General features: G+C 39.9%; 31 protein-coding genes and 3 pseudogenes. 16 read left to right on the forward strand and 18 right to left on the reverse strand.

What is annotated here, in order from left to right; translation table 11 throughout:
* Together P20652_RS17225 and P20652_RS15930 are read right to left on the reverse strand one after the other, a co-directional pair.
* A partial coding sequence (locus P20652_RS17225; RefSeq protein WP_033016952.1) for a hypothetical protein occupies nucleotides 1–219 on the reverse strand: 219 nt, incomplete at its 3' end.
* A 96-nt stretch (nucleotides 220–315) separates the two neighbouring features.
* The gene (locus P20652_RS15930) at nucleotides 316–1,188 is read right to left on the reverse strand and encodes a polysaccharide lyase family 7 protein (protein WP_008165740.1); all 873 of its coding nucleotides are present in this window, start codon (nucleotides 1,186–1,188) and stop codon (nucleotides 316–318) included.
* 585 nt (nucleotides 1,189–1,773) lie between these two features.
* On the opposite strand from P20652_RS15930, the gene P20652_RS15925 reads away from it, so the two are divergent.
* The 7 genes from P20652_RS15925 (at nucleotide 1,774) to P20652_RS15895 (ending at nucleotide 7,978) form a co-directional block, all read left to right on the forward strand.
* Entirely contained in the window at nucleotides 1,774–2,121 is a 348-nt protein-coding gene (locus P20652_RS15925; protein ID WP_008165743.1) for a DUF2282 domain-containing protein, read from the forward strand.
* Entirely contained in the window at nucleotides 2,111–3,034 is a 924-nt protein-coding gene (locus tag P20652_RS15920) for a DUF692 domain-containing protein (RefSeq protein ID WP_008165745.1), read from the forward strand. Before P20652_RS15925 ends, P20652_RS15920 begins: the two co-directional genes overlap by 11 nt.
* Nucleotides 3,034–3,861 (forward strand): DNA-binding domain-containing protein, encoded by an 828-nt coding sequence (locus P20652_RS15915; RefSeq protein ID WP_008165748.1) that lies wholly within the window; start codon nucleotides 3,034–3,036, stop codon nucleotides 3,859–3,861. Before P20652_RS15920 ends, P20652_RS15915 begins: the two co-directional genes overlap by 1 nt.
* A gap of 26 nt (nucleotides 3,862–3,887) precedes the next feature.
* Nucleotides 3,888–4,436, forward strand: coding sequence for a DoxX family protein (locus tag P20652_RS15910; protein ID WP_008165750.1), 549 nt, complete (start codon nucleotides 3,888–3,890; stop codon nucleotides 4,434–4,436).
* 182 nt (nucleotides 4,437–4,618) lie between these two features.
* Nucleotides 4,619–5,857, forward strand: a complete 1,239-nt coding sequence (locus P20652_RS15905; protein WP_008165753.1) for a sodium:proton antiporter — start codon at nucleotides 4,619–4,621, stop codon at nucleotides 5,855–5,857.
* 104 nt (nucleotides 5,858–5,961) lie between these two features.
* Nucleotides 5,962–6,333 (forward strand): DUF3703 domain-containing protein, encoded by a 372-nt coding sequence (locus P20652_RS15900; protein WP_008165755.1) that lies wholly within the window; start codon nucleotides 5,962–5,964, stop codon nucleotides 6,331–6,333.
* Nucleotides 6,334–6,505: 172 nt separating this feature from the next.
* A complete protein-coding gene (locus P20652_RS15895) occupies nucleotides 6,506–7,978 on the forward strand; it encodes a S41 family peptidase (RefSeq protein WP_008165756.1) in 1,473 nt (490 codons plus the stop codon).
* A 50-nt stretch (nucleotides 7,979–8,028) separates the two neighbouring features.
* Here P20652_RS15895 and P20652_RS15890 read toward each other — a convergent pair whose 3' ends face one another.
* The 10 genes and pseudogenes from P20652_RS15890 to P20652_RS15850 form a co-directional block, all read right to left on the reverse strand.
* On the reverse strand, nucleotides 8,029–10,968 hold the full coding sequence (locus P20652_RS15890) for a TonB-dependent receptor (RefSeq protein WP_008165758.1): 2,940 nt from the start codon (nucleotides 10,966–10,968) through the stop codon (nucleotides 8,029–8,031).
* A gap of 65 nt (nucleotides 10,969–11,033) precedes the next feature.
* Nucleotides 11,034–13,694 (reverse strand): annotated as a pseudogene (locus P20652_RS17230) (family 16 glycosylhydrolase).
* Nucleotides 13,695–14,115: 421 nt separating this feature from the next.
* Nucleotides 14,116–14,907: a sterol desaturase family protein gene (locus P20652_RS15885; protein ID WP_008165763.1), complete on the reverse strand. Its 792-nt coding sequence runs from the start codon at nucleotides 14,905–14,907 to the stop codon at nucleotides 14,116–14,118.
* Nucleotides 14,900–15,580 carry a CDP-alcohol phosphatidyltransferase family protein gene (locus P20652_RS15880; protein ID WP_008165765.1) on the reverse strand — a complete coding sequence of 227 codons (681 nt, stop codon included), beginning with the start codon at nucleotides 15,578–15,580 and terminating at the stop codon, nucleotides 14,900–14,902. The genes P20652_RS15885 and P20652_RS15880 overlap by 8 nt, the downstream gene beginning before the upstream one ends.
* Nucleotides 15,581–15,612: 32 nt before the next feature.
* A complete protein-coding gene (locus P20652_RS15875; protein ID WP_008165767.1) occupies nucleotides 15,613–16,251 on the reverse strand; it encodes an ATP-binding cassette domain-containing protein in 639 nt (212 codons plus the stop codon).
* Nucleotides 16,252–16,290: 39 nt separating this feature from the next.
* Nucleotides 16,291–18,060, reverse strand: a complete 1,770-nt coding sequence (locus P20652_RS15870) for an ABC transporter permease (protein ID WP_008165769.1) — start codon at nucleotides 18,058–18,060, stop codon at nucleotides 16,291–16,293.
* Entirely contained in the window at nucleotides 18,057–19,391 is a 1,335-nt protein-coding gene (locus P20652_RS15865) for an ABC transporter substrate-binding protein (RefSeq protein ID WP_008165770.1), read from the reverse strand. The genes P20652_RS15870 and P20652_RS15865 overlap by 4 nt, the downstream gene beginning before the upstream one ends.
* Nucleotides 19,378–20,196 carry a DUF547 domain-containing protein gene (locus P20652_RS15860; protein ID WP_008165772.1) on the reverse strand — a complete coding sequence of 273 codons (819 nt, stop codon included), beginning with the start codon at nucleotides 20,194–20,196 and terminating at the stop codon, nucleotides 19,378–19,380. The genes P20652_RS15865 and P20652_RS15860 overlap by 14 nt, the downstream gene beginning before the upstream one ends.
* A gap of 2 nt (nucleotides 20,197–20,198) precedes the next feature.
* Entirely contained in the window at nucleotides 20,199–22,352 is a 2,154-nt protein-coding gene (locus P20652_RS15855) for an FAD-dependent oxidoreductase (RefSeq protein WP_008165774.1), read from the reverse strand.
* 332 nt (nucleotides 22,353–22,684) lie between these two features.
* On the reverse strand, nucleotides 22,685–25,045 hold the full coding sequence (locus P20652_RS15850) for a TonB-dependent siderophore receptor (protein WP_008165776.1): 2,361 nt from the start codon (nucleotides 25,043–25,045) through the stop codon (nucleotides 22,685–22,687).
* Between the two features lie 413 nt (nucleotides 25,046–25,458).
* On the opposite strand from P20652_RS15850, the gene P20652_RS15845 reads away from it, so the two are divergent.
* Both P20652_RS15845 and P20652_RS15840 read left to right on the forward strand, forming a co-directional pair.
* Complete coding sequence (locus P20652_RS15845) at nucleotides 25,459–25,872, forward strand: hypothetical protein (protein WP_008165778.1); 414 nt, start codon at nucleotides 25,459–25,461, stop codon at nucleotides 25,870–25,872.
* 286 nt (nucleotides 25,873–26,158) lie between these two features.
* Nucleotides 26,159–28,675, forward strand: coding sequence for a plasma-membrane proton-efflux P-type ATPase (locus P20652_RS15840; RefSeq protein ID WP_008165780.1), 2,517 nt, complete (start codon nucleotides 26,159–26,161; stop codon nucleotides 28,673–28,675).
* Nucleotides 28,676–28,782: 107 nt separating this feature from the next.
* Here P20652_RS15840 and P20652_RS15835 read toward each other — a convergent pair whose 3' ends face one another.
* On the reverse strand, nucleotides 28,783–29,208 hold the full coding sequence (locus P20652_RS15835) for a hemerythrin domain-containing protein (protein WP_008165781.1): 426 nt from the start codon (nucleotides 29,206–29,208) through the stop codon (nucleotides 28,783–28,785).
* 505 nt (nucleotides 29,209–29,713) lie between these two features.
* Between P20652_RS15835 and P20652_RS15830 the strand changes: the two genes are divergently transcribed.
* Nucleotides 29,714–29,971, forward strand: a complete 258-nt coding sequence (locus P20652_RS15830) for a hypothetical protein (RefSeq protein WP_008165783.1) — start codon at nucleotides 29,714–29,716, stop codon at nucleotides 29,969–29,971.
* Between the two features lie 28 nt (nucleotides 29,972–29,999).
* Entirely contained in the window at nucleotides 30,000–30,218 is a 219-nt protein-coding gene (locus P20652_RS15825; RefSeq protein ID WP_008165785.1) for a DUF6500 family protein, read from the forward strand.
* 36 nt (nucleotides 30,219–30,254) lie between these two features.
* On the opposite strand, the pseudogene P20652_RS17235 reads toward P20652_RS15825, so the two are convergent.
* Nucleotides 30,255–32,173, reverse strand: a pseudogene (locus tag P20652_RS17235) (diguanylate cyclase domain-containing protein).
* A gap of 179 nt (nucleotides 32,174–32,352) precedes the next feature.
* Nucleotides 32,353–34,008, reverse strand: a complete 1,656-nt coding sequence (locus P20652_RS15820; protein WP_008165790.1) for an RluA family pseudouridine synthase — start codon at nucleotides 34,006–34,008, stop codon at nucleotides 32,353–32,355.
* A 321-nt stretch (nucleotides 34,009–34,329) separates the two neighbouring features.
* Between P20652_RS15820 and poxB the strand changes: the two genes are divergently transcribed.
* Nucleotides 34,330–36,054, forward strand: coding sequence for a ubiquinone-dependent pyruvate dehydrogenase (gene poxB, locus P20652_RS15815; RefSeq protein ID WP_008165792.1), 1,725 nt, complete (start codon nucleotides 34,330–34,332; stop codon nucleotides 36,052–36,054).
* 246 nt (nucleotides 36,055–36,300) lie between these two features.
* Here the strand turns inward: poxB and P20652_RS15810 are convergent, their stop codons facing one another.
* Both P20652_RS15810 and P20652_RS15805 read right to left on the reverse strand, forming a co-directional pair.
* Nucleotides 36,301–37,527: a threonine/serine exporter ThrE family protein gene (locus P20652_RS15810; protein WP_083832841.1), complete on the reverse strand. Its 1,227-nt coding sequence runs from the start codon at nucleotides 37,525–37,527 to the stop codon at nucleotides 36,301–36,303.
* A gap of 121 nt (nucleotides 37,528–37,648) precedes the next feature.
* Nucleotides 37,649–38,872: a glycosyltransferase gene (locus tag P20652_RS15805; RefSeq protein ID WP_008165796.1), complete on the reverse strand. Its 1,224-nt coding sequence runs from the start codon at nucleotides 38,870–38,872 to the stop codon at nucleotides 37,649–37,651.
* A gap of 202 nt (nucleotides 38,873–39,074) precedes the next feature.
* Here P20652_RS15805 and P20652_RS15800 point away from each other — a divergent pair, with 202 nt between their 5' ends.
* Nucleotides 39,075–41,537 carry a prolyl oligopeptidase family serine peptidase gene (locus tag P20652_RS15800; RefSeq protein ID WP_008165798.1) on the forward strand — a complete coding sequence of 821 codons (2,463 nt, stop codon included), beginning with the start codon at nucleotides 39,075–39,077 and terminating at the stop codon, nucleotides 41,535–41,537.
* Nucleotides 41,538–41,608: 71 nt separating this feature from the next.
* Nucleotides 41,609–42,226: a LysE family translocator gene (locus P20652_RS15795; protein ID WP_008165800.1), complete on the forward strand. Its 618-nt coding sequence runs from the start codon at nucleotides 41,609–41,611 to the stop codon at nucleotides 42,224–42,226.
* 53 nt (nucleotides 42,227–42,279) lie between these two features.
* Here P20652_RS15795 and uvrA read toward each other — a convergent pair.
* Nucleotides 42,280–44,855, reverse strand: a pseudogene (uvrA, locus tag P20652_RS21410) (excinuclease ABC subunit UvrA).
* A gap of 268 nt (nucleotides 44,856–45,123) precedes the next feature.
* On the opposite strand from uvrA, the gene P20652_RS15790 reads away from it, so the two are divergent.
* The gene (locus tag P20652_RS15790) at nucleotides 45,124–45,528 is read left to right on the forward strand and encodes a hypothetical protein (RefSeq protein ID WP_007375644.1); all 405 of its coding nucleotides are present in this window, start codon (nucleotides 45,124–45,126) and stop codon (nucleotides 45,526–45,528) included.
* 55 nt (nucleotides 45,529–45,583) lie between these two features.
* Nucleotides 45,584–46,129: a hypothetical protein gene (locus P20652_RS15785; protein ID WP_008165806.1), complete on the forward strand. Its 546-nt coding sequence runs from the start codon at nucleotides 45,584–45,586 to the stop codon at nucleotides 46,127–46,129.
* Nucleotides 46,130–46,280: the final 151 nt, after the last annotated feature.

Raw genomic sequence — 46,280 nt, forward strand, 5'->3', positions numbered from 1 at the left:
CCTCTTGTTTTTAGCGATCACTTGAATGTCTAATTTTTCGTTATAGCTATACTTGATTTGCTGTTCATTATTTACTTCAAATGACTCAACGTCCCCATTATGTGAGTCGAGTAGATCGAGTAAGGCTGTAGAATAACCACACAAAAATGCGAAGCCCATCAAAATTAATGTCGCCGATTTGCTTTGCCATTTTATTGTTTTTATTGTGTTTATTGTCATGGTCGTTCTTTTTTAGTTTAATATTATTAATGATTTATTTATGTAAAGTGAACTATAAAGCTCGTCACACATGACGAGCTAGTTAATTATTAAAATTTAATAGAACTTTAAATTTTTTGTCGCTACTTTAGCGTTTCCTGCTGAATTAATATAAACACCCGTTTTAAGGTATAGTTTTTTATCTTTCCAGTCTGAGTTGTTTCTTAAATCAATAGCGCTTCCTGTTTTCACTTCTGTTCTATTTCCATCGCCGTCCTCATCGTAAATATCTATACGAGGCAAGTTAATATAAGAATTGTTAACTTTTAATCTTAGTTTTCCATTGAACAGACCAAGTCTATAAGTTTTAAATGTTTCGTCATAATTACCTACATAAATATGTGTAAAACAATCAGTTCCGGAGCAGTTCATGGTTCTTCGAAGTGAAAGGTAAATTCCTTCAGGCGATTTGTTATAAGCGTCTTTTTGTTCACCTGCTGCTGCCCACTTAAGTGCAGCTAATGGACCTTTTTGCCCGCTTTCATCTACGTGTACTTGCGCGAAGATCGCTTTTTCTAGGTTTGATGATTTAGAAACAAATTTTGAATTAATTCGGATATAGCGGCTTGATGAAGTATTTTCGCTAATTTTAAACTCGCGTTCTTCACGGAGTTCTGATCTGTTACTCTCGCCTGATTCATAAAAGTAGATAACAGAACCATCTGATGTTGTATAGAAGTGATCATTTTTAGAACTGCTATTTTTTATTGTACTTTGTGTATAGCAAGTTGTAGAACTTGGACCAACCTGTAACTTTGCTTTTCGCACTTCAGTGCGCTGATTGCCTGAAACGTTTCCTGGTGCGTAAGAGCCACTAGGTGCATTACCACTGTAGTTACAAGATGCTATCGCATTACTTGGTGAAAAGCTTAATAAAGCAATAGTTACAGCAGAAGCTTTAATTATTGGTGTTATATACGTTTGTTGCATTGTGTTTTTCCATATAAAAATAGTAAGCCTTTTAAAAGTTCATTTAGACCTATAAGTTAATTGGTTTTAAAATTGGTAAGGTTTTAGTGTAAAACCTTACTGTCCAATATGTTATTTTATATTTACAATTTAGCAATCTTTATTTTACATTTATTTTTTATGCTATTGATTAATTGTTTTAATTTAGCATCCGTAAGTTCATTTAATGGTTAGCCAATTTGCCAAAGGATATGAAGATTAACAAACTTCAATCATCACACTACGAGGATCACACTACAAGGTTGATTGTTAGCTATGAATGGATTAAGTATTGTTGTACTTAGTGTTTGTTACGTTTTCTTTTTTAGATTGGAAATCATTTTATTCACATGTTAATCCTTTGTGTTTTCAGCGATTACTATTTTTTTACAAGTGTGTTTTATATTTATATTTAATTATTTGAAATTTCTTTTAACGAGTTGGGGTCTATTAAATTGAAAAAACGGTGATACCACTTATCCTTATTGTACTTGTTTATGCAAATGTGGATGTTTGTTAACAACCCACGATAAAACAAGAAAAAATATTTTAATCAGGAGCATACAAATGAAAAAAGTAAATTTAACTACGGCTTTATTAATTGGCGCATCAGCAGCAGTATTAAGTGCAGGCGCAGTAGCTGGTCCTAACAGCCAGTTAACCGTTGCAGAAGGTGCTTCAGCAAAAGTACAAGAGCAATTTAAAGGCTGGGTAGCTGGTGATAAAGTTCGCGGTCGTAAAGATAAATGTTTTGGTATTGCTTTAGCGGGTGAAAATGATTGTAAAGCAGGTGCAGGAACGAGTTGTGAAGGCACTTCAACGACAGACTTCCAAGCTAACGCATGGACATATGCACCTAAAGGCGTATGTGAATCAGTTGTAACTCCTAATGGTAAAGGCTCGCTTGAAGGTTAATAAAGCAGGTTTTCCCCAGTACATTGTTGCTGGGGAGCAATTAGGCGCAGGTCTTAGTTTAAAGCCAGAACATCTTGACGACATTTTAGCTTTACCAGTAGAACAGCTAGTTACAAATAATAATCTTTGGTTTGAAGTGCATACAGAAAATTATTTTGTAGCAGGTGGACCTCGGTTAAATTATTTGAGAGCTGTACGTGAAAATTTTGATATTAGTTTTCATGGTGTGGGTGGTTCACTAGGTTCTGATCATAAATCCATGCTTGCTCATACTAAACGAGTTAAAGCGTTAATTGATGAATTTCAACCAGCACTGGTATCTGAACATGCAGTGTGGTCTAAGTCTGACGGAAAATATTTTGCAGACTTAATGCCTTTACCTCGCACCCAAGATGCACTTGAGTCTTTAATTAATGGGATTGATTGTTACCAGACGGGCATAGGTCGGTCAATTTTAGTTGAAAATCCAAGTAACTATTTAGATTTTATAAGTGATATGGATGAACCTCAGTTTTTAGTTGAGGCAGCTAAGCGCTCTGGTTGTGGCTTATTAATCGATATTAATAACTTATACATCAGTAGTAAAAACACGGGTATTGATGCGCTTGATTATTTAAAGCAGATCCCGGCTGAGCTTGTTGGAGAAATTCATATTGCAGGGCACGATCCGGACCCCGCTCTTGGTCAGTCACTATTGATAGACAGCCATGCAGCACCGGTGGCAACGCCTGTATGGGATTTGTTAGCACAAGCAATTGAGATATTTGGTCAGCGACCAGTACTTGTTGAGCGAGATGCTAATATTCCATCGTTTACAGAGCTTATGAGCGAGCGAGAAACTGCGCAAAGCTATTTGAATCAAAGTGAGTTAGAAAGTCGCTTAAATATATCTCACAAAGAAGTGGTTCGCTAATGAGTACCAATCAATATATTGATGCTTTTACTCGTTATTTACGAACGGGCGATCCGAGTGCAATGAAGCATTTTTGCGAAAATCCATCACATATTAAAAGACTAGCTGTATATCGAAACGGGTTTTATAAAGGCTGCGTTGATGCATTAATAGCTAACTTTCCTATGTGTGAAAAAAAAGTGGGTAGTGAGAACTTTCGAAAAATGGCACGACTTTATGTTGACCGTTTTCCGCCAGAGCAGGGCACTTTGGTCGGATATGGATTAAGTTTTCCAGACTTTATTGCACGCTTGATTAAAGATAGTGAATTTGAAAATAAGCATATTTTTGAAGTCACTGTAAATCAGCAAAGTGCATCTGATTTATATATGAACTTAGTTGATATTGCGCATTTAGATTACGCGTGGCTAATGAGTTTGATGAGCGCTGATTCAATTGAAGCCCTAACTATAGAGCATATTACTCAACTAATGGAACAAGGTATTGAGCTTACCGAGCTTAATGTAAAGCTTAGCCCCAGCGTACAATTACTTAGTGTGAATGGTTCTGCTTTTTTTGAATGGATTTCACTAAAAACAAATAATTACGGCGTTGATCAAGCAAAATCCCCTACAGACGATTTTGTTATGTTATGGCGCTTGCAAGGTGCGGTGCAAGCCCGTTCCCTTTGCTCTGCTGAAGTTAAACTTATGCAGGCTCTACAAGGTACAGGTAGGTCGTTGGGTGACGCTTTTGATGCAGCAGTAACAGTAGATGAAAACTTTGAAGTGAGCGAAGCTTTTACAGCATGCTTGCAAAATGAGTTATTAGAAATCCAAATCAATTAGTACATATTACAAGAGTAGGAATAAATATGGGCATGGTAAAAAAAATACAACAACTGTACGTGCAGATGGGAGAGCAGTTATCGCGGTTCTTAGAGCCCATAGCGCTGTTTTCTCTTCGCTTTATGGTCGCTAAAGTATTCCTCGACTCGGGGTTGAGCAAATGGGATGGCTTTTTACAATTTAATGTTGATAAATACGACCTATTTAAATATGAATTTTTCTGTCCTGATCCTGTTAGAGAAGGAGCCTTGCAGCTTTGTGATCCAAAAACATTAGATTATGTTGATGGCTCATTTCTTGTAAAAGCAATTGAAACGCTTGCTGTGGTTGCTGGTGTTGTTGAAGTGTTACTCCCAGTATTACTGATTATCGGTTTGTTTTCTCGCTTTGCAGCGTTAGGCCTTATTGGTATGACACTGTTTATTCAGCTTGCAGTTTTTCCAACACTCGATCATTGGATTAATCCTGCATCGTGGTGGGCTGTTTCATTATTAGTAATTTTTGCTCGTGGACCTGGCTTTTTATCTATTGATAAGTTGCTTGGTTTAGACGCAAAACGTGCAGCAGCTAAATAAGCTTTTGCATATTAAAAGTTAAACGTAACCGGCAGGGTAATGTTATTTAGGTGCCGGTTATTATTTTAGATTAAGTAAACGAATACAAATTAACTCAATAAATTGTGCTGATTTAATATAACTAACCCCAGCCCTGATATTTTCTAATAAAAATACTAAGCCACGCCTAATAGGATCTCCCAATGGAAATAGGATTACTCATTCTTCTTTTTTCAGTTAGTGCTTACTCTATGCTAGCAAAAAAGCTGTCCACAACCATTATTACCGCACCAATGGTATTTTTAGGTATTGGTTTTGCTGTTTCTCAACTTGGGCTTATTAGTATTGGAGACGCACATGAAACCGTGTATTTAATAGCAGAAATATCGCTAGTTGTATTATTATTTTTAGATGCTTCACAAATAAACCTACGTAGATTAAAAAGGCAAAATACGTGGCCTTTAAGAATGCTATTGATAGGTTTGCCGTTGAGTATTTTGATTGGTACAGGCTTTGCTTATTTGTTTTTTCCACAGTGGCCTTGGGCAATGCTAGCCCTAGTTGCGGCAATTTTAGCACCGACTGATGCAGCTTTAGGTCAAGCGGTTGTTAGCAATGAGAGCGTACCTTTAAACGAGCGACAAAGTTTATCAGTTGAGAGCGGTTTAAATGACGGACTGGCATTACCTATCATTTTATTTTTTGCCAGTATAGTTGCTATGGAAACCGGTTCTCAAGAAAATGAAATGTCATGGTTAGTGTTTGGATTTAGCCAAATATTTATAGGTATTTTGGTTGGCGCATTTATGGGGTTCTTGAGCGGACGTTTATTTTTATATACTGAGTCAAAAAAAATATCATCGACTATATATGAAGGCATTGGTGTTTTAGCATTAACGGGTACATCATACCTAATGGCAAGTTTACTGGGCGGAAATGGATTTATATCAGCGTTTGTTGCAGGTTTAGCCTTTGGTAATATTGTAAAAGGGCATTGCCGATTTATTTACCAATTTACTGAAAGTGAAGGGCAAATATTAATATGGACTTCGTTTGTTATTATTGGACTTGGCTTACTTCCTTCAGCTATTGAGCATTTAACCCTCCCTGTTGTTGGTTATATTTTAGTGAGTATATTTATTGTACGACCTCTTGCTATTTACCTATCGTTAATTGGCACTAAAGCTAAAGTATTAACAAAAGTGTTTATGGGGTTCTTTGGACCTCGAGGTCTTGCCACAGCGCTTTTTGCACTTATTATTTCTAAAGATATTTTAGGCCAGTACGGTCACTCGGTTTTAATTGTTGCGATTAACGCTGTATGGATGAGTACTTTAATACACGGTATTGCAGCAGCACCTATGGCTAATTGGTACGGCGCTAAAATTAAAGTGTTAAAGATTAAATCAAGAGAGCTCGCAAAACTAAAAAAGCAAAAGTAGCAATTGAACCAAAATAGGAACTCGGTTATTGTTTGAGTATTCATAAACATAGGTTATAAACGAGTTGCTTTAAATACTCGTTATACACTTACAAGGATAGAAGTATGTTTAGTCAATTCACTAAAAATATAAAACCATATGTAAATGCCGAATTAGATTTAGCTCATTTAGCTAATAAAAATGGCAAGTTTATAGAGGCATTTGAGCATTTAGAAAATGCTCATGTACTCGGTCAAGAATCTACTTATTTTCATGTTAAAGTGCATATATTGATGTTTTGCTGGGCGTTTAAGCAAAACGATTTACGTGAGCTTTTAGGACAAATATTTCGTATTGTTGGAGCTGCTACCAAAACTGCGTTTGGATTAATTCCCAGCGGTAACACAGGCGGGGCAAACGTCAGCCCCTTTAAAGCTATGCCTATCTCTGCTGAGTATTCAGATTATATTGCACGCGCTAAATCAGATGTACAATAAAAATAATTTATTACTGATTAGTGTGTAGTACTTCATTTTTAGCGAAAACACGTTACTCGACTAATTTTTTTAAAACGCTTCAGTTAGCTAACTAGTTCTTAATTATAAATAAAAGTAAACTTTGTACTATTGTCAGCTTATATTTAAAAAGCTAATAATTAAATGGATTTTTATGACTATAAAAACAAAAATAACCAATCATGTATTGCTCTGCGCTTTACTACTATCACCAATTATAAATGCTGCACAAGAGCCCATGCTACCTACTACACCTGAGCAGTGGCGCAGCATAACAGAGCGCGATATTAACGCGGCTTATAGTATTACTGCACATAATCACCCTGGTATGTTTGATGTTAATAACCCAACTTTTCCTGATTTATTAAAACAAGCAAAAGCAGAGGCGCTTGCACTCTCGGCTCAAGCGAGTGGGCCGCAGGTTCATGTTGCGTCAATTGCACGTTTTAGTACTGTGTTACAAGATGGTCATGCTGGTGCGTTTTCAAGCGTAGATAGACCCACGCGCCGCTGGCCGGGCTTTAGAGCTGTATGGCGAGGTGATGCGCTAAAAGTGTATTACAGCGAAACCAGCAATATTAGTAAAGGTGATGTTGTAAGCCAATGTGATGGGCAAAGCACTGATACCTTAATGCGCAAGAGAATATTTGAGTTTCATGGTGAAGTTGCACAACCTGGGCATTGGTGGCAGCAAGGTTGGCGGTTACTAATTGACGAGGGCAATCCATTTTTAACTCCCCTAAAAGCATGCGAATTTGTTAAAGCCAATGGCGATACCTATACACACGTATTAAATTGGTCAGTAAAGCCTAAGTCAGCAAGCAAGCATTTAGAAAATGCTTATAACGGTGATGAACTCCCCATTGATTTAACGTGGCCTGAAAAAAACATTGGTTGGATTGCTATGCCTAGCTTTTCATCAACCGATAAACAAACTGCTGCCTACAATAAAGTGTTTGAAAAAATACAACAGCAACGTAGCAAGTTACTTACTGCAAAAGCCGTGGTATTAGATTTGCGCCATAACCAAGGCGGCTCATCTTACTGGAGCTCACAAATAGCCAAAGAATTATGGGGCAAAAAAGTAGTAGAACAAAAAACAGCTGGTACTACTCAAAACGAGCAAGTGTGGTGGAGAGCTTCAAAAGATAATACTGACTTTGTAGAGTCTTTACTAGAGGTCGTAAAGGATCAGCCTGAACTACTGAAAATCGTAAAAAATGTAGCAGCGGGTATGGCTTTATCACTTAAAAGTGGTGCTCCATTTTATGTAGAGCAAGAGACTAATACGCTAAATAACATACCACAAAAGCCTTTAGTTAGTGACTTTAAAACTAAGGTGTTTGTTATAGTGCCGCCGCAGTGCGCCAGTGCTTGTTTAGATGCACTTGATAAGTTTAAGCTTTTTGAAAATACAACGTTATTTGGTGCACCAAGTAGTGCTGATTCTATGTATATGGAGGTGCGTTTAGCTGATTTACCTTCAGGCTTAGGCAAAGTGATTGTACCTAACAAAGTATACGTAAACAGAGCGCGAGGGGCAGGGGCTTACTACAAGCCGGACGTTGCGTATAACGGCATTGATTGGACAACTAATGTGTTGCTTGAGCAAATAAAAACGCTATAAAAAAGCCGCTTGTTATAACAAGCGGCTTGATCTTCTAACTAGGAAATAGTTTAGAACGTGTAACGAGCACCAATTGAGTAACGAGGACCGTATTGATTAGCAAATAAGAACTGCTCTTCGTAACGTCCGTAACCTTCTTCGGTTGCATTGTTTAAGTTTATGCCATCAAAAAATACCGTTACGTTTTCGTTTACATCGTAGTTAACGCTCATATCCCATTGGCCATACGCTTTAGCATATTGCGGAGGCGCATCAGCTGAACCTTGCGCTTGGCCTACACCAATTAGGTATGAGTCGCGCCATGCGTAAGTAATTTTAACTGATAGGCCGTCTTTTTCGTAAAAGCCTTGGAAGTTAGCTGAGTCACTTAAGCCTGTAAGCGGTGCTTGTTGATCAAGGCTTTCGCTATCAAATTCTACGTCGCCATCTACAAATGTTGCGTTAACACCAATACCAAAACCGGTTTCACCAATTAGATGTTGAACTGCAACTTCAAAACCATCTACCGATTTACTGTCGGTGTTTTGTGGCTGGCTAATATTCCATGTAATTAGCGGATCGTCGCTGTTTGGTTCAATAACGCCATTTGCATTGCCGTAACCGCTGGCAATCATTTGTGCAAAAATAGCATCGGTTGTTGCTTGTTCGCCACGTGATTCAATTTCACTTACGGCTTGTAAATAACGAGGGCCGTTTAAAATGTCGTGTAAGCCATCAATAGTGATTTGCGTAATGGTGGTTTGAATAAAGTTATCAACATCTTTTTTAAAGTAACCAACAGATGCGTAGCTGCCTTCTGCGTAGTAATACTCAAGTGATAAATCAAGGTTTGTTGATTCAAACGGTAATAAGTTTGTATTACCTTGGCCACCTGTACGAGAACCTGGTTTTGGGCTGCCTGTTAAACTACGACCACCGGCTAGATTACCTAGTGGTGCACGCGACATTGTTTTACCCCAAGATACGCGGGCTACTACGTCTTCAGTTAAATCAACACTTACGTCGATTGAAGGCAGTAAAACATCGTAATCACCTTGTTGCTCTAAGAAGTTATCATCGCCGCCAGCAGCGTATTGCATGATCCACTCTGAAGCGCTGATCCAATTAACTTGATCTTCAACGCGTTGGCGCACAGTACTGGTTACGTCTGTTTGCTCATAGCGTAGGCCTGCATTTACTTTTACGTAGTAGTTACTTACGTCAAATTCCCAGCTTGATTGAACATAAAAGCTATCAGTGATTTCTTCTACGTAGCTCTCGCTATCTATTCCGTCTGCGTATGCATTAGCTGTATATGCATCGCCACCCGTTACATCAGCCGTTAAATAAGCAATTTGGCGCGCAACAGCTTCGTCAAAGTCATAGGTATAGTAGTAACCAGGTTGTAAGTCGCTGCCGCCGCCATCAAACTGATCTAAAAGGCCTGATGTATCGTTGCGGGTAAACATACTATCTGGGAATATTTCTGTATACGATGGGTTAAAGCCTGGACCACCTACTAAACCACTCCACGCGGTGTAACCACCGGTGTTTTGTTCTGTACGTGATGCGCCAAATTTAACTTTAACTAAACCAATGTCATAACTTTCGTTATACCATGTCGTATGCAGTTGTAATTGTTCAATGTTTGATTCACCAGGTGAATGAATAAACTGACTAAAGTTTGAATCAATTTCGCCAGGCGTTAATTCACTTGTGCCATTTAACCAATTAACTTGTGCACTGGGTACTTCGCCCGTACGGTAATCATAAATTTTATTAGCTAGCTGATCAGAACCTAAAATTACTTGACCGGCACTTCCCAGCCCACTGTCGGCGCCGTTATCAGTTTCGTTTTTAGAGTCGTGGTAATCAAGCTCTACGTGCCACGTGTCGCTAATTTCCCAATCTAAGTTTAAACCAATAGAACGCGCTTTTACTTCTGAAGTGCCTTTATTAGCTGTGAATGACGCATCATTACCGCTAATATCAGCATAAACAGCTGTGCCATTTTCATCTAATTCGTAGCCATTAAGATTGCTACCAAAGTCGTTCCAAATACCCCAACCAATACTCTGAGAACCTGTTACAGCTTTACTTGCTGTGTAATCAAGTGTTGCTACAAAGCCATCTACTGGTGCAAACTGAAAAGTAACTTGTCCGTTTGTACGTTCACGTTCTACATCTTCAACAGAGTAGTTCATGTCTTTAGGGAAGTAGTAGTTACCTGCAGGGTTTGTACGGTTATCAACTACGTTGCTGCTATCTAAATCAGGTAAGTCTACATTTGCCTGCCAGCCTTGGATATTGGCACTTTGTTTTTGAAAGTCACGCTCTTGGTGTGAAAATGAAAAACCAAAACCAAAAGTGTCATCTGCAAAGGTATTGCTGTAAACAGTAGAGAACTCTGGTGTTACGTCATCGCCAGCTTCGTTCGACGAGTCGTGATTTGCTTTAACGGTTGCTGAAAAATTTTGACCCGGCTTTTGAAAAGGGCGCGCAGTAGAAATATTAACTGTTGCACCTAAACCACCGCTTGGCACGTCTGCACGAGCTGTTTTAAATACTTCAAGGGCACTTACGCCTTCAGAGGCGATGTTTTCAAGGTTATACGAACGTGTATAACCTGTGCCCGGCATTTGGCGACCATTTAAGGTAATTAAGTTAAACTCAGGACCAAAACCACGTACTGTAATCTGGCTACCTTCACCGTTTGCACGGCTTACCGATACACCGGTAATACGCTGTAATGACTCCGCTAAGTTAGTGTCTGGGAATTTACCCATTTCTTCAGATGAAATGGCATCTACAATGCCAGAAGAGTCGCGTTTCATATCCATAGAACGAATAAGTGAACCACGAATACCTTTTACTTCAATAATTTCTACGTCAGGCTTTGCTGATATGTCTGCTTCTGCTTCTGCAGCGATAGCTGTATTTAATGTGCTCGCAGCAATGATGAGAGACACAGAAGCCGCAAGTCGACTCTTTTTAAAATTGAATGTGTTCATAATAGCTCTGCTTTATAAAATGTTGTTGTGTAGCAATAGGCGCTAAGCGCCTATTGCTGTGTGTTTTATGGATTTGCAATAATCACGTTGTCTATACGGTAAAGTGCGCCATCGCCCATGTCCCAGCTAGGAAAAACCATAATTACGTTTAATGCGCTAATGTCTAAGCCGGCATCAAATAATTGCTGAAGAGGGAAGGTGTATGTTTGCCATTCGCCCGTTACAGGTACTTGGCCTTCAACACTGCTTGATAAAGCAAGCTCTACGGCACTCGATGTACCAATTGATTCAATTTTAAATAGCCATTGTGCGTCAATATCTGAAGGGGCTGATACAACTTTCATATCAAATTGAACTACACCATTTTCAAGTATTGCAGAGGCATCGAACGATACGTCTTCATCGGCTATAAAGCCCATTACTGTCGCTGTAGAACCAATGCTAAACTGTGCTACTGCGCCATGCGCGTCATCATCGGTTTCTGTTGTTGGTGTAGAGCCACCACAACAATCCCAGATACTCCATTGCTCGGCTGCTGCATCTTTAAATACAGTAAGCTCACCCGTTGTAGCTGGTGCTGCATTTGGATTATAAATTTTAACGTTATCTACACGGTAAACAGAACCTTCACCTGCACCCCATGCTGGAAAAATCATCAGTACATCAATAGTGCTAACATCTAAGCCTGCAGCTGCAAGATCAGAGAGCTTAAACGTATATGTTTGCCATTCGCCAGTAACTGGCGCTACGCCTTCAACACTTGCCGTTAGTTCAAGCTCTACTGCTGAGTCGCCGCCATTTGATTCAACTTTAAATAACCACGGTGTTGCTGGGTCGCTCGGTGCAGACGTTACTTTTAAATCAAACTGAATAACACCTTCGTCTAAAATGCTGCTAGCATCAAATGACTCACCTGCGCCATTGGCATCAGTGCGGCTGTTAAAGCCCATTACAGTAGGTTCTGCACCAATGCTAAACTCTGCGGTTAAACCATGTTCTTCATCATCCATAGCTTCAACAGGCGTTGAACCACCACAACAATCCCACATTGGCCATGCTAGATTTTGCTCATTTTCAAAAATAGTAAGCTCAGGTGATACGCCTAAGTTATCTTGAGTGATCTCAACATCGTCGATTAAATAAACAGCGCCTTCACCTGCGCCCCATGTTGGAAAAACCATGATCACATCAATGGCGCTAATATCTAAACCTGCAGCATCTAAATCTTTTAGTAAGAATGTATAAGTTTGCCATTGCCCAACAACAGGGCTTACGCCTTCAATACTATCTGTAATCGGCATTTCTACTGCGCTAGAACCTTCATTACTTTCAAGTTTTACAAGCCAAGCTGCATCAGCAGTACCTGGTGCATTTGTTACTTTCATTTTAAAGCGAACGTAACCTTCATCCAGCATTGGAGATGCATCAAACGGGCTGGCTTTTCCTGCTTCGTCAGTAATAAAAATTTCACGGCTAATGAAGCCCATTACAGTAGGCTCTGCACCTACTACAAATTCAACTACATTACCTAGGGTTTCATCTGCAACAATAGCGGGAGTAGAACCTCCACAACAATCCCATGCAGGCCAATTTGGGTTAAATGATTCACCAAAAATAGTTAGTGGTGTTGCAATGCCCGTAGAAGGTGGGCTAGGAATAGGTGCATCACCTTCAAGTAATGCATCGTCTAAGCTATTGTAACCAGGGCGAATAGTTTCACAGCCTTTACCTGTTTCAGGGTTTGATGCACATTGATAAACACGTACGTAATCAATAGCAAAGGTTTGGCCGTTTTCAAATGCGCTAGCATCTATACCTAAATCATTTACGTTTTCAGGCCAGTCGCCGCCTACTGCTAGGTTTAGCAATAAGTGAAAGTCTTTATCAAATGGCGCGCTATCCCAATGTGTTGTAAGTTCGCCAGAACCTTGTTCAAAGTATTCTGCAAACTAACCGCGATGTTTTAGGCCTACAGCCTCGCCACTTGCATTAGTACGAACTTCAGATTGACGCTGAGTTGCATAAAGATAACCGTCAACGTACCAGCGAATTTCACCTTCTTGCCATTCAACAGCATACGTGTGGAAATCATCTGCCGGATTAGTATTTTCAGGGAATTTATATTCTTGTCCAGTAGAGCTGTTATCTGGCCACGCACGTCCGTAATGAAGTGTGCCGTGAATACTCGACTCTATTCCGCCGTCTTCATCTGGTGTTTTAAGGTTTACTGATTCTAAAACATCTATTTCACCAGAACGAGGCCAAGTGCCGTAAACTTCATCAGTTGGCAGCATCCAAAATGCTGGCCAGCTACCTTGTCCTGATGGAAGCTTAGCGCGCACTTCAAAGCGACCATATGTAAAGTCAGCGTTGTAGCGCGTATTTAAACGTGCTGAAGTGTACGGTTTTTCTGCACCTTCTTCAGCGGGTAGGGCAACAATGTTTAACACACCGTCTGCAATAAATGCATTTTGCTCGCTGTCGGTGTAACACTGTTTCTCGTTGTTACCACCGCCATTGCAGTTTAATTCATAGTTCCATTTATTTGTATCAATGGCTGAGCCTTCAAACTCGTCGCTCCAAACCATTTGCCAATCTGATACTGGCTCAGAGGCATCTACATTTTTAAAATTTGATTTAGTGGCAGAGTCGCCACCACAGCCAGCTAACGTAACTAAAGAGATAGCGGCAAGTAAACGTGTAATGTGCGTTGTTTCAATGTTCATAACTGAACCCCGGTTTCAACAGATTATTGTCAGATTAATTGTTTTTTTGAGCTTTGTTTTTCATGCTGTAAGCGCTTACATTTTAGATTGTGTTTTGTAAGCGCTTACAAATGATATTGTGGAGTACGCAAATGGTCAACATATTTGTGTATTTTATTTACAATTAGTTTACGGTAAGACCAGTTTACCAATTTGGATGGGTGTGTAAATTATCATTTAAAATAGAGGGTTATACTATTTATGTTTTTTAATAAGAGCTAGATTAGAATACTTCTTTACAACAAAAAGTAGAAAAGGACTTAACAATTAAAAGATTAGTACAGATATATTTATAGTATTTAAAGAGTATTTTGTTTATACCAATCTACATAACAGCAATTTTAAGTCGATTGGTATTGTATGGGACGAAATATATTTGTTTTTACTTGTTTTTAAAAGGCATTGAAAGTAATCCCCAAAGCGATGCATTTTGCTTTTGGTTGGGGTATTCTTTTAAGCCAATATTTATATCTGCGTCGGTTTTTTTTGCTTTATCTTTGTAGCTACCAAATAGTTTATCCCACCAAATTACACTAAAACCATAGTTTGAGTTAGTTTCGCTAACCACTTGGCTATGGTGAATTCGATGCAATATTTGCGTCATTAATATTAAACGCAGTGGTTTTTCAATGGCATTAGGTAAGCGTATATTTGCATGGTTAAATAATGCTAAGCCATTAAGTGCTATTTCAAAAATAAGTACCGCAATAGCAGGTACGCCAAGAGCAGTTACTGCAATGAGTTTTATAAGTATACTCAGCACAATTTCGATAGGGTGAAATCGAAGACCTGTGCTGGTGTCTACATGGGCATCGGCATGATGTACGCGGTGCAAGCGCCATAAAATAGGTACCTGATGAAATAATCTATGCTGCCAATAAATTAATATATCGAGTAAAAGTATGCTCAATATAATAATTAAACTGCTTGGTAGGGCTATTTGATTAAATAAGCCAATGCCGTGCTCTTGGTTGTAAAGTGCTACAGCGGTTAACCCAATAGGGACCACTAAGCGCGCAATAACTGATGATGCAAACACTAACCCAAAGTTAGCAAACCAGCGTGTGCTGCTTTTAATGGGTGATTGTCGTGCTGGTTTTTGCCATTCAAGCAGCATCATTATAATTAAAATGCTAAAAAAGCAGCCGAGTCGCCACCATATTTCATTATTCATTTATTACCTCAGAATTTGCACTGCTAAGCGAGTCTTCAGCTGCTTTGTTAGCATCCGCTTCTTGTTGCTTAAGCGTGTGATAACCGCCATGTATACGGGTAAAAATGGTTATGCCACACGCAATAGCAAAAATGCTCGCCATAACCGCAAAGTGCTGCGGCCAAATACAAAATGCAATAAATAGCGCTATTGTTTCAGTGCCTTCGGTTAAGCCATTTAAGTAGTAAAAGCTTTTGTATTTAAACTGCGGTTTTTCGAGTTTAAATTTTTCGGCGGCAATCGCAAAAGCTAAAAAGCTGGAGCCTGTGCCAATAAAAGTAGCAAGTAATATCGAGCCCGCTATCGCGTTTTGCTCAGGGGTTGCCAAAATAAAGCCAAGCGGAATAGCCGCGTAAAATAAAAAGTCGAGTGTGATATCTAAAAATCCACCCGCGCTTGAACTTTGGTTTGCATAGCGTGCTAATGCGCCATCAAGTCCATCTAAAATTCGATTTAAAGCAATGGCAACTAATGCGCCGTACCACATTTCAAACGCCAGTAATGGCACGGCTAATAAGCCAACTAAAAAGCCTACCACGGTGAGCTGATCGGCGGTTATGCCGCGTTTATGCATAATCATAACCACAGGTGTTAAAAGTGGCTTAATTACAGGGGTGATAAATTTGTCTAGCATGTTTTTTGCCTTATGCGTATTAAAGCTATGTATTAAAGTGCGCTACTTAAAGTAATGAGTTTGCCATTTGCAGCGTCGGCATCGCTATGGTCATGAGTAACCATAATTGCAGGTAGCTTATGATCGCGTATTTGGCTAAACACGAGTTCGCGTGTATCAACACGCAGTTGGGTGTCGAGTTTGCTAAAGGGTTCGTCGAGTAAAATGGCTTTAGGTTCGCTCAGCAGCATACGTAATAATGCAACACGGGCTTGCTGCCCGCCCGATAAGTTATCGGGGTGACGATTACCCATATCTTTAAGACCGACTTGCTCAAGGGCGTGTTCTATTTTTTCAAGGCGTTGTTTTTTATTACCTTTGGGCATTGCAAAGGCAATGTTACCAGCAACAGTTAAATGCGAAAACAATAAAGCGTCTTGATAAAGCACTCCAATATGGCGCAAGTGTGGAGGGGTGTTATCGATATTTTGACCATTAAGCCACACTTCACCATTGGCCTTAAAGCTACTTGGTAAAGTACCCGTAAGCCAATTTAATAAGCTTGATTTACCACTGCCTGATGGGCCCATAATAGTCAGAATTTCACCGCCATTAACTTGCTCGTTTAAGCTAAGTAACAGCTCATTTTGGCGATAAAGCTGACAATTTTTAATCTGTAACGATGACTGCATTAAAAAACCTTAACCCTGATAGTGTTAAACATGGGTGCTTTAAATATGTGCATGTTTAAACACGTGCACTTTTGAAAAATATTTAGGTAAACCCCATGCCAGTATAAATCCAATAAGCGGCAACGCCATTTGCATAATAGCGTACACGGCACTGGTGCGTCTGCTTGCGCCATTGGCAAGCGTAACGGCTTCGGTTGTTATTGTGGCTATGCGCCCGCCGCCAGCTAAAAGCGTGGGGAGGTATTGTCCAAAACTAATAGCTAAGCCCAGTGCGGCTGCAATTAAAATAGGGGCAAACAACTGAGGTAGTTTTACTTTAAAAAACACCTTGCATGGTGCTGCGCCTAGGCTTGCTGCAACATGAGAAAAACGAGGATCTAAGCGCCTATAACTGCTCGCAAGTGACAAAAACACATAAGGCAACACAAACAGTAAATGCGTAAGTACTACATTAAAAAATGCAGCTTGGTTATTTACCAACTGTTGTATCCATACTAGCCCAAACAAAAAGGCAATACTGGGTACTAATAACGGTAAGTAAATAATTAAACTGGTAAAACGAGAAATAGGTTTGTCACTTAACTGCTCTGATTCTAAACACAATAAAGTAAGAATAATGGCAAATAGTGTGGTTACTAAACCGATTGCTAGCGTATTAAAAAGCGGGCTGCCCATTTGCATTAGCGCACTTTTAAAATGCAGTAGCGTAAATTGCTCAGGCATTGCATCTGGAAAACGCCAAAAACCTGCAACCGACCACATAACTAAACCAATAAGTGACAACAGTATAAAGCTAATTACTAATGTGGTGAGTACGACCGTTATTTTTTGCCAATAAAATCCGCCGTATTCGCGCACTCCATTAGTGAGAGAGTCGCTAAATAGCACTTTTACGGCCTTTTCTGCGCCAAGCCAAAGGGCTAATAACCCGCCTGTAACAGCCAGTTGTAATAAAGCACCTGCTGAGGCTTTAATACGCAGATTTAAATCAACATCGTTAAACCAATGCATTATTGCAACGGCTAACGTGGGTGGTGTATTTGGGCCTAATATAAGAGGCATTTCTACACTTGCGCTTGCATAGGCAAGCACTGCTAAAAGCGGCAAGCGCAGTAGCGGATAAAGGCTTGGGAGTATTACTTTAAAAAAAGCAGTCATTGGGCAGTAACCCAAATTAAGCGCGACTTTGTGTTGTTGGCGTAACTTTTTGCCAAGCTCAGGTTGCGCCAATACGCCCAGTGCCATTAATAACAAGAAAGGAAGTTCTTTAAGTGTTAAGCCTAAAATTATACTAATACCGAACGAATCATGCGGAAACATGCCGTTTGGTGCAAGATCCCAACCGCTCAACCAAGGTGATATTAAGCGCGAAATCATACCTGAAGGGGCAATTAAAAACCCCACCGCAATAGCCGCTGCGGCATGAGGTATCACTAATATAGGGCTCAATAAACGCTGAATTCGGTTAAGCCACGGGCTATTAAAAAACGCAGCTAAAATCATTAAGGTAATGATAAATGCAAGCAAAGTACTTATTAAGCCCGTTGCAACGCTTAAGGTAACCATTTGAGTAAGGCCAGGTGTTTGCCAAAGGGCATTAAAACCTTGCAAGCTAAATGTAGTTTGCTCAAGTACGGGCGCATAACCAAAGGCAGGCAGCAAGACGCTAATTAAGCCACCAAGTACGGGTAGTATAAGTAAAGCGAGTAAAAATCGCGGGCTAAATTTTACAATGCGCGTAAACATATCGGTGCTGCACTGCGTTGTTGCTTTGGTATTTACTGGTACACTTTTAGAAATAACGCTCATTGGCTTACTCCATAACGGGTTTGCCAACCTTGCATAATGGCATTTACCCAGCTTGGATGAGATTCACTCAATGTGCGTTTAATACCGTTTAAAGGCAGTGCACTTGGATGCGGTTTAGCTGTTTTAAATAAGGCTTGTTGATCAGGCGTTAACGTTGATTGAATAAGTACGCTTTTATCGCCCCATATATGCGCTTTTTGCTTTTGAGCTTGCGCTTCAGGGCTGAGTAAAAAATTAGCCACTAATTGCGCACTTTGCTGGTGGCTTGCATTGTAAGGGATTGCCACAAAATGGGTATTACTTAAACTGCCATCACTCATTGCGTAACTGCGAATGCTGTTTGGTAAATCATAGCGTTTTACAGCCGCTGGTACTTCAGGTGCTGAAAAAGTAAAGGCTAAACTCAACTCTGTATCGTCCACAAGGCGGCGCATTTGAGCACCACTTTGCATAAAATAAGTGCCACCACGCCAAAGTGTTGGGTGTAGTTTATCTAAAAAGTCCCACAGTGGGCTTAACACTAGCGCTGTGTTTTTAGTTGTAGCTGATTGGTTTAGCTGCGCTTTAATATTTTCGCTGCTTTGCTGATGCAGTACAACTAAGGCGTATTTTAAAAAGCTCATACCTAAAAAGTCAGGCGGCTTTGGGTAACTAAAGCGACCAGGGTTTTGTGCGCTCCAGTTTAACAATTCGTTTAATGTCGTCGGCAATTTATTGTTTGCATTACCATTTATTGCAATGCTGTCGTAATAAAACGTAAGTGACGCTTGCCCCCATGGAGCCTCCATCCCATTGGTAGGTAAACCAAAATCAAAGGTTACAGCAGGGTTATTAGCCGGATCGGTTAATGCAAAGTAGGGGAGTTTATTTGCCCATTGCTTTAAAAGCAGAGAGTGCTCACTCATGGTGGCAAAGTTAGCTCCGTTGATCCACATTAAATCTACGCTGCCTTGGTTGTTATTGTTTGCTGATTTTTCGGCAAGTACACGGCTTACGGCTTCGCTGGTATCGCTTAATTTTACATGGACTAAGTTAATGTTGTACTTAGTTTTAACTTGCTGCGCTGCCCATTGAATATAAGCATTTATTTGCGCGTCGCCGCCCCATGCATAAAAGTATACATCTTGATTGCTACCAAGAGCTTGAACTTGCTGCCAGCGAGATTGTTGTTGTGTGTTTATTACTAAATTACTTTTACTATTTGAGCTAATAACGGGATTAGCAAACGCAGTGCTCGAAAAAACAGCTAAATTTGCGATTGTACAAACGCAAAACGCGACACAGCAAAAGCTGTATCGCGCCTGTGTTTGCCAAAACTTAATGGCGAACATTTAAATCCCAGTTGTAGTCTAAAAATTTAACTTTCATGTCATCATTTTTAAGTGCTTTTTGCTGAGCGGGTATTAGTTTAAGTGCGTCGCTGTATTGCAGGAAAAACTGCTGTAGCGTGTTTGCACCTCTAAAACCTTTTTCAAAGTCATCGCCGTACCATTTAAATATTGAAGACACGCTTAGCGTATTTTCTTGAGCCATATTGCGTGTCATATCTGATAAAAAGCGCACTGTTTGCTCTTGCAGTTGGCTCTCTAAATCAGTGGCTGTATACGCTTCTTCTCGAAGCGCTGGGCAACCAATACTTGCGCAATTTACTGCAAAGTGAATACGTGGGTCGTTGTATTTACCGCTGCCACGTATTAAACCATGCTCTATATCATCAAGGCTGCGAGTTTTGCCAAGTAATGGCACAAACTCTTTACTCCATGGTGAGCTAAAAAAGCTCCCTAAGTCTTTAATTGACTTAATATCAGGGTACTTAGTCAATATAAGTTCAACAGTCCACGCATTATAAGCATTGATTAAAAAAGCGAGTTGCTTAGGCTTTTCCCATGCGTCAAATTCGCTTTGCGTTACAGCCGTTAACGAATCTAAATACGTTTTTAGCTGTGCATGCTCACGTTTTATGGCAGCGTAATCAACCTCTGTGCTGTGATTATGGTTAATAGCGACAACATGCTTATTTAACAATGTATTCCAGCTATCGTGCATGTTTTGGGCTTGGGCCGAGACTGACGTTACAAACGATGTTACAACTAAAGCCGAACCAAGTAGTAATGCTTTTAGAGGTGTTTTAAACATAATTAACCTCGACGCCAAGTGTGGTATTTTTCAAGCAAATTAAGCACTTTTTCAGGTGCATGAGCACGTTTCCACTCACCTGCTGCGTATTTGTTACCTTCAGCCCAAGTAGGGTAGCTGTGTATAGTACCGAGTATTTTGTTAAGACCTAAGCCGTGTTTCATTGCCAGTACAAACTCAGCAATTAAATCGCCAGCGTGTTCAGATACTACGGTAACACCGAGTATTTTGTCTTTGCCTTTGGGTGTAATCACTTTAATAAAGCCTTTTGTAGCGCTGTCGGTAATTGCACGGTCTAGCTCTTCAAATTCAAAGCGAGTAATTTCGTAATCTATGCCTTTGTCTTTTGCATCTTGCTCGTTTAAACCAACACGCGCAACTTCTGGGTCAATAAACGTAGTCCACGGAATAACACGGTAATCTACTTTAAACTTTTTAAGGTGACCAAATAAGCCATTTACCGCTGCGTACCAACCCTGATGGGCTGCCACATGCGTAAACTGGTATGGACCTACAATATCACCCGCTGCAAAAATATTTGGGTAGAGCGTTTCTAAGTATTCGTTAGTTACTACTGTACGGTTAGTTTCTATGCCTAGCTCTTCAAGACCGTAACCTTTAAGGCGCGCACTTCTACCAACGGCACATAGTAGCTCGTCGTATTCAATATCTATTTCTTTGTCGTCATGTTTAACAACAATATATTTTTTACCATCGCGCGTTTCACAGCGAAGTGCTTGGTGCGATGTTAAAATATTAACGCCACTTTCGGTTAACGCTTCGTGAGCAAAAGTAGACACTTCAAGATCTTCTTTGATCATGATGCGTTCGCTCATTTCAATTTGCGTAACACTTGAACCTAAACGTGCAAAGCTTTGTGCTAATTCGCTACCAATTGGGCCACCGCCAAGTACTACAAGTTTTTTAGGTGCTTCGTCTAACTCTGCAAATTTGTTCCACAATGTATCGCTTGTTACATAGCCTGTTTCTTCAATACCAGGTAGTGGTGGTACAAACGGGCGTGCGCCAGTGGCAATCACAATAGTACGAGCGGTGAGTGTTTGCGTGCCACCGTCGTTAAGTTTAATTTCTACAGTCCACGGGTCGATTAATTTACCGTAGCCTTTTACAACATCTACGCCTAAATTTGTATAACGCTCAACACTGTCGTGCGGTGCTACATCGGCAATAACTTTATGAACACGTGCCATTACTTTTTTGAACGAAAACTGCGGTGTTGCGTTTTCTAGGCCGTAGTTTTCACCGTGGCGAATTTGCTCTGCAATTTTAGCGCTTTTAATGACTGCTTTACTTGGAACACAACCGTAGTTTAAACAGTCTCCGCCCATTTCGCCCGCTTCAATAAGGGTTACTTTTGCTTTAACAGCAGCGGCTATATAACTTGTTACCAAACCACCTGCGCCTGCGCCAATAACAATCATGTTACGGTCGAATTTTTTAGGCTTAGTGTAGTTTTTGTATACGCGACGTTTTTTAAACACGTTCAAGATTCCTTTAGCAATGAATGGGAATATACCCAATAAAGCGAATGATAAGATTAAGTCCAGCGATAAAATTCCAGATAAGCTCTCTATTTGCGCCAGTTGCGTACCTGCATTAACAAATACAAATGTACCGGCTAACATACCTAGCTGGCTTACCCAGTAATAAGTCCATGACTTTATTGAAGTAACACCCATTAGTAAGTTGATTAAAAAGAACGGAAAAACCGGCACTAAACGAAGAGTAAATAAGTAAAATCCACCTTCTTTTTCAACGCCTGCATCAATTGCGGCTAAGCGCTCAGGAAAACGTTGTTTAATAGTGTCACGTAGTAAGTAACGCGATACTAAAAAGGCAAGTGTTGCGCCAATGGTTGATGCAAAAGATGCAACTAATAAGCCTTCAACTAAGCCAAATAATGCACCTGCTGCAAGTGTTAAAATAGCGGCGCCTGGTAAAGAGAGAGCTGTTACTACTACGTACAGTAAAAAGAATCCACCAATAACGAGTAAAGGTGATTGCTCTTTATATTGATTAAACTGATCCATCGACCCCTTTAAGCCATCAAGCGTAAGTAGTTGGTGTAAGTCAAAATGAAAGAACAGGCCGACGGCGGCCGCTGCAATCAATAATAAAAATATTTTTTTAATCATGTTCTCTCTCTTAATTAGGGTCTGTTGACCTTTGCGGATTGAAATTTGTTCAATCTAGATGCAATTTAATCGCGGCGCGAGGTTGTAACCTAGTGGAATAAGTCAAAACCGAGCAAAGCTTCCGCGTCCTGCTCACGCCCCTTACCTACATCCATTTAGGCAACAAAGAGTTAATTGCATCTAGATATAGCCCTTTGGGCAGACCTGTTTGGCATTAATCCTAGGTTATCGCCTATTTATGGGGAGTAACCACACCACATAGGTTCTGCCTTGTTTAAATACCAAACAGACTACTGCAAATTCAATCTTAAAAGTTCAATAGACCCTAGTCTTTAAAAATTATGTGTAAGCGTTAGCTTGGCGTTAATTGGCAACTCAGGAAAAGCCAACGTTGCACCAAAGTAACCGCCTTCAAATACTGGGCGCCAGTTTTTTTGATTCGTTACGTTGTTCACATCTAATCGTAACTTGGTACTAGGCGTAAAAGCATAGCTAGTATTTACGTTTAATGTGTACTGATCACGAATCTTTACCGTCGCCAAAAAGTCTAATGGGTAACTCTTTGTATATAGACCTGAAAAACCCGTTTGCCATTTCGAATTAATTGAATAATTTCCATTAAAGCTGAACGATTGCTCAGGAATGCCCTGTACACGGGTGTTTGAAGGTGCAAAAGCGGTAAAACTAGGTGCGCCAACACTCGTACCTGCAATAATATCTGGACGTGAGTTGTCAAATGCATCAGCGACTTGTGCTGAATCTTGACTACTTGCAGAATTATCGTAGCGAGCGTCGATATAGCTGTAGCCGGCACTCAACCAATAAGGGTAAGCATCATAAAATACTTGGCTTTCAAAACCGGTAGTACGAATGCCGGTATTACTACCATCGCGATTACGTAAACTACGGCGTTGGCTAAACACGGCACCATCAGCGTACCAATCGCTGTCTGTTGGCGCGTATTTTAAACCAAATTCAACTAAGGTATTTTCGGTTGAAAAGTTTTGGGCGCTAATCGTATTGTCGCCACCTAAAGATGTGCCGCCAGCCATGCTGTTTGATGTGGCTTCGTTGTAGCTTGCTGCACCATAAGTAGTGTAATCAGCGTTTAATCGGTAATTAAAACTAACCTGCCCAGAGTGTAGCTTATCGTTAATGCTATCACGAGCTGCAATTTCACCTTCAGGTGCTATTGGATCGTGTGCGTCTACGTCATAAAAATCAATGCGGTAGCCAACACTTGTATGAAATTTACTTGTCCAATCTGAATCTTGCTGAATAGCAAAACCTGTTTGCCATGAGCGCGAATCGGTCGTGTCTGATAAGTTAAAGTCGCCACTGCCATCGTTATTAATATCGTATTGACCACCAGGAGATACAAATACACCTGGGCTAATTTCAATTAAACGTGCTTGTTGTGCATCGGTTAAAGGAATACGGCGATTTGAAAGTGGGCCGGTTAAATCAATAGGTAGATCGGCTTCTGTTGTAAATTGGCTGTAGCCTAATACGCGGTTATAACGTACATCAAATGCAAAAATTGTTTGCTGATCGTTACTCCATTGGTAGGTAAGCTCGGTACGGTTTTGCGCTGTGTCGGCTCCGTCTATAATTTCAACAAAGCTATTTTGCGCAATTTCTTCACGTTGTAAATGTTGAAAATACGTAATGTTTTTTATTGATGCATTGTTTGAAAGTTCACGCTTATAAATACTGTGTAGTAAATAAGTAGTGGCTTCGTTTTGATTGTCAGGGTCGGTAAGCACTGTACTGCGGTCTATTTTAACTTGTCCAGTAGGAGAGATTATTGAACCTGCTGCAGGTACCGTGCTGCCGTTTGCTTGCACGCCTTGACCGGTAATATAAAGGCCGTGATCTATGAGCGCTTGAGTAGGGCGGTTAATGCCTGCGTTATCGGTAAATTCAACTTGGTATAACTCAAAGTTAATATCCCAGCTGCTTTTGTCATCGGGTAATACACGTAATGATGCAAATAAGCTGTCGCTTTTCGTGCCCGAAAAGTCGTAGTAACTGCCGTTATCAATATGTTCAGCGCTTACTCTAAAACCTACTTTGTCTTTTACTATAGGTGTACTGTAATCTACTAAAACACTGTACTGATCCCATCGACCTGCAGATACCGTTGCTTTGCCTTTACTTTCGTCAGTTGATGCTTTTTTAGAATGTAAGTTTACAAAACCACCGTTTCGTTGGCTTGAGCCAAATAATACCGGTGGTGCGCCTTTTACTACATCTATCTGTTCTATAGAGTTAAATGATAACGGCACACCAAAGCCATTATTACCCGCTTGGCGGCGTGTACCATCTTGGAAAAGTTCACCTAATTGCCCACGAATAGTCGGTAAGCTTGGTGCGCCAAAACCACTGGCTGAATACGTATTAGGGCTTACTGCGAGCACGTCTTGTAAAGTCGTAATATTTAGCTGCTCTATTAACTCGCTTGAAATTGGTGTTACTGAGCGGGCTATATCTTGTAGGGCTAAGTTGTCGCCAAAAGGACCGTCTACAGTGGCATTTTTAACCGAAAGACCTTGAGATTTAATAACTTGGCCAGCCACTTCAATGCGCTCTATTGCGCCTTCTTTTGTTGTTTTTGATTCTTCGGCTGCAAAAGCATAAAGTGGTGTATTTAATATAGTGGCTAAGGAAAGTGCTAAATATGCGTGTTTCAAACGTTTTCTCTCTATAATTATGTATTGACGGCGATAAAGACCGAAAGGTATAAAAATAACTTTCAGTTAACTTTAATTCTTTTATTTTTTAGAACATAAACAATGACGTATTTTAAGATTGGTTATTAATTATTATGGTTTTACTGGTTAATCAGAAATAATAGCTGAATTATATTACATTAAACATAAATGTCTGCTTTTAATAAGATTTTTAATTATAGACTACTTTTAAGTACACGCCATTTCATACATATCAGTCTCTTTAAAAGTATTTACAAAACCGCAGACGGTGGTGTTTTAATTATCAGAATGTAGTTTTAATTGAAAAAAGTTAAACTTTTTTGAAATAAAAAATGTTTTATACGGTCTTCATAACTTCAAGGTTTATTAATATATTTTTTAAAGGAAGTTTTATGACAAATTCAATGAGTTCAGATGTGCAAAATCGTCTGCAGTGGTCTCTTTTATCGCTTCGCTTAGGTGTTTTTATCGTGATGGTTATGTGGACGTTCGATAAATTTGTAAACCCGGGTCATAGCGCGCGTATTTTTGAACATTTTTACGGCATTAGTGGATCATCTGATATGGTTGCTTATGTCATTGGTGCTTTTCAGCTTGTTTTAGTACTGGCTTTTTTAGCAGGTATTAAAAAGCGCATCACTTACGGTATTATTTTTGTAACGCATGGCCTATCTACGCTTTCTTCTTACAATCAATATATTGATGGTTTTAATAACTTATTGTTTTTCACAGCATGGCCTATGTGGGCTGCGTGTTTTGCACTTTACTTGTTGCGTGACCAAGACGTAAAATTTACTGTAAAGTAATAAAACAATAGCTATGCCTATGAGGTTATAGCTAAAAATACACTGGGCTGAGTTATTGACTATTTCAGCCCAGTGTATAGCCTTTAAGCTCCTTCGCGAACAGCCCACCTTCTTACGATCTTCTTAATACAATCCTATTTTTATTATTTCTGATTAAATATTGCGTTAGATCAAAGTTTATATATTTGTAAGAACAATATCGACAGCTTTAGTTTATGTTAGCTATACGGTTAGTAGGTTTTAATTACCTCAAGTTATTCAACTCAATGTTGTATAGAAGGCTCGTATGGAAAAGGCTAAAATTTCGTCAGCGCACCAGTCACCAAATTGTTCAGTAAATAAATCAACAAACAATCAAAATAGTGATGAATGGAGTAAGCTCGATTTAGCGCAATTTCAAGCAAAACTAAAAACATCATCCGACGGGTTAAGCCAAGCTGATGCCACACAAAGATTGGCACAATATGGACCTAACGAACTAGTTGAAGAAAAAACAAATCTAATCCTTAAATTTTTATCTTATTTTTGGGGACCAATACCGTGGATGATTGAGGCTGCTATTATTTTATCGGCACTCGCTAAACATTGGGCTGATTTTTTTATTATTCTTATATTATTGCTATCGAATGTATTGGTTGGTTTTTGGGAAGAACACCAAGCTGGGAATGCAATTGCTGCATTAAAGGCAAAACTAGCTAATAAAGCACGCGTTCGCCGCGATACTCAATGGCAAAATTTAAATGCCAGCGAACTTGTACCAGGTGATGTTATTAGAATGCGTATGGGCGATATAGTGCCTGCAGATGCCCGTTTACTCGATGGTGACACAGTGGAAGTAGACCAATCATCACTTACTGGCGAATCGTTACCGGTTAAAAAGTCGGCGGGTGAAACCGTTTATTCGGGCTCTATTATTCGCCAAGGTGAAATAGAAGCAATAGTATACGCAACCGGTGCCAATACCTTTTTTGGTAAAACAGCACAGTTAGTACAAGGGGAGCGAACCGCAAGTCATTTTCAGCGTGCAGTGCTTAAAATTGGTAACTATTTAATAATGCTTGCTGCGGCTTTAGTGCTGCTTATCGTTATAGTTGCTTTATTTCGTGATGATCCAATGATTACCACATTACAGTTTGCACTCGTATTAACTGTTGCGGCAATACCCGTCGCAATGCCAACGGTACTATCAGTTACCATGGCTGTAGGCGCTCGTTTATTGGCGAAAAAGCAAGTGGTTGTAACTCGTTTAGCTGCAATTGAAGAGTTAGCGGGTGTAGATATCCTTTGCTCTGATAAAACGGGCACGCTCACACAAAACTTATTAACGTTAGGCGATTCATTTTGTGTTGCTAATGCACTTAATAAAATAACTAGCGAAGACGTTATATTGTTCGGGGCGTTAGCTTCTCGCTTAGAAAATAACGACCCGATTGATTTGGCCGTGTTACAAAGCGTTAAAGCTAATCAAAATATTGATTCCTATCACGTAGAGCATTTTCAGCCCTTTGATCCCGTGAGTAAACGGACCGAAGCGTCAGTTAAAAATGCTGATGGCAAAACGTTTAAAGTAACCAAAGGTGCACCTCAAGTTATTTTAGCTTTATCTGCTAATAGGGAGGCTGTAAAAGTTGCAGTTAACGCGTCTATTCATGAATTTGCAGTGCGTGGATTTCGCTCTTTAGCGGTTGCTAAAACAGATGATCAAGGTAAATGGCAATTTTTAGGTGTACTCCCGCTTTTCGATCCACCGCGTGAGGAGGCAATACAAACCATTGCCGATGCAAAAAAAATGGGAATGAGCGTTAAAATGGTCACGGGCGACCAAGTGGCCATTGCGCGCGAAACGGCGAGTAAACTGGGTTTAGGGACAAATATTCTTGATGCCAGTGGATTTGATGTGACTGAGGGTCATCAAACAGCCCTGTTAGATGATTCTATCGAGAGCGCTGACGGATTTGCGCAAGTATTCCCTGAGCACAAATACCATATTATTGATGTACTTCAGCGCCGTGGCCACATAGTAGGAATGACAGGCGATGGCGTAAATGATGCACCAGCACTTAAAAAAGCTGACTGTGGTATCGCTGTATCTGGCGCTACAGACGCTGCGCGCTCAGCAGCATCAATTGTATTAATGACCGATGGTTTATCGGTGATTATTGATGCAGTTAAAGAAAGTCGAAAAATATTTCAGCGCATGAACAGTTACGCAATTTATCGGGTTGCAGAAACGCTCCGCGTATTACTTTTTATGACAATGGCGATATTAATTTTTAACTTTTATCCGTTAACAGCCGTCATGATTGTAATGCTTGCTTTACTTAACGACGCTGCTATTTTATCTATTGCTTACGACAATGTTCATTATCAAAATAAACCCGAAACATGGAATATGCGGCTCGTTTTAAGTATTGCATCTGTACTTGGAATTGTCGGTCCCATTGCAGCCTTTGGGTTGTTTTACTTGGGAGATAAAGTATTCGAACTCGACCGTCCTCATCTTCAAACATTAATGTACTTATTACTGTCGGTGGCAGGGCATTTGACTATATTTTTAGCGCGTACCCGAGGTCCATTTTGGTCTATTAAACCGTCTGCTATATTAATGGTCGCCGTATTTGGCACGCAAGTTATAGCAACGTTTATTGCGGTTTATGGTGTGTTTATGACCCCGCTAGGATGGGGATGGGCACTTGCTGTGTGGGCATATGCTTTGGTGTGGTTTTTTATTAATGATGGTTTGAAGCTAGTGGCGTATCGAATTTTTGATCCAGCAAAAACAACGTTGTTAGAGAAAAAATAAACAATGTAACAAATATAAAAAATGGTTATAAGCTAAGTGGCTTATAACCAAACGTACACAAGGGAGTGTTTACAAGTTAGTTTAATTACTTGTGTTTATAAAAATGCTTAATGCATTGCACCATTGTATTGCTTGGCAAGGCTTTCTTTTTTCTCCTCAGTGAGTGCTTTACCCGCTAATTGAAATACTTCATGTTCTTCTTCACTTAAATGATGATGCACTAAGTGATGTAATTTTTTAGCGGTTACTAACCAAGCCGATGAGCTCATTTCGGTGTCTTCAAGTTGTTCAATTAATTCATCAATTTCGTGATGTTCAGCAACACTGTGGCGTGCTTTTTCTTGAGTTAAATCGTTAAGCATAAGTGGGTTGTAAAAATAACGCTCTTCAAATTTTGCGTGTTGTTCTAATTCTGTTTTTAGCTCGTCCATTAGCGTGTGGCGCTGCTCTGTCTCGCCATGGGTTTGAATAAGTGCATCAACTAATTTTCTTTGTTTGTCGTGGTCATGACGTAGCGCTTCAAAAATATTCATAATTAATCCTTTTACAATTTATTTGCTTATATCACTAGCTTGCAAACTAAATGCCAAATATTAAGTTGATGTATTTTATCGCTTTTATTTTAATTTTTATTTTTAGGCTACTATCACTGTAAATTTTACAGTGATATGAATGCAATAATTTCAGGCTTTTACGTAGTTTAATTATAAAGGGAGTATAAATCCCTACAGAACCTTACAAATATTTACTGGTTGTTTATTTTATTGCAGTGATAAAGTAACAACATTATTTAGGTACAACCTATATATTACTCTCGCACATAAATGCCTAGTAGCACGTTAACTTAATAGGATAGTTTAAGTATGAACATAAAAATCCTCATTAGCGCACAAATTAAAAAGGATGAAAAAAATGACACTTTTTTGATGCCATCGGTACGTTCTTTTTTGTAATTTTTTGTAATGGTGGTAGAAAGTAAATAGGCTAACTTGCAGCTGTAATTTAAAGTAAATAAGTTGCGTAAAAATAGGATTAGTTATGAAGCAATTATTGATAGCAATTCCACTTTTTTTATTACTAAGCGCTTGTGCGGCACAGCCTTACGCAGGCTCGGCAAAATGTATGGAACAAGCTGATATTGCTTACGAAACCGATACACGTAAAAATGAGACATTAGATAATGAATGCAAAGCTGCAAAAGTAAATACGCCTAATAAAGAGCTTGAGAATCATGGCTTGGTTGATAGAAGCCTTTTGCAACTAATCGTCAGCGTTTTAAATGGCGTGTTTCAGTAATACAGCATTAATATGATTAAAGGTATGTATGAGGGAAGAACTAAGAGCAAAAATAATTACCGTATGCGATAAAAAAATAGCAGTTAAAGGCGAAAATGTAGGGCTTTCTTTTTATGCATTTTTTGCTAATAAAAACGACGACCCAGAGCTACTTATGGAAGCTGCTACTTGGTGGATACACACCCATAAATTAGATCATTTTGTAAAAGCACATAAAATTAAACAAATGGTTTTAAACGAACTTTAGTCAAGTAATTGAGCCAATACTTGTAGCTGTGTTTATTTAATCAATAACGACTTGGTTTCTTCCGTTTTCTTTTGCTTTATAAAGTAATGTATCTGCATGCTTGATAAGAATATCTAGTGTGTTTTTTAAAGGGCTACTTACAGAGGCACCTACACTAAAAGTTATTTTTGCACCTTTAGGAAAGTCTTTCATACTATTGCACTGCTCGGTGAAACTAATAGCGAGTCGGTTAAATATATCGCGAATAGCTAGTTCGTCAATTGTATTTAGTGCAAATAACCATTCTTCACCGCCATAACGACCAAACTTATCATCACAACAGAGTATCTGTTTTGCAGCTTTTGCAAAAGCAATAAGAACCATGTCTCCAACATCATGCCCAAATTGGTCGTTAATTTGTTTAAAGTAATCTAAGTCAACAATCGCTATGGTCATTTTACCTTCACCAAGCTTAGCTTCTGCTTCGCGCTTTACTCCTCTGCGATTAGGACAATTTGTTAGGTCATCTGTTAATGAAATTTCGTAATACTTTTGACGTTGTCGAACCTGCCGAGAAAATAAAAATAATGAAACAATGACTAAAATGAACGCGATAGCAGCGCTAAGTCGCCAAATTATTTTTTGTTGATGTTCTTCTTTTGCTTGTAGCTCACTAATGTCTTTTGCGTATTCTAGTTGCTGTATTTTGTCTTCTTTTTCTTTTACTTCAAACTTTACCTGTAGTGTTTTTATATTACTTTCACTGGTTGCTTCGTAGTGTTTGTTTGTATAAAGGAGCTTTTGTTCAATTGCTTCAAAAGCATCGTCAGTGTAGTTGAGGCGTCGCTTAAGTTCATACCGTTTACTTAAAAACTCAGCTTTATAAATGCTGCGACTGAATTTATCTAATTTTAAAAACACCTCATCGTTTACTTCATTTGCTTTATCGAGTGAATCTAGTTTTATATATATGTCAGCTAACAAAATGAGTGATGCAAGTTGCATATCATAAACACCAGCAGAACGCGCGAGCTCAATGTTTTCTTTAGCTAAAGTTAAAGCTTTATCGTAGTTTGCCTGTAGGTACTCAATATTGGCAATTGAATACTGAGCAAAGGTTAACCCTTTTTGCATATTCACTTTTTTAAAATAAAGCAATGCTTTGTCTAGGTATATTAAGGCATTTTTAGGCTTTTTTATCTCAAGCAATATATTGCCTAAACTCCAATAGGCTTTTGAGGTAAAAAGCCCATCTTGTGTTTGCTCATATGCCGCAACCGCTTTTTTTGCATAATATATGGCTTTGTCTTTTTCGTTTAGATAATTGTATGCATCAGCTATTTTTCTGAAAAAGTATCCTTGGGATGCAGAGTCGTCATCTTTTAATGCTAATTCTAAGCCTTCTAGTGCAACATTTAGGGTCTTTTTCAATGCATCTGTATCGGTGTAATAGTAAGCAAGTGCTCGCAAAATAATGATTTTTTCTTTAGTTGGATACTGTTGAAGGCTATCTTCTAATTTTGTGGCTAGCATTTGTGCTGGGGTTGGGTTTGACTCCCTAGCTAGAGACTTGAGTTGTGATTCGAGGAATAATAAATATACACTTTTTTGATTTGGTAACTCTTTATTATTAAGGTAATAGGATAAGTGTGTGTTTAACGCCTTGTATTTTTCTTGCCTAAAAAGTAACTCCGCATACAATGCGGCCGCTTCTAGATGAAGTTTTTCCCAATTTTGCTCTTTGCTTATTTTAAACGCTTGGGTCAGTTTTTTTCGTTTAGAAGGTAGTCTAGCTTATTCTGTTTTATGGCATTAATCAGGGCTTGAGTCGCATCAAAGTCTAGCGCATTTAAAGTTGCATTTAATGAATTGCCGTTAGCTGAGGCAAGTTTACTCAAAAATAAAAATGAAACTAGAATAATACACTTTGTCCAGAAGCTGTTATTTAAAGTTCTTGTTTGTGTATTGCTAGTCATGTTAATCCTTTGCTGACTTATTTTTATTAGTAAAATACTTTTCTCACATTGCTTAATAAACTAGGGCTTTAACAATTTTTTATACTTATCTTTGAAGGAATAAGACCATGAACAATATCAATTTAATTAATAAAAACCAACATATTGTATAATATAGTTGCTTTTGGTACGTGTTTTTATTAAAAATCTGCGGCTACTTCAAACTCTAATCGTTTGAGTGTAATTGGGTGAGTAAATGCTAAATATTCAGCGTGTAAATGTAATCGGTCAGCTTTTTTCCCATAGTGAGTATCACCTACGATAGGCATATTTAACCCTAAACTGTGGGCACAATGTACTCTTAATTGGTGAGTTCGCCCTGTTTTAGGATATAACTGTAATCGGGTAATATTGTTATTACGATCTAAAACCTGCCAGGTAGTAAGTGATGGCTTGCCATGTTTATAACACACCATTTGGCGCGGTTTATCATCAAAGTCGAGCACTAAGGGTAAATCAATTACTCCGCTATCCTCAGCTACATTACCATTAACTAATGCGACATAGCGTTTATCTATGGTGCGTTCAATAAATTGCTTTTGCAGTGCTTTATGTACTCGTTTATTAAGTGCAATCATCAATAATCCAGAAGTCGACATATCTAATCTGTGTACAATTAGCGGGCCTGACGCCTCTGGAAACTGTGTTTTAATGCGCATATAAACAGAGTCATCAATATTAACGCCAGGTACCGATAAAAACTCAGCAGGCTTATTTACCACAAGTAAGTCGTCATCTTTATAAATAATACTTAAATCTTTACCTTTGGCTGGGTTGATAAGTAGCGGGTTATCTTCAACATCTAAACCCTTTAGCATGTGCCCAAGTATTGGTTGGCATTTGCTGTAACAAGAAGGGTAGTAGTTTTTATGCTGCCTAATTGCTGATTTAGGCGCTGCTCCCCACCAAAATTCAGCCATAGCAAGTGGCTTTAAGTCATGTTCATAGGCGTATTGTAATAATTTAGGCGCTGCACAATCGCCAGCACCCGAAGGAGGAGTGTGCTCAGGTAATGCTGCAAATATGGTATTTAAATCTGTAGTTTCACCATTTGCATTTAAAAATTGGTACTGCGCAAATAGCTTTTTTTGTAAGCTTTTAGAAAGCGTTTTACGGCGCTTTTTTAAATGAGCAATTTCATCAGAAATATTGATGTGTGTTTGCTGCAGTGACTCGATTATATTTTGCCAATAGGTTTTAAGTGCCAGTAGTTGCTTTTTTTCTACGATGCTTTGCCCTGCGAGCTTATTTTTCAACTGCTCAAAATCACTTTCGCTAAGCTCTAATTCGCCTTCGGTACGTTGTATTTTACGTTGCTGGCGACCGGCTTGCATTTCTGCCTGTTGAGCTAATAGGGCTTGCTGGTAGCTCTGTGTTGCATCATCAAGTTTGCTATTAACTTCAAGCAGTTGTTCGCTATTTTCTAACTGCTTAATTTGAGCATTAATATCGTTAATTATTTTACTTTGAGCCAAATAGCTATCGTCTTGCAGCTGCATGCTAGAAACAGGCGGCACAAAGCTAATATTGCCTTTATCACCTTCAATTTGCCCCGAATAAGCGCTTAAAAAGCCTAATTGTTGCTTAGCATTTTTCACCACTAAAACCCCAAACATTTTACCGGCATTTTCTGCTTTTAAATGCATTAACGTTTCAAGTTGTTGCTGTAATTGTTTTGTGGCTGCTACAGCTAATGGTTGCGGCTCGTAATAAAAAGGGAAAGTAAACTTTTCAGGAAGCGCGAGAGCATCAATATTTTGAGAAAATAATGTAAAGCACGAAGCAGAATTTGACATAGAAGTAAGAGAAAAGCATTCAGTAAAATAATTGAGCGCATAATAACATATTCATAGTTAAGCCACTAAAAATCTCGCACCCGCATATTCATAAACACTTTAAAGCGGACATTCATGTTTTATGTATCAGTATGGGGGCGCAGCAAACCTAGGGGTATCGTTTGTTAGTAAAGTCTCAGTAGTAATATATCTATCATTATCAAAATATTTAAGCTTATCGATTCTCAATAATTGAGCGCACTTCGAAACGATGACTTACTTGATAGAGCAGAGGCGAAAAATCAATTTACAGAATAACTTACTATTTAGGAGTTCTTTATTATGAGTCAAAATATCGCAAGTTTTATTACTAAAACCCTTGAACAAGCTGGCGTAAAACGTATTTGGGGAGTAACTGGCGATTCACTTAACGGCATTAGTGAAAGCCTGCGAAAAATGGGAACCATTGAATGGCTAGGAACGCGACATGAAGAAGTTGCCGCATTTGCAGCTGGTGGCGAAGCGCATTTATCAGGCGAGCTTGCTGTGTGTGCGGGTTCTTGCGGACCGGGTAATCTTCATTTAATTAACGGCTTATTTGATTGTCAGCGTAATAATGTATCGGTACTAGCTATTGCCGCACATATTCCTTCATCTGAAATTGGCAGCAGCTATTTTCAAGAAACCCATCCGCAAGAATTATTTAAAGAATGCAGTGTGTATTGTGAAATGGTGTCGAGCCCCGAGCAAATGCCGTACCTGTTAGAAACCGCAATGCGACAAGCAATATTAAATAAAGGCGTGAGTGTACTTGTGCTACCTGGCGACATAGCATTAAAAGATATGCCTAAAGCTATTAAGCCAAAATGGAACGTGCCAAGGCCAGCAACACATACTCCCGCTTTATCTGATATTGAAGCAATGGCGACTCATCTTAATAAAAGTAAAAAAGTAACCTTATTGTGTGGTGCCGGTTGTAAAGATGCTCACGACGAAATTATTGCGCTAGCCGAAAAATTACAAGCACCAATTGTGCATGCTATGCGCGGTAAAGAATTTATTGAATACGATAACCCTTACGATGTTGGTATGACTGGTTTTATTGGTTTTGCGTCGGGCTATCATGCAATGCAAGAAGCCGATACGTTATTAATGATTGGTACTAGTTTTCCTTATCGTGCTTTTTATCCCGAAAATACCACCATATTACAAATTGATAATCAGGCTGCGTCACTCGGGCGACACGTGCAAATTGACTGTGGCGTGCTAGGGGATACCAAAAATTCAGTGACCACACTACTTGATTATATTAAAAGTGAACGGAGCAGTTCGCACTTACAAAAATGTGTTAAAAATTACAAAGAGTCTCGACAAGATCTCGATGAACTAGCCAGCGGCAAAACTTCGCAAAATTTAATTCATCCGCAATACCTAACGCGTTTACTCAACGAGCAAGCGGCTGACGATGCTGTTTTTACTTGCGATGTAGGTACGCCAACAGTGTGGGCTGCGCGTTATTTATCAATGAATGGAAAGCGCCGCTTAATTGGATCGTTTAATCATGGCTCTATGGCAAATGCGATGTCGCAGGCAATGGGGGTTCAATCTGTTGATAGAGATCGTCAAGTCATTGCAATGTGTGGCGATGGTGGCTTTTCGATGCTAATGGGGGACTTAATCTCGCTTAAGCAGCTTAATTTACCTATCAAGATTGTTGTTTATAATAATCGCTCACTTAGTTTTGTTGCGTTAGAAATGAAAGCCAGTGGGTTTTTATCAAGCGATACCGATTTAGAAAACCCAAGTTTTGCTAACATTGCACAGGCCTGTGGCTTAAAAGGGATTCATGTGGACGACCCTGAAAAATTACCCTCGGCAATGAACGAGATGATGAATCACTCAGGACCTGTTGTTTTAGAAGTAGATACCGCAAAACAAGAGCTTTCAATGCCGCCGCAAATCAAATTAGAGCAAGCAAAAGGTTTTAGCGTTTACATGATGAAGGCGTTAATAAATGGCAAAGGAAACGAGATTGTAGAGCTTGCCAAAACTAACTGGTCACGCTAGTTAAGTTACTTCCCTGTTGAGTATTTTGGCTCAATAGGGAAGTGTAAATTAGAAGTAGGATATGATTAAAATGGAAGGTTTTTTAGTATAGTGTTGGAATCACTACGATGCTTTTGAGCTCACTCAAGTGCAATGTAATAAACTAAAACACTGAGTATTGGCATCAATTACTACTTTGGCCGTTATTTTTAGCTTAACGTTTTATTCGCTTTACTCAAACAAAGTAAAGCGAGTGCTCAGTATAAGTTACAGACTCTTTTTAGGCGGTAGGGCTACGTTTGCAAATATTAGTCCTGCAACAAGCGACATAAATATTAAAAATGTTTGTTGGCCTATGTGCTCTGCATATACAAAGTCTTGGCCTTCAATCAGTGAGTTTAAGCCAATATATGTTTTGCTACCTGGTACTAATACAATTAAGCCTTGCATAGCAACAATTGAGGCTGGCGCATTAGCAACGCGGTTAAACAAGTTACTAAATATACCCACCGATAAAGCACCCACAAACGTACCTAACGTGTAATCAAGATACATAGCCGAGCCAATACTGGTGCCATACGCTATAAAGCCTGATGCGATAGACCAAACAGCGTGTTTAAGTTTGGTTCTAAAAATAACGATTAAGCTGCTACAAAGTAAAAATATAGCCAGCCATGCGGTCCACTTTGGCAATGGCTCAGGCTGTACAAAATCGGCTTGCCCAAAGAGTGCAAAGCCAATACCTATACCAATAAAACCGCCAAAATACAGTTTAAATAGCAGCATGAACGAGTCCATGACTCGCGCAGTCCCAGACACTAAATGCCGTGCTGCCAGCTCTGCTAAACCAAGCGCAAGTGCTAAACCAGGTATAAACACAATAATGGCTGAAAGCACCACTAAACGTATATTTACTTCAGGCGTTATATACACACTTACCGCGCAGGCAAGTATTGCCGATATTATCGCAACTAATGGTTCGAGCATGTGGGCTACACGTTTTGAGCGCCCAGACCAAAGCACAAACACATAAACAACTAAAGTAAGTAGCGATGACCAAATAACGTCAATCCAGCTTGTACCCATTAACATAGCAAACGCACCACCTGAGGTTGCAAATGCAACACCCGTTGTTAGTTTGTTATATGGGTTTGGCATCACAAAAATTGCGTCTAGCTGCGCATCAACTTCTTGTAAACTTAGCTTGTCGTCAAGCATTTGGTTTACAAGGTCGTCGGTGTCGGCAAGTGAGCCTAAATCGTGATCGCCAGGGTCTACACGTGCAACGTGGGTGTACTCGTCTTCGTGGCCATCAGTCCAAATAACAAACGTTACCGAAGTTGGCGACATAACAAACGACGATTTAAGTCCTAAGTAAGTAGCCACTTCCATTAGGTGGGCTTCTAGGCGGTAGGCTGGGGTGCCATACTTGTGAAGCATTTTACCCAATTTAACGATAAATTTGCGTTTTTCTGTAAAGGTTGCAGTTTTCAAATCTTTTTGGACCAAATATTGCGATAACTAAGCTAAAAATATAGACAATACAGCTAAAACTGCCCACGTTTGATGGGCGCGATCTTAAACACTAATTAGTGTGTGTCTAGTCATTTTTAATCTAATTTTTATTTTTTTCAGCTATCCATTGCGACATGTATTGAGTGCTGCGCATTGTATGATGTTTGAGCATTTGGCCTGTGAAGTTTTTTTCACGATGGGCGTTTAAATCGCTACTTATTGAATCGACTTTTTTAATTAACGCAGCGCTCAATTGTGCTTTATCGTAAAGCGTATTAAGAAGTGTGTTGCCATCTTGCTGCGCTTGTTCAAAGCCACTTTGGCTGTTATACATTTCAACAGCAGCATTAGCAAAGTCGTCGGCGGTGTTGGCTATTTTACCCGGCCATGATAAATCGTTATGCATGCCCTCTGCCCCAACATTGGTGGTAACGCTGGGTGTTTGCATAATCATGGCTTCAAGCAATTTACCTTTAATGCCAGCACCAAAGCGAAGTGGCGCTAAACATACACGTGCGCTTTGCATTACATCAAACGCATTATCGGCCCAGCCTTTTATTAAAAACCCTGTTTTAGGGTTATTTAGTGCCGTGGCTTTTGGCGGAGGGTAAGAGCCATAAATATGTAGTTCTGCTTTTGGTAGCTGCTTGCGAATAAGTGGCCATATTTTTTGTAGGTAAAGTACAGCATCCCAGTTTGGCGCGTGTCTAAAGTTACCTATGGTCATAAAGTGCTGGCGCTGCTCAAACGTTTTTGTGCTTGCAGGTAATGTACTTAAATCAACCATAAAGGGTAGGTGGTGCAATAAGCTTGGCTCTATTTTAAATACGCTATTTAGCAGGCTCATTTCATAAGTTGAAATAATTAAGCTTAGGTCGCAGCGTAAAATAGCGGCAATTTCGCGTTTTGCTATGTCTGAGTGTAAATCGCTGGTTGTAAACTCACGCTCACCTTTAAACGCCTCGTGGCGAGCGCTACGCAGGCATTGTAAATCTTCGGTATCTAAAATTTTAATTGCATGTGGACAATGCTTATCGACGCGCCAGCCAAATTGCTCTTCCATCATAAAACGGTCAAACATCACTATATCTGGATCATAGGCTTTAACGTATTCATCAAAGCTATCACAGTTTAGTGTAATGCTTTGGCCGGTTATACCGAAGTCGTCAAGATTTACCATGTGGTCGGTACGCTGCGCGGGCGTTGCAAATTCAACGTCCCAGTTTTGCGCTCTAAATGCATTTAATAACGACATCATGTGCGTTCCCGCAGCAGACGAATTTGGCTCTGGCCATACGTAGCCAATTACCAGCACTTTTTTCATTGGCTAGAATCTCTAATTTTTGATAGATGCTAACGCGTATTATAACGAGTTAAACAGCAAGTAAATAAGCTGCGTAGTGTAGTTTAAATTGCACTACTAAGTCATCTTTTCCACCACTTAAAATAAGCTTAATACTTTATGAATAAAGCAAAACGTGTTTATATATAGCTATAAAAGTAAAAAATAACAAAAGGATAAAAACATGAGCGCTTTTAGGCTGTTAGTTGCCCTTATTTGTTGTGCGGCATTAGTACCAACAAGTTATGCCGAGCAGGGTTATCAAACTCCGTCACCTGAGCTTGCAGCTTTGGTTGATGCAAAGTTGGCACCCACTAGTTACTTATCGAGCGATGGCCAGTGGCTAGGGTTGTTTGAACGCAAACGCGTTGTAACCCTTGACGAGCTTGCAAAAGAAGAGCTTAAGCTTGCTGGTATTAAGCTAAATCCTGCTAATTTTTCGCGCTCTCGTGTGAGTGCCAAATTTAGTGCCGTGGAGCTAAAGCATGTGCAAAGCGGGTCGGTGATTAGCATTAACAACTTACCTAATGGCATTATTCGCTCACCTCAGTGGTCATCTAATAGTAAATATTTAGCCTTTGTTGTTGAGCAACCAACCCAAGCCAACTTATGGCTATACAGCGTTGAAACTAAACAAGCAAAAGAGTTAACTAGTGCTGCATTAAATTCGGTATTAACTGCCTCACCATATAAATGGCTGCCAGATAGCAGCGCCATTGTTGCAAATCTCGCTGTTAATTTTGGCAAGCCAAAGCTTGAAAATAACAGCCAAAATGTAGTGCCTGTTATTCAACAAAGTGCTGGCGAAAAAGCGCCAGCACGTACTTACCAAAATTTATTAACCAGCCCGTTTGATGAATCGCAATTTAAATTTTACGGCCAAGGGCAACTGGCTTACATAACACTTGACGGCAATACACAAGCAATAGGTAGCCCTTCTTTATTTAAATCGTTTTCGGTGTCACCTGATTCTACCAATATTTTAGTTGCCGGTATTAATGAGCCGTTTTCGTATCAAGTGCCTTACAGCCGCTTTGCAAGCACGTGGCAAATATGGGGCATGCGCGGCTATGCATTAGCTGAGCTGGCAAAACAGCCACTTGCTGATAATATTCCACAAGGTTACGACAGTGTTCGCACTGGCCGCCGTGATTTTGAATGGCGAGCCGATCAAGGGGCTGAAGTTATTTGGGCCGAGGCGCAAGATGGCGGCGACATGAAAACCGACGTTGAGCATCATGATTATATTTACAGCTTACGTGCACCATTTAAACGCGAGCCTAAATTATTTGCCAAAGTAGAACGCCGTTATTCGGCAATGGAGTGGGGCAACGAAAACGTAGCAATGCTGTCAGACTGGCGCTTTAGTGATCGCCAAGTACGTACTTACATAGTACAGCCACGAAATGCCGACAGAAACCGCGTGCTATTTTCAGAGCGTAGTTACAACGATGCGTATAAAGACCCTGGTAATGCAATTTACGAGCGCAACGATTTAGGCGCAAACGTGATTAAAATTGTAGGCGGGCGTTATATTTACCTGCGCGGTAATGGTGCTTCAGAGCAAGGTAATGTGCCGTTTTTAGACCAATACGATGTTAAAACAAATAGCAGCAAGCGTTTATGGCAATCAGAAGCGCCATATTACGAGCGTGTTCGTGCACTGCTTGACGACGAAGGTGAGCGATTTATTACTATTCGCGAATCTAAAACTGAGCAACCTAACTTTTTTATACGTGATTTAGATAACGACACGTTAACGCAGTTAACGACATTTGAGCACCCGTACCCTGCATTTAAAGGTGTAACTAAAGAGCAATTACGTTATAAACGCGACGACGGGGTTGAGCTTTCGGGCACGCTTTATTTACCACCAGGGTACGACAAAACACAAGGCCCGTTACCTGTGCTTATGTGGGCTTACCCACTTGAATACAAAGATAAAGCCGTTGCATCACAAGTACGCGAATCGCCTTATGCATTTACCTATATTGGCTATTGGGGGCCAATGCCTTACCTTGCCAAAGGGATTGCAGTGTTTGACGACCCTAAAATGCCAATAGTGGGTATTAATGGCAGCGAGCCAAACGATAACTTTAGAAAGCAGTTAGTTTCAAGTGCGCAAGCAGCTGTTGATGTATTGGTTAAAAAAGGCATTGCCGATAAAGATAAAATTGCCATAGCAGGGCACTCGTATGGTGCATTTATGGTTGCTAACTTATTAGCTCATAGCGATTTATTTAAAACAGGTATTGCCCGTAGTGGCGCGTATAACCGCACATTAACGCCGTTTGGTTTTCAAGGAGAAGAGCGTGATTTTTGGCAAGCACAAAGTGTGTACGCTAATATGTCGCCGTTTTTTCATGCTGAAAAAATTAACGAACCAATGCTAATGATTCACGGTCAAGAAGATCCTAATTCAGGAACATTTCCAATGCAAAGTGAGCGCATGTACGCAGCGCTAAAAGGTTTAGGTAAAGATGCCCGCTTAGTAATGCTCCCTTATGAAGCACATGGTTACCGTGCGCGTAAAAGCTTACTGCATGTATTGTGGGAACAAGAACAGTGGTTAGATAAGTATTTGCTAAATGATACAGCAGAGCCAGTAGAGGTTATTACTGAACCCGTAGTAGGTACTGGGCAATAGTAATAAACATGAGTAAGCAACAGCGCGGCTACTTATAGCCGCGTTTTTGCTTTTAATATGAGAGTAAATTAATGATTGATGTAGCAGCACTTGCGGTTTTTATTCCTACGTTCTTTTTTGTGTCGATAACGCCAGGTATGTGTATGACCCTTGCCATGACACTCGGTATGAGCATTGGCGTGCGCCGCACATTATGGATGATGATAGGCGAGCTGTTAGGTGTCGCAAGTGTTGCCATAGCTGCGGTATTAGGCGTTGCAAGCGTAATGCTAAATTACCCAGATGCGTTCGCTATTTTAAAGTGGGTAGGCGGTGCGTACTTAATTTATATTGGTATAAATATGTGGCGCGCTAAAGGGGCTATGTCGGTCGATACCTCAAAACCAAGTGACGTAAGTAGGCGGTCGTTATTTACGCAAGGTTTTGTAACCGCAATCGCAAACCCTAAAGGGTGGGCGTTTATGATTTCACTACTGCCGCCCTTTATAAGTGTTGAGCACGCGGTAGCCCCTCAGCTTTTAGTATTGCTTGGTGTAATAATGACCACCGAATTTTTAAGTATGTTAGCGTATGCAACAGGCGGTAAAAGCTTACGTTTATTTTTAGCCCGTGGCGATAATATTAAATGGATGAACCGTATAGCAGGCAGTTTAATGATACTTGTGGGCGTTTGGTTGGCCCTTGATTAATAAAAAAGAGCCCCTGGCTCTTTTTTATTACACGCAAACTGACGATAAACCGCTTAACCAGAGTGTGTGTGGCTTAATTGCGCTTTTAAAAATGGCGCAGTTTTACTTTGTTTTGACTCAGACACCTTTTGCGGTGTACCTTGTGCGACTATCACGCCTCCCTGTTGCCCCGCGCCAGGTCCTACATCAATTACCCAGTCACTATTTCGGGCTACTTGCATATCGTGTTCAACCATAATGACGGTATTACCTGCATCTACTAATTTATTTAACTGCGACATTAGCATTGATACATCGGATGGATGCAGGCCTGTAGTTGGCTCATCAAGAATATAAAGTGTGTTACCGCGCTGCACACGTTGCAGCTCGGTTGCTAATTTAATACGCTGCGCCTCACCGCCAGAAAGCTCAGTGGCAGGTTGCCCTAAACGTAAATACCCCAGACCAACTTGCATAAGTGCATCGAGTGCTCGCAGTATTGCAGGCTCATTTTCAAAAAAAGTATGCGCCGATTCAACCGTTAAATTGAGAATATCGCTGATGTTTTTATCACGATATGTAACCTCAAGTGTTTGCTCGTTATAACGTTTGCCATGACACACTTGGCAAGGTGAATAAACGCTAGGTAAAAACAGCAGTTCTATACTTACAAAGCCAACGCCCTCACAGTTTTTACAACGACCTTTTGCAACATTAAACGAAAAGCGACCGGCATCATAACGGCGCTCTTTTGCTTTTTTTGTAGAAGCAAATAGTTTACGCACGTGATCAAACAAACCCGTATAGGTAGCTAAGTTTGAACGAGGGGTACGGCCAATCGCTTTTTGATTTACAGTAATTAGGCGGCTTATATTATTTATACCTTCAATGATTTTTCCGCCGGTGTATGTTTGCAGCTCTTGTTCGAGTAAGTCGGCTTCGTCGGTAGGCGCTTGTGTTACTACTTTTTGCCCAAGTGCTTCGTAAACAAGTTCTACTAACGCTTGGCTTACTAGGCTTGATTTACCAGAGCCCGAAACCCCAGTAACGGTTGTCATAACACCTAGTGGAAATTCTGCATTGAGTTTTTTAAGGTTGTTACGCTCAATATCAGCCAATTTTAACCACGCACTAGGCTGCCTTTGCTCCTTTTTTGCGCGCTGTTTTGAGTAGACTCTTGACTGGCGTTTTTAGCAAAAAGGTGACGACCGGTGTGCGAATTTTTTATTTTTCTTAACCCTTCAACAGGGCCGCTGTAAATAATGTCGCCACCATGCACACCGGCATCAGGGCCTACATCAACAATCCAATCGGCGTGTTTAACAACGCTAACGTCGTGTTCAACAACAAATACAGAATTGCCAGCCGCTATTAACTCGTCGAGCGCTTTTAAAAGTGCTTGAGTATCGGCAGGGTGTAAACCCGCTGAAGGTTCATCGAGCACGTAAACAACCCCAAATAATTTAGAGCGAATTTGTGTGGCAAGTCGCAATCGTTGTAGCTCCCCAGGTGAGAGCGTTGGCGTTGTACGCTCAAGCGACAAGTACCCTAAACCAAGCATGGTTAGTGCTTCAATACGAGTGAGAATATCGCTGGCAATGCGCTGAGTAACAATGGCTTGCTCTGGATTTTTTGTATTTTTATTTACTTTGGTATTGGCGGCGTTACTTAGCTTTTTAGCAAGCTCGTTTAATGTAAGTTGAGATAGTTCGCCAATATCGAGTCCTGCAAATTTAACACTTAACGATGCTTGTTTTAATTTTTTACCTTGGCAAGTAGGGCACTGCGATATTTGCATAAACTGCGATACGCGCTTTTTAGTACGCGGGCTTTGGGTAGTAGCAAAAGACTGTAAAACAAAGCGTTTAGCGCTTGAAAAAGTTCCCATGTAGCTTGGATCTTCGCTATTTTTTATCGCATTTTGTGTTTGCTCATAGGTGTAATCTGGGTATACCGGCGCAGTAGGTGTTTCGTCGGTAAATAAAATCCAATCGCGTGCTTTTTTAGAAAGTTTGTTCCAAGGCGTGTCTATGTCATAACCAAGGGAAGTAAGTATACGGCTTAGGTTTTTACCTTGCCATGCTGGTGGCCACGCGGCTATGGCGCGCTGGCGAATAGTTTTTGTATCATCTGGCACAAGTAGCTTTTCGGTTACTTCAAACACTCGGCCTATTCCTGAGCATTCTGGGCACGCACCTTGTGGCGTATTCGGCGAAAACGCATCGGCGTAAAGTATGCCTTGCCCTTTGGGGTAATCGCCAGCACGAGAGTAAAGCATGCGTAGCGCGTTAGAAATAGTTGTTATGCTGCCAACGGATGAACGAACCGAGGGTGCGCCGCGTTGCTGCTGCAAAGCAACAGCAGGCGGTAATCCTTCAATAGAATCAACATCGGGCTCATCAACTTGATCTATTAACCTACGGGCGTACGGCGAAACCGAATCAAGATAACGGTGCTGCGACTCAGCAAACAGCGTTCCAAACGCAAGCGACGATTTTCCAGAGCCCGATATTCCTGTAAAAACAACCAATGCGTTACGAGGTAAATCAACGTCTACATTTTTTAAGTTGTGAACGCGCGCCCCTCTTACTTGAATGCTATTACTGGGATCAGATAAATCCATTGTTGAGTTTTTATGTGTGCTTGCCATACGTTTATACTCCTGTTTAATCGCGCTTTTTACTTTAAGTTAGCTTTGAATTATTTACTCTTATCACTCGTTATTACCCTAAAGTAGCGCAAGCACACTGAATGAGCGCTTAGTCTGTAGTGGCGCAGCCAAAGCGCTGGGTAAAATTACGATGATTGTTTGTTTACATAATAGGTATGGAATGCGAATATAATTTAAACAGTTATTGTTATGTAATTTGTTACGTAATTTACTAGGCATTTTACTAGGTAATAAAAAGGAACTAACAGTGAATAAAGCCTTAGTGATCATTTTATTGGTGCTTTCGTGGGCAACCCAAGCCGACTCTATCAAAGCGCTAAATGTTGACCGTGCAGTACCAAATAGCATGCACTTATCGTTTGCAAACGATAGCAACATAACCCCTAAAAAAGGGGATTTTAAAATCGTTAATTATGTATTAATGAGCAATGAAGAGGGCGAACGCTGGGCTGTTATAACGCTAACTAACTTATCGTCGGGCAATCGCGAATTAGGCGAGGAGCACTTACTTGCGCTTTTTGCTGATGGCAGCCGATTCATGCCAATGGAATTTAAACTCGGTTTTAAAGGCAACGAAACACAATCCGTAACTGTATCGTTTGCCGATTATAAATTCCCTATTTTAAGTGTGTATTCGAGTAACGATTTGTAATTAATAACGATGCGATAATATTAAATTAGGGATATTTCTAAAATTAAGGATTTTTATGAAGTTTGAAGATGCGCAACAAAATATGAACCTCGCATACTTCGGTGGTGGAACCGGTGTATTAGTGTCTGGCTTGGTTTGGTGTATAGCTGGCTTTGTCGCATTATTGTATTCAAATCAATCGAGTATGCTTACTTTGTTTTTTGGTGGTATGTTTATACATCCTTTAGCCATGCTACTTTCAAAAGCGCTTAAACGCTCTGGCAATCATGACCCTAAAAACCCATTAGGTAAATTGGCCTTAGAAAGCACTATTATTTTATTTGTTGGTTTGTTTTTAGCGTTTTATGTAGCAAAACTTCAAGCTGAATGGTTTTATTCAATAATGCTGATGATAATTGGTGTTCGCTATTTAGTTTTCAACACTTTATATGGCATGAAAGTGTACTGGATTTTAGGTGCTTCGCTTATGTTTTCTGGCACGTTGTGTATTGTATTAAATGCCAATTTTGTAATCGGCGCCTTTATTGGCGGGATAACCGAAATAGTATTTGCGCTAATAATATTTGCCCAGTCGAAAGGTATGGTTTTAAAAACAGAATAACAAGCTCTTATAATCGAAAAAATAGTGTGCAGTTGGAGTTACCCTTCAGCTTGGTATATAGCAAAGGCTTTTTAAAGTATTGAGTATCTGCAAATTGCATTGTAGTGGTCAATAAAATTTGGCCACAGTTTTAGAATCTTGATATCTAACC

It is taken from the genome of Pseudoalteromonas sp. BSi20652 (assembly GCF_000239855.1).
Lineage (GTDB): Bacteria > Pseudomonadota > Gammaproteobacteria > Enterobacterales > Alteromonadaceae > Pseudoalteromonas.

Coding starts and splice junctions, on each gene's coding strand:
- P20652_RS15930 (WP_008165740.1), bottom strand. CDS start 1,188: ATGCAACAAACGTATATAACACCAATAATTAAAGCTTCTGCTGTAACT.
- P20652_RS15925 (WP_008165743.1), top strand. CDS start 1,774: ATGAAAAAAGTAAATTTAACTACGGCTTTATTAATTGGCGCATCAGCA.
- P20652_RS15915 (WP_008165748.1), top strand. CDS start 3,034: ATGAGTACCAATCAATATATTGATGCTTTTACTCGTTATTTACGAACG.
- P20652_RS15910 (WP_008165750.1), top strand. CDS start 3,888: ATGGGCATGGTAAAAAAAATACAACAACTGTACGTGCAGATGGGAGAG.
- P20652_RS15905 (WP_008165753.1), top strand. CDS start 4,619: ATGGAAATAGGATTACTCATTCTTCTTTTTTCAGTTAGTGCTTACTCT.
- P20652_RS15900 (WP_008165755.1), top strand. CDS start 5,962: ATGTTTAGTCAATTCACTAAAAATATAAAACCATATGTAAATGCCGAA.
- P20652_RS15895 (WP_008165756.1), top strand. CDS start 6,506: ATGACTATAAAAACAAAAATAACCAATCATGTATTGCTCTGCGCTTTA.
- P20652_RS15890 (WP_008165758.1), bottom strand. CDS start 10,968: ATGAACACATTCAATTTTAAAAAGAGTCGACTTGCGGCTTCTGTGTCT.
- P20652_RS15885 (WP_008165763.1), bottom strand. CDS start 14,907: ATGAATAATGAAATATGGTGGCGACTCGGCTGCTTTTTTAGCATTTTA.
- P20652_RS15880 (WP_008165765.1), bottom strand. CDS start 15,580: ATGCTAGACAAATTTATCACCCCTGTAATTAAGCCACTTTTAACACCT.
- P20652_RS15875 (WP_008165767.1), bottom strand. CDS start 16,251: ATGCAGTCATCGTTACAGATTAAAAATTGTCAGCTTTATCGCCAAAAT.
- P20652_RS15870 (WP_008165769.1), bottom strand. CDS start 18,060: ATGAGCGTTATTTCTAAAAGTGTACCAGTAAATACCAAAGCAACAACG.
- P20652_RS15865 (WP_008165770.1), bottom strand. CDS start 19,391: ATGTTCGCCATTAAGTTTTGGCAAACACAGGCGCGATACAGCTTTTGC.
- P20652_RS15860 (WP_008165772.1), bottom strand. CDS start 20,196: ATGTTTAAAACACCTCTAAAAGCATTACTACTTGGTTCGGCTTTAGTT.
- P20652_RS15855 (WP_008165774.1), bottom strand. CDS start 22,352: ATGATTAAAAAAATATTTTTATTATTGATTGCAGCGGCCGCCGTCGGC.
- P20652_RS15845 (WP_008165778.1), top strand. CDS start 25,459: ATGACAAATTCAATGAGTTCAGATGTGCAAAATCGTCTGCAGTGGTCT.
- P20652_RS15840 (WP_008165780.1), top strand. CDS start 26,159: ATGGAAAAGGCTAAAATTTCGTCAGCGCACCAGTCACCAAATTGTTCA.
- P20652_RS15835 (WP_008165781.1), bottom strand. CDS start 29,208: ATGAATATTTTTGAAGCGCTACGTCATGACCACGACAAACAAAGAAAA.
- P20652_RS15830 (WP_008165783.1), top strand. CDS start 29,714: ATGAAGCAATTATTGATAGCAATTCCACTTTTTTTATTACTAAGCGCT.
- P20652_RS15825 (WP_008165785.1), top strand. CDS start 30,000: ATGAGGGAAGAACTAAGAGCAAAAATAATTACCGTATGCGATAAAAAA.
- P20652_RS15820 (WP_008165790.1), bottom strand. CDS start 34,008: ATGTCAAATTCTGCTTCGTGCTTTACATTATTTTCTCAAAATATTGAT.
- poxB (WP_008165792.1), top strand. CDS start 34,330: ATGAGTCAAAATATCGCAAGTTTTATTACTAAAACCCTTGAACAAGCT.
- P20652_RS15805 (WP_008165796.1), bottom strand. CDS start 38,872: ATGAAAAAAGTGCTGGTAATTGGCTACGTATGGCCAGAGCCAAATTCG.
- P20652_RS15800 (WP_008165798.1), top strand. CDS start 39,075: ATGAGCGCTTTTAGGCTGTTAGTTGCCCTTATTTGTTGTGCGGCATTA.
- P20652_RS15795 (WP_008165800.1), top strand. CDS start 41,609: ATGATTGATGTAGCAGCACTTGCGGTTTTTATTCCTACGTTCTTTTTT.
- P20652_RS15785 (WP_008165806.1), top strand. CDS start 45,584: ATGAAGTTTGAAGATGCGCAACAAAATATGAACCTCGCATACTTCGGT.